Genomic DNA, 57671 nt, shown 5'->3' on the forward strand with positions numbered 1-57671 from the left:
TAAGGGGACTCGAACCCCTGACCCCCACGCAGCGGTTGATGCTAGAGCTAAGATCGAGTAGCCATCGACTATGACCAGGCGTTTTCCAATCGCCCATGTTTTGTGTGACCTGCCGAGGGCACCAGAACTTCTCAGTCAGGCATTGCCGAGTAGGTCACCACGAGTGGGGCGTGATCGGAGAGCCGCTCTGCGGGTGACGGCTCCTTGTCGACGACGACAGACGTGGCGAGGCGGGCGAGTCCGGGTGTCGCGAGTTGGTGGTCCACTCGCCAACCCACATCTTTGGCGAACGATTGCCCCGCCCAGCTCCACCAGGTCAGTGGACCTGGGCGATCGCCGTGTACCTGTCGCACCACGTCGACTAGCCGGCGCGTGCCGAGAATCGAACTGAACCACTCGCGGTCGGCAGGCAGGAATCCGTCCATCGTGCGGGCGGCACGCCAGTTGGTCACATCGTGGCAGGTGTGGGCGATGTTCAGATCCCCGGTGAGGACGAACTCGCGTCCCGCGCTCAGCGCCGCGAGCCGGTTCCGGTGCACTTCGCGGGCGAACGCCGCGAGGAACCGCTGCTTCCGTTCGTACTTGACCCCACCGTCGGGCTGTTCGCGCATCGATCCCGGGCGCTGCAGATGCGAGGGCAGACCACCCTTGGGGAGATACAGACAGGCCACCGTCACCGGCCGGTCGGCCAGATCCACCTCGATATAGCGTCCCTGCACGGCGAACTCACCGAGTCCGCGGGCCCTGGGCGGGTGGGTCACCCAGGTCCGCACAGCAGCGGCGGGAACCCTCGTCAGTACTGCCACGCCGTTACGACCGGCCACGGAACCCACATCCACCGCCGCCGAATAGCCCGGGAAAGGGCCAACATCGGCTGCGGGACAACGCAACTCCTGCAACGCGACCACATCCGCCGACCTGGCCCGCAACCACTGATCGAATCCACGACGACGTGACGCGCGGATTCCGTTGACATTGAAAGTGGCGACAGCGAAAGTGTCAGCGACCGACGAACCCATGGCAACACTGTGCCGGAGCCCCCTACCCCGCAGCCGGGCAGCTCCGGTACGCGACCTCGGTGGGACCGGGCAGGTCGACGAACTGGCGCTCTACCGGAGTCCGGGGCGACCGGGTCGAGCATCGTCACAGACTCGCAGATAGGTATCAACGATAGGGCGCGCACGCGAAGTCCCCAGCGCCGATCGATCGAACTGTCAAGACATCCGGTCTCACCAATCTCAATGAGTTTGCGGCGGAGCGTACTTCGGCAGACTGGGCCTCATGACAACCGACTACCTCGTCTGTGCCTCGCAGCGCAGTGGTAGCACCCTGCTCGTGGAATCGCTCGCCGCCACCGGCGTCGCGGGCCGCCCGCAGGAGTTCTTCCAGTACTTTCCGTCCTCGTCGCAGGCTCCGCAGCCCCGCGAATGGTTCGCCGGAGTCACCGACCCGGAACTGCTCGCGCTGCTCGACCCCCTCGATCCCGGCACGGTCGATTCGCGCGATGCCGAGCAGTGGCTGGCCGACCTGCGCGGCGGTGGTCGTACCGCGAACGGCGTGTGGGGCGGCAAGCTGATGTGGAATCAGACCTCGCTGCTGATCACCCGCACCCGCACCGCCTCCGGTTCGCTGCGCACCGCGATCCGTTCGCTGTTCGACGGCGCCGATCCGGTGTACGTGCACGTGCACCGGCCCGATGTGGTGTCGCAGGCGGTGTCGATGTGGCGCGCGGTGCAGACCCGCGTGTGGCGCGACGATCCCGACGTCGCCGAGGGCACCGACGACGGCGCGGTGTACCGGGCCGAGGGCATCGCGCACCTGGCCGCCGTGCTGCTCGAGCAGCAGCGCTCGTGGCGGCAGTGGTTCACCAGCGAGGGCATCGAACCGCTCGAGATCGATTTCCCCACCCTGGTGGCCGATCCCGCCAAGGCCACCGCTCGGGTGCTCGAGGCGATCGGGCAGGACCCCACACTGGCCCCGGCTCCCCCACTCAAACCCCAGTCCAACGCCCGCTCCGCGGAGTGGGTGGCGCGCTACCGCGCCGACGCCGCGCAGAACGGATACCCGGTATGACCGTCACCGACCTCGCCGTCCCCGCCCCCGAACGCCTCGATCACGTCGACGAGTTGCGCGCGCTCGAGGCCGAAGCCGTCCACATCATCCGGGAGGTGGCCGCCGAACTCGAACGGCCGGTCCTGCTGTTCTCCGGCGGCAAGGACTCCATCGTGCTGTTGCGGCTCGCGGAGAAGGCGTTCCGGCCCGCGCCGCTGCCGTTTCCGATCCTGCACGTCGACACCGGCCACAACTTCGAGGAGGTCATCGCCTTCCGTGACCGCCGGGTGCGGCCCGACGACCGCAATCCCGACGGGATCACCCTGATCGTGGCCTCCGTGCAGGACTCGATCGACACCGGCAAGGTCGCCGAGTCGACCGAACCGTCCGGCTCGCGCAACCGCCTGCAGACCCGCACCCTGCTCGACGCCCTGGAGGCCGGCGGGTTCGACGCCGCGTTCGGCGGCGCCCGCCGCGACGAGGAACGAGCCCGCGCCAAGGAACGGGTGTTCAGTTTCCGGGACGAGTTCGGTCAGTGGGATCCCCGGGCGCAGCGTCCCGAACCGTGGTCGATCTACAACGGCCGCATCCGTCGGGGCGAATCGGTGCGGGTCTTCCCGCTCTCGAACTGGACCGAACTCGACATCTGGCGCTATATCCGGCTCGAGCGCCTGGAACTGCCCTCGATCTACTTCGCCGCCGAGCGCGAGGTCTTCGAACGCGACGGCATCCTGCTCGCCGTCTCGCCCTTCACCCAGCCGCGACCGGGCGAGCAGGTCCGCACCGAGTCGGTGCGCTACCGCACCGTCGGCGATCTGACCATCACCGGCGCGGTCCGCTCGACCGCCACCGACATCGATTCCGTCATCGCGGAAGTGTCCGCCGCGACCGTCAGCGAGCGCGGGGAGACCCGCGCCGACGATCGCACCTCGGCCGCCGCCATGGAAGACCGTAAACGCGAGGGATACTTCTGATGACCGCCACCGTTCCCACCGTCGACACCCACCGTCAGCTGCTGCGTCTGGCCACCGCGGGCAGCGTGGACGACGGCAAGTCCACCCTCATCGGTCGCCTGCTGCACGACACCGGCAGCCTGCCCACCGATCACCTCGCCGGGGTCACCTCCGACGCCGGCGTCATCGACCTGGCCGCGCTCTCCGACGGCCTGCGCGCCGAACGCGAGCAGGGCATCACCATCGATGTGGCCTACCGGTTCTTCTCCACCGAGTCCCGCAGCTACATCCTCGCCGACACCCCCGGCCACGAGCGCTACACCCGCAACATGTTCACCGGGGCGTCCACCGCCCATGTCACGGTGCTGCTCGTCGACGCCCGCAGTGGCGTGCTGCGCCAGACCCGCAGACACGCGCGGATCGCCGGACTGCTCGGTGTGCCGCATGTGATCGCCGCGGTGAACAAGATCGACCTGGTCGACTACTCCGCCGAGCGTTTCGCGCAGGTGCAGGCCGAACTCGACGAGCTGGCCACCCAGCTCGGCTCCGGCCCGATCGCCGCCATCCCGGTCGCGGCGGCCCACGGCGACAACGTCGTGCACCGCTCGGCGAACACCCCCTGGTACACCGGACCGACGCTGCTCGAATACCTCGAGGACATCGAACTGCACGCACCCTCGCCCACCCCGGGCGAGCTGCGGTTGCCGGTGCAGTGGGTGGCGCGGCCCTCGGGCGCGCACCGTCGCCGCTATCTGGGCAGGCTCGCGGCGGGCACGCTCGCCGTGGGCGACGAGGTGGTCGTGCTGCCCTCGGGGGCCCGCAGCACGGTCACCACGCTCGACACGCTCGACGACACCCGCTCGGTCGCGGTGGCGCCGCTGTCGGTGTCGGTGGAATTGGCCGACGACATCGACGTGGGTCGTGGCGATGTGTTGGTCAGCGCTGCGAGCGAGGCCGCGACGCCGGTGGCCGCCCGCGAGATCGAGGCGACGCTGTGCTGGCTCGGGCAGCATCCGCTGCGTGCCGGGGATCGGGTGGCGCTCAAGCACGCCACCTCCACCGTGCGGGCGACGGTGCAGTCGCTGGAACGCCGCCTCGACCCCGAGTCGCTCATCGACCAAGTCGGCCCGAGCGAGCTGGTGCTCAACGACATCGGCACCCTGACGCTGCGCACCGCCTCGGTGGTGATCGCCGACCGGTACGCCGACAATCGCGATACCGGCGCGTTCATCCTCATCGACGAGGCGTCCAACGACACCGTCGGGGCGGGCACCATCACCCTGGCCAGGGAAGTGGTGCCCGGCAAGGCCACCCGCAACGACATCAAATGGCACCCGTCGTCGCTGAGCCGCGCCGAGCGCGCGCAACGGACCGGTCATCGGGGCGCGACGGTCTGGTTGACGGGTCTGCCCGCCTCGGGCAAATCCACCGTCGCGGTCGCGCTGGAGCGGGCGCTGGTGACCAGGCAGCGGGTGGCCTATCTGCTCGACGGCGACAACATCCGCCACGGCATTTCCGACGATCTCGGCTTCTCCCCCGGCGACCGGGCCGAGAACATCCGCCGGGTCGGTCACCTCACCCGGCTCTTCGCCGACGCGGGCGTCATCGCCATCGCCTCGATGGTCTCGCCGCTGCACTCCGATCGACAGATCGCCCGCGAGCTCAACGAAGCCGCCGAGCTGCCGTTCATCGAGGTGCACGTCAGCACGCCGCGCGTCGAATGCGAACGCCGCGATCCCAAGGGCCTCTACGCGCGCGCCCGGCGCGGCGAGCTCAAGGGGCTCACCGGGATCGACGCGCCGTACGAGAAGCCGCTGAGTCCCGACCTGCGGTTCGATACCACCGATGCCGACGTGGAGGAGCTGGCGCAGCGCATCGTCGCCCTGCTCGTCGAGCGTGGGATCCTGGACGAGTGAACTGCTGTACTCCGCGCGGTGGTGGTGCGCCCGCCGGGTTCACCGCCGATCTCGCCGTCGCCGGTGGGCCCCGTCCGGGTGCCCACCGGGTAGCACAGGCCGCCATCCCGGCGGCGACGTTCGCGATGGGCGACGCGCACGGCGACGGGTACCGCGCGGACGGTGAGTCGCCGGTTCATCCGGTGACGCTGCGGGCCTTCACGATCGATGTGACCACGGTGACGGTCGCCGATTTCGCTCGTTTCGTCGACGCGACCGGCTATCGGACCGAGGCCGAACACTTCGGCGCCTCGGCGGTGTTCCATCTCAGCGCCGCCGACCCCGCCACGGGCACCCCCGTGCCCGGCACGCCGTGGTGGCTCACCGTCCCCGACGCCAGCTGGCGCGCGCCCGGCGGCCCCGGTTCGACCGCGATCGAGGATCACCCGGTCGTGCACGTCTCCCATCACGACGCCCTGGCCTACTGCGCCTGGAGCGCTCGCGCCCTCCCGACCGAGGCGCAGTGGGAACACGCCGCGCGCGGCGGCCTGACCGGCGCCCGCTACCCGTGGGGCGACGCCCACCCCACCGAGGACGAGGTCGCCATCTTTCCCGGCGACTTCCCCGACGCACCCACCGGACCCGTGGGCACCGTCGCGGCGAAGTCCTTCGCCCCCAACGGCTTCGGCCTCTATCAAACGGTCGGCAACGTCTGGGAATGGTGCGCCGACCGCTTCTCGGCCCGCTACTACCGCACCGCGCCCGGCCATGACCCGCTCGGCCCCGACCGGGGCAACACGCGGGTGCTGCGCGGCGGCAGCCACCTGTGCCACGACTCCTATTGCTATCGCTACCGGGTGGCGGCGCGCTCGAAGAACACGCCGGACTCGACGGCGGGCAACATCGGCTTCCGCACGGTCGCCCGCGCCGTCGAGGACTGAACTCCGGCGAGCGCGCTCAGCCGGCCGCCTCGGCGGCCGAGGACGTACCACCCGGCGGGACGAGTTCGCGACGGTCACCACGTGGGCGTCGAGAAGGCAGGTCCTCTTCGTCGCGGCTCGCGGCCTGTTTGGCGAAGTAGGCGGCCATGAACCGCTGGGCGATGGCGGTTCCGGCGCGGTCGTCGGGGACGATGTCGCGGGTCTCGGCGCGCCAGTCGGCGAGCAGACCGGACAGGCGCCGCGCGACCCACTGGTAGGCGGGTTCCTCGGCGACGTTGTGGCGTTCGTACGGGTCGACGGCCAGATCGTAGAGCTCGCGCCGGGGTCGCGGCGCGGCGACGGCGCCGGGATCGAGGGCGCGACCCGAGAGGCTGTCGGCGATGTCGAGCGGCAGGAGCAGGGCGGGGCGGTCCGCCAGGTTCTCGATGTAGCTGAATTCCTTGGTGCGCACGGCGCGGATGGGGTCGAAGGCGTCGTGGTAGGTCTTCTGGGTGAACAGCTCGCTGCGGACCGGTTCGCCCTGGGGTTCGAGGAGTTCGGGGGCGTGGGATTCGCCGTCGACGCTGTACGGGACCGGCACCGACAGCAGGTCGAGCACGGTCGGGGTGAGATCCACCCCGGAGAACAGGTCCTCGTACACACGCGGAGCCAGGGCGCGCCGCCGGGGCGGGCGCACGATCAGCGCCACCCCGGTGCCCTCGGCGTAGAGGGTCGACTTGGCGCGCGGGAAGGCCAGCCCGTGGTCGGTGACGAAGACGATCCAGGTGTTCTCGTCGAGTCCGAGTTCGGCGACGGTGTCGAGCAGCCGCCCGACGGCGGCGTCGGCCTGGGCGATGCTGCCGTGCAGACCGGCAAGATCGGCGCGGACCCGTGGATCGTCGGGCAGGAAGCCGGGCACGCCGATCGTGTCGGGGTCGGCGTGCTCGTACTGGTCCACCGGATAGGGGCGATGGGTCTCGAAGAATCCGGCCGTGAGGAAGAACGGGCGGCTCTGATCGGCGTTGTCGCGCAACCACTCCTGCGAGCGCGCCACCACGTGGTCGCACAGCGAGTCCGAGACGTCGACGGTGTCGAAGCCCAGCCGGGTGGGGTCGGCGCTCTCGTGCTGCATGCCGAACAGCGCCGTCCGGTATCCGGCCTCGCCCAGCAGCGAGGGCAGCGTGCGGACGTGGTCGTGGTATTCGAAGCCGTGATGCGCCAGACCGACGAGGCCGTTGCGGTGCGGGTGCAGGCCGGTGAACAGGGATCCGCGCGCCGGCGAGCACAGCGGCGCGGTGGCGTGCGCGTCGGTGAAGCGGATGCCGTCGGCGGCGAGCCGGTCGAGTGTGGGGCTGTGCACGCCCTCGGCGCCGTAGCAGGTCAGATGCCGACCGAGGTCGTGCCAGTGCACCAGAATGACGTTCTCACCGTTGAGGCCCATCTTCCGATGGTGCCAGGGTGACCGGTCGCGGTGGTCGATTGGAATCAGACTGAATTCAACAGGGTCGGCTTTCGCGATCCAGTCCGGTGTATCCGCCGCCCCTACGCCGAGTCGAACTGCCATCGGGCAGTGATCGTCGTCAGTTCGAGGATCTCGCGACGATCCGCGCGGACGAGGAAGCCGTCATCGATCGCCCGGTCCAGCGCGGTGGTGAACTCGGTGAGGAATTCGCTGAGGCCACCGGGATACCGGCGGGACAGGTGGGCGGTATCGAACAGTTCGCCGGACCCGAACAATGTCGCCATGCGGTCGGTCTCGGTGTTCAGGCCCGACGTGACGGCGAGAGGGGTGTCGACCCACGGGGTGCGGACACCGCCTCGCGCGATCCCGTCGCTGTCGGCGACGATCACCGGGAACTCACCCCCGGTCGAGTCGATGCGCGCCGCCGAGGGCGCGGGTTTGCCGCCGCGCACCCACTCGTCGAGTCGTGCGATCGCGGCGTGCAGTACGTAGTGATGCTGGGGGGCGAAGTTCAGGAAACGCTCGAGACGGCGACCCAGCAGCGTCTGGGTCGGCCGGAACGCCTGGGCGAGGTCCTCGATCGGCGCGAGTCCGCTGTCGAGGAAAGCGCCCTGGATGGTGTAGTTGTCCGCGTGGGCGGCCCCGGGAATCTCCCAGACGCGCAGGAACTCCCGCTCGGGCTGTCGGGCCGAGAAGTAGCCGGGGAGTACCCCGCCGACCAGGTCGGTCTCGGTGATGACCGCCAGCACCGGGGTTCGCCGGTCGTCGCGGAACGTCGGACGGGGCAGGCAAGCGACAGTGTCGGGGTCCAGAACCGAACGCCCGTCCAGCGGTGCGGCGGGGCCGAACCGTGAGTGCACCAGATACCCGTCGAAGATCTCGGCGACGGGCGCGACGGCGTTGATATAGGTGGTCAGGAACATGGCCGACTGGGACTCCCCGACCGCCAGGATCCGTTCAGGGCGCAGATCGCCGAGCAATTCCGCGCTGCGGTCCCGCAGTGCCACTCCGACTTGGCTGAACAGATCGTAGGCGAACGCGTCGCCGGGATGGTGCAGGGGCGCGTAGCGTTGGGGGTCGAGTGTCTTGAGCGACATATCGCCGACCAGGGCGAGGCCGCCCTCGATACCGACCTGCTGAGCCGATACCCCGACGTAGGCGTAGCCGGCTCGCAGCAATTCGCGATGGGCCATCAGCCAGACCGCGGGAGCGTCGAGACCGCCGCTGACATTGAGCCACTCGACGACGACCGTACCGTTGAACCGCGCGCTGTCGGCCGGTACGACGGTAACCACCCGGGTGCGATAGTCGGCCTGCTCGAGCGGGACGACTTCCCAGCGCCCGTCGGCGGTGAGTTCGCCGACCGGCTCATAGGACCGCGCCGTTCCCTCGACGAAGTATTCGTCGACCCTGTATCCGAGCGCGGTCAGGTCGTAGCTGCCGAGCAGCAGATTCGGTGTTCCCCGAACATGTTCGAGTACAGGATCTTTCACGGCTGATACCTCACATCGTAGTGATTCGGTCGGCCGGTGCCACGGCGGCCTACTACAAGGTACCTCCGACGACCTTGCGCTGAATACCTGTCCGCAGTACTGTCCATACAGCTGTCCATATTGCGTCGTACCGGCCCGATTCACCGGCGAGCCGGGAGCTACGCACAACCGGCCGCACACCGACGTGTCGCCGAAGGGGTTCTGCCACATGCACATCACCGCTGCCGTCGCCCGGGGCGCCGATGCGCCCTTCTCGATCGAAAATCTGAGACTGACCGGTCCGGGCAAGGGCGAAGTGCTGGTTCGGATCATCGCGTCGGGCATCTGTCACACAGACCTGACCGCGAAACAGAATTTTCCACCCGAGCTGCCGGTCGTTCTCGGACACGAGGGAGCAGGCATCGTCGAGGAAGTCGGACCAGGCGTCAGCGGTGTGCACGTCAACGATCACGTCCTGATCACCTTCTCCAGCTGCGGCAGTTGCGCACTGTGCGAAACAGGCCTACCCGGGTACTGCGAGCAGTGGGTAACACTGAACGGGGGCAGGTTCGGTGAACACTCGCCGCTTGCACGGGATGGGCAGCCCATAGTCGGAGGCTTCTTCGGACAATCCAGCTTCGCCTCGCATATCGTCACCGGGGTTCGCAACCTGGTAGTCGTCGACCGCGACCTCGACCTCGCCATGACCGCCGCGTTCGGCTGCGGCATCCAGACCGGAGCGGGAACGATCACCAGTGTGCTTCGGCCTGAACCGGATTCGTCTGTCGTGATCTTCGGAGTCGGCGGAGTCGGCATGGCAGCGCTGATGACTGCTCGCGCCCTGGGCGTAGGCCAACTGATCGCGGTCGACCTGTCCGAAGCCCGACTCGAGCTCGCCCTCCAACTCGGCGCCGACGTAGTCATCGATGGCACCGCCGACGACGTGGTGGCCATGATCAAAGCTGCTACCGGGTCCGGCGCAACGCACGCGCTGGACACGACGGGAAGTGCTGCGGTCGTCGCGACAGCCATCGATGCGCTTGCCGCGCGAGGGGTTCTCGCACTCGTCGCCTTGGGCGAACCGACAATGCCTATCGAAGTAGCCAAACTGATCGGGCAAGGAAAGTCCCTCCGCGGTTCGATAATAGGCGATGTAGACCCCCAGAGCTTCATCCCTCAACTGGTGGACTGGTATCGCCAAGGAAAGTTTCCGATGGAGAAGCTCGTCCGAACCTATCCGGTGGAATCGATCAATGAGGCGGTTGCCGCCGCGCACAGCGGCTCGGTCATCAAGCCAGTAATCACGTTCTCCTGAGGAGCTACTGCAGGATCGGGTGACAGTCACCTACCCCTGCAGCAGTCCCCTTCCGGGTTCGGGTGCAGAGTCTTTCACCAACCATAGGGCTTGCCCGAGAACCCGTGTGTGCGCATATCGTGCGCGTCGCGCAGATACGGATTCGTCGCGGGGTCGAGCCCGGCCAGATAGGCATCAACGAGTTCCTGCGCCGCTTCACGCGTCGTATGGGTGAAGGTCGGCCAGAAGAACTCCGGCGGCACCGGCTTCCAAATCAGCTGGGAGTCTTCATCATCCGGGTCGTCATCTCCGAGGGAATACGGCGCCTCGGCCTTTTCGATGGCCTGGCTCAGCCAGGTCGAGAACCCCGTGTGCGACCCCATCACCTGGCGGGCCAGCAGTATCAGCGACATGCATTCGCCCTGTAGATCCTCACCGAGGACGGCCGCACCGTAGATCCAGAAGAGCAGAGTTCGGCAGACCCACAGTGGCTCCTCCGCCTTCGGTGGCGCCTGCCCGCCGAACTCCGGCGGATCGGTGAGGCGTGCATAGTGCAAGTCCGCGCACAACGCCCACATAGCCTCGATGCGCTGCAGGGCGTCTCGCACATCCGCCGCCGGCGCCACGCCATCCACGCGCGCCACAACCCACTGCGCCGCAGCTACCGCGATGCCGAAAATAGCCTCATCCCTCAGCAGGCCGAGCTGCTCGGCCAACTCCAGATCGCGTTCGTCATCGTCGTCGAGCAGCGTATTCCGAATCGGCTCATCCCATTCGAAATCGAAAGGCAGGCTCGACAGCGACATCTGCCCCCAATAGCCCTCAGCTGACGAACTATGGACGGGCATCGCACCGGGCAGACAGACGAACGAAGGGTGCTCAGACATCAACGGTTCCCTGTCACTTGCGTTATGGCACAGAGGCAATCGCCGAGCACGCACAATCCACGACGAACTCCGGGATCCTACATGCCTCCTCAGACGCAACCACAGCATCCGGACGTCGCCGGTGGCCCTGCTAGCAGAACACACGGGCGCGAGATCGGGTGCGAGAGTTCTACTCCAGGAGCGGTTCGTGGTGGGCGCGGCCGAGGCTCGGCTGACCGAGAAGGACCGTCGCCGGGTGGATCTTCTCCGCGCGCACGGAAGCCCGGGTACGGCTCGACTGCCGTGGCGGCTGCCCTGGCAGGGTACGTGGTGACTGCGGTCGAGGTCAGCGACCGCGCGGACTTCACCGCCGGACTGACTCAGGACTTGGCGGCCGGCTGCCTGACCGTTCACAAGGCCGACTTCTACCAAGTCCATCTCGATGAACAATTCGATGCTGTGTTACTGGAACGGATTCGGGGTCGGCTCCGATGCGGATCAGTGCCTGTTTCGGCGCACTCCGGCATGAGAAGCCTGTTGCGAGAACAGTATGAGTACCTCGCGGTCGTCGCCGCGGTAAGCTGACAGATTGGTTACCCGCGAGCATGCCTCACGTCGGAACCGGTTGTGGGGCAGCATGTTCGATCGTGGCGAACTAGGGTGTCGGTCTTCCGATCGCCAGCGGTGACATTTCGACGATCGCGCCCCGGCAGCTGCGTCGCCCGCCCGGATCGGGGTATTCCACGGAGTGAAGGGCGGTGACGCCGGGTCGCTGTGCACCGTGGCATCACGATCGTCGGTCCGCTCATCGGCTCGACTCGCACGCAGCCCGCGGGCGGGCGGCACCACACGTATACCGGTGTAACCGGATTCGGAGACTGTCATGATTGTTTTCCTCGGCCTGGTCCTGCTCATCGCCGCGGTGGTGATCGGCACGGCGGGCGTGCTGAGCAACAACGGACCCGCCCACACGCTCAGTGACGACTTCAGCCTGCTCGGCTACCACATCACCGCGACGTCGGGCGCGTTGTTCCTGTCGGCAATCGTGCTCGGAGCCCTCGGCATGCTCGGCCTGGTCCTGCTCACCGCCGGCGCCCACCGTTCGTCGCAGCGCCTGCGTCAGACCAAGGCCGATCTTCGGCTCGCCCGTCGCACCGGCACGAGCGAGCGGACCATCCGTCCTTCGGCCGAACCGAAGGAGAAGAAGACCGTGCTCGCGAAGACGCCGCGTAGTGCGAGCGCACGCCGCACCTGGCGACATCCCTTCGGTGACCGCACCGCCGACGCCGTGACGCACTGACCCGACCGCGCGGAATCGTCATCGACACCACCTGCGCAGCGGCCGGCAACCACTGATCACTCTCGGCGCCTACGTGCTGTACAACCTCGAGTAGCACAGCACGTAGGCGGCCGAATTGAGTTGGTGCTCTAGCGATTCCATACTCGAGAACCAACATGGCTCGAAACCAGATCCTTCGGTTTCCGGTAGGCATAGGCCACCGCTTGACCAGCGGTATCGGACACCCCCGCCACTGCGCCTTCCGCGACCGCCGAAGCCACGACTCCAGACACCGATCCCCGAACTCGCCACACCCATGACCGGCGCGGCTCTGACATTCTGACCCCGAATGAGGCTGCTAGCGTTGACCATTCGGGGGGATGAAGGCCACCGTCACTACACTCGGCAGGACACGCATACAAAAGGTGGGAGGGGCTCGGACGATTTCGTCCGAGCCCCTCCCACCTTCGTCAGCCCAAATCAGCGGTCGCGCTGATGCGCTGCCTGGCGCGCCTCATCGATGTCGGCTTCAGCGCGTGCTTTCTCCGCGGCGGCTTCCTTGCGGGCAGCCTCGCGCTGGGACTCGGCTTTGTCCTGCTGGGCGCGACCCTCTTCTTTGAGGTTGTCGTCGCCGGTCAGCGCACCGGCGGCTTCTTTGGCCTTGCCTTTGACGTCTTCGACGACGCCTTCGACGCCTTCGCGAACTCCGTTGCCGTGCTCGGGCATAGTTTGACCTCTCGTCGCAAGGATGAACTGTCGTTTCCGGCCTACCCCGGCTCCTGCGAACCAATCAGGGTCGAATTCGGCCGCACGCTTCGCGTGATGGCGCCGTCGGTCGTCACGGTCGCGCCTTTCTCGATGTCCGGTCATGCGCGCGGGCGGTCACCGCGTATCCGAGGAGCGCTGACACGAGCCGCGCACTACCTCAGCACGGCCGCTGAGCTCGGCCTCGACCTGGACGGCCTCGACCTCCAAGGAAACTGGTGTAGGCGTGGACGGGCACGAGCACGACGTCGCAGAGGTCGAGGGGCGTGGACCTATCTACCGCCGCTGCCAAGTAGAGCTTCTCGACCACCCGCGTAGATGAAGCTGCGGGCGAATCGGCTCAGCACTACCATTTGTTGACGTGCAGTACCGTGTCGAGCGGGGCGCGTTTGGCGAGCTTGAAGTCGGTGCCCTTCGTGTAGGCAACGGGCAAGAGCACACCCTGCCGAACACTCGGGGGGACTCCCAGCGCCTCGGCGACCTCTCGTTCGTACTCCAGATGCAGTGAGGTCCACGCAGACCCGAGGCCGCGCTCACGCAGTGCGAGCGCGAAGCTCCAGGCGGCGGGGAGCAGCGAACCCCACAGACCGGCCTGGTTGCCCTCCGGCAGCTGCCCACCCGGAACGTGGATCGCACCGATCACCAGCACTGGTACCTGCTCCATCACCTCCGCCAGATAGGTCGCACTCGAAGCCACCTTCTCCGCGGTATCGGCGTCCTTCGGCGGCTTCGCCTGCCGCACGGCCGCACCCGCCGCAGCGTAGGCGGTGTAGGACTTGCGGTAGTACTCCGCCACGATCTTCTTGGGCTCGGGATCGGTCAGCACGATCCAATGCCAGCCTTGCAGGTTACTGCCCGACGGCGCCTGGAGCGCCACCTCCAATGCGTCGGTGACCACCTCCAGCGGTACCGGCCGATCCAGGTCGAGACGTTTGCGCACCGACCGGGTCGTGGTCAGTACCTCGTCAGCGGACAGGTCGAGATGCGGGAACTCGACAGTCATACGTTCTCCCATCGTGCGCTCGGTATCAGGATCGCCCCGTCATGTAGTCGACGGTGCGCATATCAAAGTATGCGAAGTCCCCTCCCGGGCATCGCCCTTGCCCAGCACACCACGAATACGACTGCCCGTCCGGTCGCGGGCTCGGCGATCCGGCTGCTATCAGAAATGCGGCCCGAGGGGCAGAGAATGAGCGTGCCCCGCTATCCCCGCTCCCACCCTGCCAACACTGGCACGAAGAAATAGCTGTTCACCGATGCGATCAGCTCTGCAGGCCAGATCTTGCCCACGACCGCGGCGCGCGCGGGGATCGCGCTCATGATTTCTCGATTGATTGCGACCGCCTGTAACGGGAAACCGTGAACAACAACGATATCCGGCAACCGGAGTTCACTGGTGGCCTGTCGCGGTTCTCGCTGGTCGGCGATGCCGCACAAACGAAGGAGGTGTTGCATTGACTGTTGATCAACGCGACCGGGATGCCGCGACAGGCGCTGACAGCTCCGTCGTCGCGCATCACAGCGAGGCCGAGGCCGCCGAACGATTCGCTGTCCGCAGTGCCGCGGCGTTACTCGGCGCTATGGGCATCGGAATCGGGTTCGGGGTGCTCACCGCTCTGGTCCGGACGCGGTGGGAACCGATGCAGACCGCAGATCAAACGGTCACCAACCACCTGGTCGCCGCGGTGGCGGATAACAAGGCCCTGCACAGCACAGTCACCGGCATCACCGAACTCGGAGCGACCAGCACGCTGGTTGTGGTACTGGCCGTCGCCACCATCTGGCTACTGCTGCGTCGTCTCCCCCGACTTGCCGTCTACGTGGTACTCACCGCTGCGGGCGGCCTGATCCTCAACCCGGTCGTCAAAGAGCTTGTCGCACGGTTACGTCCGGTGGTGGACGAGCCCGTCTACACCACGGACGGTTGGAGCTTTCCCAGCGGACACGCGATGAGTTCACTGGTGTGTTACGGCGTTGTGCTGCTGGTCTTCACGCCCACCTGGCAGGCGGGCGCACGCCGCGCGGCGACCGTGTTCGCAGTGGGGATCGTGATCGCCATCGGGGTGAGCCGGATAGCGCTCGGCGTGCACTACCTCACCGATGTCCTCGGCGGCTGGTTGCTCGGCACATTGTGGCTCGTACTGGCAACTGTCGCCTTTCACCGATGGCGGCGCGACGCCAGAATCGACAGCACCGGCCCCCTACCCGGCGACGTCGCCCCGGCCGAGGAAGACGACGTGCGACCGGTCCCGGTTCAGCATCCGCCCACGCTGCCGCACCCATGGCAAGGGATCGGCGAGCTCGCGGTCGCGTGGGTGCTGCTCGTCGGTGGGCTGGTGGGAATCGGCATACTGGTGCGCACCCTCGACACCGACACCGCTGCCCTGGAGTGGGATCACCGCGTCGTGGCGATGCTCGCCGAGCACCGTAATTCCACCCTCACGTCGATCCTCGATGTGTTCGGCGAGATCGGAAATACCACCGCGATCATCACGGTCGCTCTGATCGTCGCAACACTCGCGGTAGGCATCGCGCGCAGCTGGCGACCGGTGCTGTTCCTCGGCACGGCACTGCTGGGCGAGATCACGCTATTCCTCACCACCGCTGCGATCGTCGACCGGGACCGGCCCCGGGTCGCACACCTCAATCCCGACCTTCCCCCCACAGCCAGTTTCCCTTCCGGGCATGTCGCCGCCGCACTGACGCTCTACGCCGGCACCGCCGCGCTGGTGTGGGCCACCACACGCCGATGGCAGTACCGGGTCTTCGCCGCCGCGGCACTGCTGATTCCGGCGCTGGTAGCGGCGCAGCGACTCTATGCCGGAGCCCACCACCCCACCGACATCATCGGCTCGATCCTGCTGTCCTCGATATGGACCGCGATCGTCTGGTGGGTGGTGCGACCCGTCTCGACCGGCGATAGGTCGGCACTCCCCCAGGCTCGACCTGCCCGGCGCAGTTCATCCGCGAGCTGATCGTCGGTCGAATCGACCAGGGCCAGCGCACGGTGACGCTGACGATGTTCTCGCGCCTGTACGACCTGCCGGGCTTGTGCGGAGTGTTGTGTCGTAGGCGGTACCGAGCAAAGGGATATCCCCGTAAGCCGTTGAGCTGCAACAGCTATCGTGCCGCCGGTGGCCATCTCGGCATCTGACCCGGTGATGGCGGGGCTGTGACCCTGTGACCGGACGCGCGCGCCTCGCGATGTAGCACCATGCGTCTTCGGGCTGTCGGCTCAGACAGTGGGCGGCTACGGCACCCCGATCGAGTTCGCACAGCCGGCGTCGCTAGAACCCTCGCCAGTTGTTCGGTTGGCTGGCCCTGCGGTTTCCACCGGCACCATCACCAGGTCAAAGGGGGTTTTCACTGTCGGGCTGACAGGATTTGAAGCTGCGACCCCTGGCGCGCGTTCCCGTTGTCCAGAACCTACCCATCAGCACCCAACAGTGCTCAGCAACGGGCTTTTTCGCGAAACGACACTTCTCGACGATTCGCATGAATTCGCATCGATTCCGGTCGAAACTGTGGGGTTTCCGTGGGGCGCTTTCGATCTCGCTTCGCAGGATGCCTGCGCGGTCCCGTGGCGGGCCCACACGCACGATCGCGGCTATTTACTGTCCGGCGCCGGCCGAACTGGTGCGTCGTCGAGCTCGGGTGGCCTGCCATCGTATGCGGTGATCGACGGGATCAGATAGGTGTTGGCGAATATCCGGATCGCGTCGACGGTGTCGAGGTCGATGCTGGTATGTGGGGTGAGTGCGAACGACAGCGTGAGGCGGGTGTGCAGTTCGGCAACGGTGCGAAGGTGACGTTGCTGGGCCGGGGTCGGAGTCTGTTCGCCGTGCAGTAGCTCGACCAATTGCGCGGCGCCCCGATAGGTGGCGAGGTCGAGGAGGGCGGCAGCGCCGACGGTCAATCCCGGCAGCAAGGTTTCCGGTTCCGTACGCAGTAGTTTCTGTAGCAGCGTGTGCTCGCGCAGGAATCCGACGTTGAACACCGTGCCGTTGACGATCTTCTCGGCGACGGTCCGGCCGGACTCGTGGGCGCGGGTGCTGCCGTCGAAATAGCGCCGCACTTCTGCGAGCACTACCGCGTCTACGAGCTGCGACTTGGCCGGAAACCGGCGATACAGGCTTGCCCGGGCGATACCGCAATGCCGCGCAACGTCTTCCATGGTGGTGCGCCGAATGCCGACCAGCTCGAACTGTTCTCTGGCTCCGCGCAGCACGCGGGTCGCGATCTCGTCGGGCTCGAGGACCTGCGCGAGCACCGCGGGGTCGGGCTCGACCATGCGCCGCAGAAACTCCTCGGTTGCCGTCACCTCGGAAATCCTCCCTTGCCTACTGCTGATACTCGACGTATCGTACTGCACAGACGTAAGAGACATATTCAGTCTGTTTGTATCACAGAGCTGGGGGCACGCAGTGACCGGACGTATCTGGATTCGATGGGCGGCCATGCACGCGATACCGGGGGCCTTCCTCGCGGTACAGGCACGCCGTGGCGATCCCCTGGCACGGTTTCTCCTGCACGGGGCCGCCGGCGCCGAGCGTTACCAGGTGATCGAGGCGATCCGGCAGCAAGGCCGACTGGTCCGTACTCCGTTCTTGTGGGTCAGTGCTGACCATGAATTGTGTCGGGAAGTCCTGCGTGACAACCGATTCGGTGCCGTCGACACCACGACGTCCGGGTTGCCGAAACCTCTGACGGCGCTGATCGCCCGCGCCGACCCCGGGCTGCCCAATCCCGTGGAACCGCCGTCCATGTTGATGGTCGATCCGCCCGAACATACCCGCTACCGGCGACTGGTCGCCCACAGCTTCACTCCCCGAGCCATCGACCGACTCGGTGACCGTGTCACCGAATTGACCACCCGACTACTCGACACCTTCGACAGCGATCAACAGGTCGACCTGCTGCCGGCCTTCGCTGAACAACTACCGGTCGCAGTGATCGCCGAAATCCTCGGACTACCCACCGATGCCCGGCCGAGCTTGCTCGACTGTGGACACCGAGCAGCTCCGCTACTGGACGTGGGCATCTCGTGGACCACCTATCGCAGAGCAATCGAGGGCCTACGTAACCTGGATGATTACCTGCGCGACCATTTCGACCAGGTCCGCCACGGTGAGTCCACCGATACCCCGTTCAGCCGATTGGCCCTCGACGGCACCCTGACCCACAGAGAACTGGCCGCCAACGCGGCCCTGCTGATCGGGGCAGGTTTCGAGACCACGGTCAATCTCATCGGCAACGGGATCGTGACACTACTCGACCACCCGGAACAACTGGCCCGCCTCCACGACGATCCTGGCTTGTGGCCCAACGCGATCGAGGAAATCCTCCGGTACGACCCGCCGGTGCAACGAATGGTTCGCATAGCCCGCCACGACATCGAGATCGCCGGACATCAGATCGCCGCCAATGACACGGTCATGCTTCTCCCCGCCGGCGCGAATCGGGATCCGCGCGTCTTCACCGACCCTGATCGCTTCGACATCACCCGTCCCAACGCCGCCGATCACCTCGCCTTCGGAAGCGGCGTCCACGCCTGCATCGGTGCCGCACTCGCCCGCGTCGAAGGGGTTACTGCACTGCGCGCCCTCTTCAGCACATTCCCTGCCCTGCACCTCGCCATCCCGCCCGAAAAGCGCGAACTGGTCACCCTCAACGGCTATCGGCGACTACAGGCCAACCTCGGCGCCAAGGAAAAAGCAGGCGCGAGAAAGTGAGTGGCTCTACCTGACCGAAAACCACTGGTGCGTAGATCGGCCGCCGCGGTGGCACTCACCTCGCGCCGTGCCTGTTGGCCATAGGCCTCTCGGCGCCGCAACCGGGACGGCGCGGAAATCACGATTGTGCGCTCCGAGATGGACAGTCGATGCGACCCGATTTTCGGGCGCCGGGTGGCCTCTTCCTGGAATGCGTTCGACCGACTCTCCAAGCTTGCATCGTTTTCGAATCATTTTCTGATCGGAGGCTACTCATCGACTACGCGCCAGCCGACCGACCTCGGCGACCGCCTCTTCGAGCGAGCCGAGGCGCTGCATGCCGGGCGCCTCGGGCCAGCCAGGTCCTGCCAGCAGCAGCCGGGCCGGTTCACCGACTCCCGCCTGGACCGGCACCACTGCCGCAGTGCGCGCTGTTTGGGACCACAGCACCACCACCGGATCGCCTGCTTTCGCCACCGCGTCGGCGAGTGCGCCGGCGGGGACGGCGGCGCCGAGCAGCACTGCCGGTACGCCGACCTCCGCCAGCGCCGCGCGCAGAACTTCCAGCGGCAGTACGTGTTCCTCACCCGGAGCACAAGCCAGCAGCACCGGAGCGAACCCGGACACTGCGCGCACCGCGGGCACGGCGCGGTGCAACCCCGTGGTGATCGCCCCGGACACCACATGCTCCACGTCGACCAAGCCGATGCCCCCATCCTGCCTACTCACGATGTCCGCGAAGACAGGTCGACACAATTCGCGCCACGTCGCCACCACACCGAAGTGGGTCAGATGGGCGGTGATCAGGCCCAACAGTTCAGCGACTCGGAGCTGTTCGGCAGCGCGCAACACCGGCGCCACATCACCGGGCGCCGGTACAGAATCCGCCGCGATTCGGGCAGCCTGCGCCGCCTTGGCCGGGCTCGCTCCGGCACTGACCAGATCGGCCATCCGACTCAGCATCGCCACGTCGCCGGCCGTGTAGTACCGGTGGCTGCCCGGACGCCGGTGCGCCGGGCCGAGGCCGTATCGCTGGTTCCAGCTGCGCAGTGTCGCTACGGGAATGCCCAGCATCGCGGCCACGGTTCCCACGGTGTAGCTGGATGCCGACTCACCCCTCCCACCACCATCTTCCAAGCTCCGCACGCCTTTCCACGAATCGCACGAGATCCACGGCTGCCGAGCCGCCGTGTTCCGGGGCGCTGCACCGACGTCGATCGGCACCCTTCGGCCTGCATGCAGGGCGGCGCACGGCCGGTGTCAGCGCAGCGACACGCAACCCTGCAGGGTCTGGAAGTCACCGGCGAAAGCAGGACCACCGGTGCAGGTGGGAGTGGTGACGCCGTTGACGGTGACCTCCGCTCCCGGTCCGGCGATGCCGATGGAGAGCCCGGGCCGCACCCCGGTTGTCGTCACCTGCGCACCCGGTCCCACGGCGATCGCGGCAGGCCCCGACAGGAACGTCGAGTTCGAGGTCGCGGTGCCGCCGTTCTGTGCGATGGCCAGCGACAAGCTCGTCGGCGCCGCTTCGGCGGACGCGGCGCCGTCGAATCCGTAGGCCGCTGCCGCGCCGCCCATCGCGCTCGTCGCGGAGCACGACCCGTCGGCCGCGCCGGCCTGCACCGACGCCGCACCAGGCGCCGGACACATGGCAGCCGGCGCGGCATTCGCCGTCGGTGCGGCCGCCAAGGCGAACAGTGACGCCGTTCCCGCACTCACGAGAAACCCGAGCGCGCGCCCAGCAGTGAAATGAACCATGACAATCTCCTCGCTTCCGATGTTGTCCGTGGCCGCTCCACGCCCGCGGCGCCGGCGGCCGGTGAAAATATCTGTCTACGAGATGCCTGTGACACTACACGCCAAATGATGCATAATCGACGCATCAGGAACATTTACTGCGTGGTCCACAACGCACAGCGGGAACCTGGGCTCCGACCCCACTCCGCAGCAAGCCATCATGCGCCGTCGGCTGCGGCCGAGAACCGCAGCAGTGAGGTGGTCAGCAAGCGGTTGTTCGCGGTGGCTGTCGCTACGGGCTCGGTCGGCGACGACCATGACGGTGTGTACCCGGCCCCCGATGTCGAGGAATCAGGGCCGGCTCGAGAACGGTTCACGCTCGGCGAGGGTGCGCTAGATCAGCTCGGCCATGCTGAGAGCGCCGCGAGGGAAGGCACTCCTGCGCATGGTGGTCGCCGTCAGCCACGAGTTCGGCGGTCGGGCAATACCTCCCGCGCGATGCGTTCGAACTCGTCGAGTTGTGAACGGACCGGCCAGTCCAGGACGAAATCTGTCATCCCTACCGCACCGAAACGGTCGAAGATCTCCTCGTAAGTGTGTCGACCCCAGCGCGGATCCCACGGCCCGAAAACCGTGTATGACCGGCGGATCATCGCCGGATCGCGGTCGGCTGCTTCGGCGAGGTGGTCGATTCTGTGGGTCTGCTCCGCTGTAGCCTGCAGGGTCTGGGTATCGGAGGCGCCGGGCGGACCATGGGTGTTCCACACGTCCGCGGTCGCTGCTGCCACCCGGAGCACCGTGGGTGACTGACCTCCCACGATGAGCGGCAACCGGGGTGACTGCCACGAACCAGGAGCCGTGGGGACCTCTTTTACCCAGAGCTCGTCTCCGGTGTAGCTGAACGTCTCCTCGCGCGCGTACAGCAGGCCGTCGACGATCGCCACATAGTCGGTGAACCGGCGCATCCGCTGCCTGGGCGGCCAAGGATGTTCGCCCACGCTGTGGTGGTCCCACGCGAACAGCCCAGCGCCGACCCCTAGTTCGAAGCGACCGTGGGAGGCATGGTCGATCGTGATGGCTTGTTGGGCCAGTTGTGCCGGTGGGCGCAGGATCTGGTTCGCGACAAGCATCCCGAGGCGGATTCGCCGGGTGCTCACCGCTGCGGCGGCCAGCACCGCCCAGCTGTCGAACCACCGCCCCCGCCGATCCCGTAGATCGCCGCTGTGGTCGGGCAGGAAGACCTGATCGAATCCCAACTCTTCGAGCCAGCGGATCCGTTCGAGCAGAACGGGAAAAGTCTCGTCCGGATACAGCATTACTCCGAACCGGGACTCGTGCTGGGACGGGCCGACTGTCACTGGGCAGTCCAGCCGCCGTCCATCACCAGCACCGAGCCGGTGAAGAATCCCGCTTCCTCTGTCGCGAGGTAGGCGACCGAGGAGGCCGCTTCCTCGGCAGTGGCGATACGGCCCAGTGGATGTAGCGAACGGAACATCGCCGCAGTGTCCTCGTCCGCTCCGACCGAGGACCGGTACATCGGCGTATCCACCGACGCGAACGCCACCGCGTTGATCCGGATATTCTGCGTGGCATATTCGAGAGCCGCGGCCTTCGTCAACCCGATCACGCCGTGTTTGCCCGCGACGTATGCGCTGATACCCGCGCCGAATCCCACGACGCCCAGCTGTGAGGCGTTATTGATGATGACGCCGCCGCCGCGCCGCTGCATGGCGATGATCTCGTGGCGCATCGACAGGAAGGTGCTGGTCAGCACGGTGTTGACGTCGGCAGTCCATGTGCTGGGGTTCTGCTCGGCGACAAATCCCATCGTGCCGAGTGCCCCCGCGTTGTTGAACGCGATATCCAGCCCGCCGAACTGGTCTACCGCAGTGGCGACAGCATTTTCCAGATCGCTGTCCACTGTGACGTCGGTAGCGATGCTGACAGCCTTACCGCCGAGTTCGGCGATTTCGGCACAAACCCTGTCCAGCTGGTCGATTCGCCGGGCCGCCAGCACGACACCGGCTCCGCGCGCGGCGAGGATCTTCGCCGCGGCTTCACCGATACCTGAGCTGGCTCCGGTCACCAGAGCGACCTTGCCGTGGAGATTGCCTACGGTCATCGGCTTCCTTTCTGTATCGGGCGCTCGACCGGAACGCCGAGCAACGATCCGTACTCGGCCCACGATCCGTCGTAGTTCTTGATGTCGTCGTGGCCGAGCAATTCCCGGAGTACGAACCAGGTGTGGGCCGAGCGAGCACCGACCCAGCAGTAGGTGATCACGCCGGCCTCGACGTCGAGCCCGGCGAACTGCGCCGCCAGTTCGTCGTCGGATTTGAAGGTGTCGTCGGGATTCACGACCATGTCCCATGGCAGATTGATCGCTCCCGGAATATGTCCCGACCGTTGGGCGACCTCGTGCGGGCTGTTGCCCGGGGCGAAGGCAGGTCCGGCGAAGGCGGGCGCGAACAGCAGGCCGCTGTACTCGTCCGGTGTCCGGACATCGACGATGCTCGTCGCACCGATCGCGGCGAGGACGTCGTCGCGTCCGGCACGCACCGACGAGTCCGGCGTCGGCACCTGATAGACCGCTGGGTGAGGTGCGAACGTGTCCGTGGTCAGCGGGCGCTTCTCCAACTCCCACTTGCGGCGACCGCCGTCGAGGAGCTTCACCGACCGGTGTCGGTAGTGGGTGAAGTACCAATAGACCAGTGCCGCCAGCAGATTGGAGGCCACGGAGTAGATGACAACGGTGTCGTCGTTGCTGATCCCTTTCGCGGACAGCAAGTCAGCGAATTCGCGCGGCCCGATCAGGCCCAGCGTCAGATCATCCTGAAACTCTGACCAACCGATCCATACCGCCCCCGGCACGTGGCCGTGCAGATAGTCAGCCTGCTCGTTGCCGGTTTCGATGAACACCAGACCGGGTGTGCCGAGATTGTCCTCGGCCCAGGCGCCACTCACCAGCGCGGTCGCGCGCCCACTGACCTTCGATGATCCGCTCATGCCACAGCCACTTTCGAGTCGTCGACGTCGGTGGCCAGGCGATCGCGGTACCACGCCACTCCGCTCAGGGCGATTCCGGCGACGGTGACGGCCGCTGCGACCAGATACACCGATCGAAGACCGCTGCCGTCGATGACCCGCCCGCCGAGCCAGCCCGCGAAGGCGGCCGCGAGCTGGTAGGCCGACGCGTTCACCGCCATGGCCAGGGTCGGCGCCGCCGCCGCGGTGCTCAGCACCCGTGACTGCATCCCGGGGATCACCGAGAAGCCCAGTGCGCCGAGGACGAACACCATCACCGCGATGAGCACAACGTTGGTGCTGACCAGCCACATGACAACGAGCGCTGCGGTCAACAGGGTCAGCAACCCGATCTGCGACGGCATCAGGGCTCGGTCCGACAGGCGACCGCCGATGAGATTGCCCACGGTCGCGCCGACACCGTAGACCAGCAGCCAGCCGGCGACCGAACCACTGGTGAAGCCGCTGACATCGGTCAGCAGCGGCGAGAAATAGGTGAACACCATCAGCACTCCGGCATTGGCGATCGCGGTGATCGCGATCGCCAATTGCACATCACGACTGCGGAATACCCGCATCTCGGCCATCGCGGACCCGCCTGCGTTCGCCACCGCGGGGACCAGCCGGATCACCAGCAGCACACCGAGCGCGCAGACCGCGGCGACCGCGGCGAAGGTGGCACGCCATCCGTACTGGGCGCCGATGAACGTGCCCAGCGGCGCGCCCAGGATCATCGCCATGTTCATGCCGAAGACCAGTTTCGACACCGTCGAGGCCTGCTTTCCTTCCGGTGCTGTCGACACCGCGGTGACGATCGCGTTGGCGAAGAAGGTCGATGTCACCAGCGCGGTGAGGATCCGGGCTGCGAACAGGGCCTCGTACGCGGGTGCGAGCGCCGAGGCGATATTGCCCACGACGGCGACCACCAGCAGCGTCACCATCAGGGGCCTGCGGGGAAACCGCGTGGTGAGCGCGGTCAGTGTCGGCCCACCGATGATCATTCCGATGGCGTAGGCCGTGACAAGGAGTCCTGCGGCCGGGATGGACACGTCCAGATCGGAGGCGACATCGGGCAGGATCCCCGCGATGACGAACTCACCGGTGGTGATGCCGAAGACGCACAATACAAGTGATGCGAGACTCAACCGCATGGTTCTCTTCTCTGTCCGAGTAGGAATTGGTCGATGGGCAAGGGCCCGGCGTCAGGGCGTCGGCGCAGGACCGGCGTAGCTATACCCGTAGGTGGTACCGAGCGAAATGATGTGGTCGAGATCGGGGCCGATTTCCTCGGTCGGCATCCGGGTTGCCTGCGCCGGAGGCATCTCGGCTGCGAGGAACAGGTCGAACTGGGGTTTGTTGCCCAAGTCCGGCGTCGAGTGAATGGTGAGGAACCTGACCTCGTTCGAGATCGCGACGAATCCGTGCGGAACCATCCGCGGGATGACCATCGTCGTCCCGGCCTCGGCGAGCTGCTCCTGGCCGTCACAGACCATGCGCAGCGCACCGTCGAGCACCATGAAAACCTCGTCCTCGATGTGGTGGTAGTGCAACGGGGTGTTGTATCCGCGCTGGCCGGTGTGCTCGACCACAGTGAAGGAGTCCCGAGTTGTGTTGCCCGGGACGCGGATCCGCGCGTGTCCATCGAGCAGGGAAACCGCGGTCTGCTCGGATTCCGGGATCAGGATCCCTTTGTCGTCGATCTCGATGTCCAGGTTGGTCATGTCACTCCTCAATGGATTCAGCGAGGAACGCGTCGGTTCCTCGGGGGCTGGCCAAGCTCTGCCACATCGCGACCGGGTCGTTGAAGTTGTTGATGAACGCTTCGGCGATCCGTTTGTCCTCGGCGGCCTTCGCGAACAGAGCGGTGGTGTGCGCCGGCGCAGGCCCGAGAAACGCGGCACTCCAGTCGACAACGTTGCGGGCATGCGTCCACAGCTGCTCCGAGGCTGCCCGGCAGAACGTCTCGTCGTATCCGCCTGCCTGCGTCACCAGCAGGTCGGCGAGTGCGAACGCTGTGTGTGAACCGAGATTCGCGCCCTGCGCCGTCAAGGGGTCATTGGTAATCCACGCGTCGCCGATCGCGATGGCGCACTTGCCGTTCGGCAAGGTTGCCCAGCCGTGGCGGACCATCGGTGTCACACTGCCCTGCGACAGCTCGCCGGGTCCGATGAGCGTGAAATCCTGGCCATCGACACGTTCTCGCAGTCCGGGCGCGAATTCGCCGAGCAGTGCGAGGACGTCGCGGTAGAACCTCACCGGTTCGACGGCGGGATCGACCCGGGAGATCGGTTCGAGCGGTCCGCCGGGAACAGCTTCGAACGCGAGCACATCAGCGCGGCCCTGTGGTGTCAGGAACGGGATGCGGAAGATCTCCCCGATACCGGGGATCAGGCACAGGTCCAGCGATTGTGGTGTGTCCTCGCTGATTCCGCGGTACAAGCCGCTGCAGAGGATCCGCTGGGGAGCATCGAACACCGAGCGCGATGCGTCACGCGGGAACAACTCTCGCATCGAGCGATCGCCGTTGGCCACCACGACCAGGTCGTGCTGCTCGGCCACTTCGGTGATCGGTCGTGCTCCGACGACGACTTTTCCGCCCCGCTCGGCGAACCTGGCGCACAGGTGCGGCAGGTAGAGCCGAAAGTCCACGACGCTCGACGGGGGCCGCAGCTCCCCGTGGAATGCCAGTGTGTGATCACCTGCGCCCACAGTGACATCCCAGCGGCGTACCTGGGCGTCGGCGGTGTCCCAGTCGAAGACTCCGAGCTGGCGTTCTCGTTGCTGGGTGGGGCCGAATCGGGCGGGGAAGTTGCGAGGTCGCCCGGTGGCGAGCTGGTCGAGTTCCTGAGCGGAGTAGACCACGACCTCGATCCCGAGTTGCTGTAACCGCAGGGCGAGCTGCAGCCCGGAGATTCCCGTGCCGACAATGCCGATGGTGGTCATACGGTGATTTCTCCGATCTGTACAGGAGCACGCAGTTCGCGACTCAGCCATGCCACCGACTCGAGGGTGAACGCTGCTGCCTCCGGCGAAGCCATGGCCGACACCGGGATCAGCATCGGGTGTTGCAGACCCGCCTCGACCAGCTCGCCTATTCGGTCGAGCACGGTCTGTCTGCTCCCGACGAGTGCCTGATCTGCCACGACCCCGTCCGGGATCACCGACATTGCCTGCTGGACGTCCTCGCGCGTGAGCATGTGCGGTAACAGATCCTTGAGCCCCTGGTAGCCAGTGCCGAAGGGGTGCTCGGCACCGTACGCGGCCCACGCGTCGGCTCCGGCGTGGAGAGCGAGAAACCGGATGGCGGTGGAGTCCAACAGCGCATGGGCTGCTTCATCGGTTTCGGCGACGACGATAGGCACCCCGCCGGAGGCGACGACCGCCGCCGGATCCCGGCCTGCGGTCTCGGCTGCCTGCCGCACGACCCGCAATCGGCGCGTGTACTCATCTGGCACCATCAGTTCCGCCGGCAGCCACCCATCCGCGTATCTGCCGGTCAGGGCGAGCATCCGGTCACGACTGCCGCCGACCCACAACCGTGGCTCGCGACCTGCCGGAGCCCGCAGTCCCATCAATGCTTGATCCAGGGTGAAGTGTTCGCCTCGGAAATCGTGCGGGCCGGGACTTCCGAGCAGCATTCGCAGGATCTGCAGCGCCTCCTCCACCCGATCGACTCGGCGATCGTGCGGTAGTCCGTAGGGTTGGAGGTTCTCCAACGCGCCTGCTCCGATGCCGAGCACCGGCGGGCGCTCGGTGAACTGCGCCAGCGTCAATGCCGTCTGCGCCAGAACCGCGGGGTGGCGTCGATTCGGGTCGGTGACACCGATAACAAGCTGGACCGGCCCCGCTTGTGGTGCGAAGTTGCCCAGCACTGTGGCGAAGTCGAGGCATTGGTCCGGGGTCGGCGCCTGCGACGCCAGATAGGTGAAGTCGGTATCCCATGCTTGGCTGGGGAAGGCGTTGATCAAGTGGTCGAAGACCAGGAAGGCATCCAGGCCGTGCGTGCGAGCCAGGTCGAGCAAGCCACGCCCGCCGTCGACGGATCCGACGGCATCCCACACCAATCCGACGTTCACTGTCACTGCTTGCTCCTCGTCGACTGAGCTGCTTCGATGAACGCCGCGGTGTGCTCGGGCATGCTGATGCTGTGCCACATCGCCGGTGGATCATCCATATTCGCGATGAACGCGTCGGCGACGCGCTGGTCACTGGACGCGGCGGTGAGAAGTGAGAGGACCTGTGGCGCGGGAGCACCGAGAAACATGTTGGTCCAGTCGACGACCGGTTGCGCCGTCTCCCACAACTTTTCGGACAGCGCCATACAGAAGTTCGCGTCGAAGGCACCGCGGTGCGATGCCAGTGCTTGCGCGACCTGAAAGGCTTGCGCCGAACCGAGATTGGCTCCCTGCGCGGTGAGCGGGTCGTTCACGATCCACGCGTCGCCGATCGCCAGGGCATGCCGGCCTTCGCCCATTTCGGCCCACCCGCGCCGGACCGTGGGCACCAACGCGCCCTGCGTGACATCGATCGGCCTGGTCAGACCGAACTCGGTGTCATCGACGCGCTCACGCAGTGACGGCGCATAGGTAGTGATGAGGTCGAGTACCCGCTTTGCGAACAGTTCGGGATCGTCGCGATGCTCGGGCCCAGTCACGGGCTGGAACGCCCCACCGGGTACCGCCTCGATCAGCACAGCTGTTACTCGCCCGTCGAAAGAATGGAAGGTCGGCGCGTGGATCTCCCCGACCCCCGGGACCATGTTCATGCTCATGCCAGGCGGTTCCGGCGGCGCGACGCCCTGGAACAGTCCGCCCACAAGAACTCTGGGCGCCGCCCGGAACGGCGAACGCGCCGGATCACGGGGAAACACCTGCTGCAGCTCACCGCGCCCCGCCGCGACGATCAGCAGGTCGTGGTTCGCGGCGAGGTCGGCGAGATCGCGGCCGTCGACCGGTCGGCTCTGCACCACGGTCCCGCCGCGCCCGATCACCGATTCGAGCAGCCCGGCCAGATACATCCGGAAGTCGACGGAGCTGGCCGGTCGCGGCAACGCGCCCCGAAGGGCAAGTGATTGTTCACCGTCGATTCGCATGTGCATCCACGCGTTGTCGAATTCGCTCGACGACCAATCAGTGATGCCGAGCGAATTTTCCCGTTCTCTGGTGGACCCGAAACGGGTGACAAAATTCAGCGGCGGGCCGCTTCGGATCTCGTCCGGATTCTGGCGTGCATACAGGGTCGCTTCGATTCCGAGTTGTTGCAGCCTGAGCATGAGATGCAGACCGGATATGCCTGCCCCGACAATTCCGATAGACCTACCCATATCAGATCACTTCGACACGTTGCAGGTGCCGATTCGTCGGCCCACTGAACGCGTTTCGTCCGTGCACGAGCGAGAAGTTGTCGGCGATGAGGATATCGCCTTTCTGCCAGGCGTGGTCGTAGCAGTATTCGCGGCGGTGCAAGCGCTCGGACAGCTCCTTCACGAATAGCTCCTGCGCATCATTCTCGACACCGTCCACGGTGACCGAGACCGGGTTCTTATAGACATTCGGATCCAGCGGTTCAGCGAAACGAAGCACCGGAAGGGCGGTCGCCGGATGCTGTGAGACAAGGTGCTCGGTGACCTCGCCCCCGTAATGCGCCAGCTTTTCTGTCGAGTAGGTCAGGCTGATCTTCGACCACACGTTTCGAGTCGCCTCGTCGACATCTCGATACACGGCGGTGGTGTCGCAGAATACTGTTTCACCACCGGCATCCGGAGTCGCATCCAGACACTGGAAGAAAAACCATCGTGGATCCGAATCCACGAAGGCGCCGTCCCAATGGAACGGCACATCGCCGCTTGCGAAGAGATAGTTCTTCGGGTCGTCCTGAACGACGAGGTCGACGACTTCGCCGACCTCCCATTCGAGCACATCGCCCCAACGTCGGCAGTAATCGGCGAATTCCTGTGTTTCCAGCAACGAGAAGCCGCGTAGCACCAGCACACGCGACTCCACGGCCCATCGGGCCAAGGTCTCGACCGGAATGTCGGAGATCTGCGCGTCACCGGATGCCTCGACCACGCGGCCGAATGGTCGCAGAGGGTTATGTGAGACCTTCATGCCGAAATTTCCTCCTTGGGATCCGCAGCGATCCGTGGTGCGACGAAATGACTCGGGCGGTTGTGCCGCGAGACCATGGTCGCCCCGAGTTCTTCTGCTTTCCAACGCTTTACGAGTCGGCGGTGGACGCCGTCGTCGAGCACGACACCGTGCCACGGGGTGAGCCAACTGTCGCTTGTTCCCACCAGATGCAGCCCGAACTTCTCCGAATGTGGCGGCTGCGGGTGAATCGACAACCGGAGTGCATCGGGGAAGTGTTCCGATACCACGCGACTCCATGCATTACTACGCCGAATGGTCTGATAGGCGCTTGACTTCGATTGATTGCGAATCTTCGTTTTCGAGACATCGCCCTCGCACGCACTCATCGCATCCTCGAACATGAAGCGATGAATACCATCGAAGAGCGCGCGCGTAGCAGCGTCGGTGCGAATGCTTTCCTTCAATTCTTCGAGCGAGTCTGAGTAGTCACACTCGAGCACGTCGCGCAGCTTCGGATAGTCCTTGCTACCAAAGGCATCGTCCAATCCGAACATGTCCAGCGACATCCACCCCGCGGCGGCGACAAGCTTCTCGATTTCATCGCGATATTCGGTCACAAGAATGTCGGATACACCGACCACGTCGCCGAATACATGACCGTCCGAACAAATAGTGATACGTGCTCCCGGCGAATAAAAGTGGCCGACGTAGTCACACAGCGACTGTAAGAATCCGAGTGCTATATTCTCCCCCAGATCCGGAGTCGATCCCAGCACCTTACTCCGATTCGGCGACTTCGCCGGAAACGCTGGTATCACAAAATGAATGGGCTTGTCGCGACGGACGAAAGAATCAATCTTCGATTTGCGATTCTCGTAGGCTTCACCGATTCGATCCGTCGTTGTGGGAACCCCCTCGCCAGACTGATGGACACGTTGATATCGGTGTAAAAATTCCAGAACTTTGCGCGAAATGTCGGTCTCCACAGACATGGCAGCAGCCACTCTCCAAACTCAAAATCCCCCCAGTACGCCGGGAGATACCTGTGATTCTCGGTCCCCGTTGACCCGATTCGAACCGCCTACCGCACAGCCTGCGTTCGATCCGGCGGTCGGTCGGCATCTCTTGATGTCCGACCTTCCGTATCAACAGCCTGCCAGGCGGGCACACCGACCAGCAATGGCGCAACGATTAGAATCAGTGTAATTTGATAATGTGTCGATTATTGATCAATCCGAGCTCCGTCTGGCCAGCATCGACGATCCGACCGCTCATCAGCTGCGACTGCTGCTGACCCTCGCCGAGGAACTTCACTTCGGGCGCGCCGCGCGTCGGCTGTATCTGACCCAACCCGCCCTCAGCCAGCAGATCCGCTCCCTCGAGGAGCGCCTCGGCGTCGCGCTGTTCCACCGTTCCAGCCGCCGGGTCGAACTGACCGCCGCGGGGCGCGCTGTGTTGCCCGCAGCCCGCAGCGTGGTGAATGCCGCCGATGAGCTGCGCAATATCGCACGTCGCATGACCGCCGGCTCCGAACGTCTTCGGCTCGGGGTGTGCGAGAGCTTCACCGCGCTGGATTCGACCCGCAGCATCATCGCGGCGCTGACCGAACTGCACCCCGATCTCGGTCCGGACGTTCGAGTGCTGGATCGATTCAGCGATCAACTCCTGGCCCTGCAATCGGGTGAGATCGATGCGGCCTTCGCTCACTTTCCGGTGCCCGACGACCTGCACTGCGAACCACTCGCTGTCGAACCACGTCTGGCGTGCATCGCGAGTTCCGATCCGCTGACCGTGCGTTCGTCGCTGGAGCTGACCGATCTCGCCGAGCATCGGGTGATCAGCCTGGTATCACCGACGTTCCGAGCAGGCCACGACTTCTGGTCGGTGAATCCACGCCCGGACGGCTCCCAGGTCCGCTATGCCGCACACCCGGGCTCGAGCTTCGAGTCGGTGCTGTCCACCGTCTCGCTCGGCGGCACGGTCGCCTTCGTTCCAGCAGTCGCCGCCGATCTCTACCCCCGACCCGACCTGCGCTACCTCGACGTCGAAGACCTCACCGAATGCACCTTCGGCATCGCCTGGCACCCGGGCAATCCGGTGCCGGCGAAGTTGGCCATCCTGAAAGAGGTCGTCAACGATTATCGGCAGGGTCGCTCCACCCGAGCGGATGCAACCGAGCAGGCGAAGGTAGCTGCGGACACCACGTAATGTGTTGAGGTACAAGGCGTTTGATTGGGGGGATCCATGCCACAACAGCAACAGCCAGCCCGGACGGAGCTGTCGTTGGCGCAGCGCTTCGCGAGTGCGCTGATCGATCTCGACGGAGTCGTCTATCACGGCACAACGCCCGTGGCCGGCGCCGTGGATGCGTTGACCTCAGCGCGCTCGGCCGGGCTCCGAACGTTGTTCCTGACCAACAACGCCTCCCGCACCCCGCACGAGGTCGCCGCACTGGTCACCGAACTCGGCCTGCCCACCGCTGAGCGCGACGTCGTGACGTCCGCCCACGCCGCAGCAGCGTTGGCAGCCCGGCGGATTCCCGGGGCACGAGCGCTGATGGTCGGCGGCGTAGCCATGAAGACTGCGCTGTGGGAACACGGCCTGACACCGGTCCACAAGGCCGACGACGACCCCGATCTCGTCGTCCAGGGCTTCGCACCCGATGTCGATTGGCGCCAATTGGCCGAAGCGGCGTACGCGGTCGGGCGCGGCGTTCCGTGGATCGTCACCAACAGCGATATCGCGGTTCCCCGTGAAGGCGGAATCGCGCCCGGCAACGGCGCATTGGCCGAAGCGGTCCGGTTGGCCACCGGCGCAACTCCTGAATTTGCAGGCAAGCCCTACGAGCCGATCTACCAGGAAGCCTTGTCACGCACCAGCGGCCCCCACCTGGTAATCGGCGACTCCCTGGATACCGATATCGCCGGCGGCAATCGAATGGGGCTACCCAGCCTGCTCGTCCTGACGGGAATCACGACACTACGTGACCTGCTGATCGCTCCGCCCTATCATCGCCCCACTTATCTCGGGCTCGACCTGCAGGAGCTATTTCACACCAGAGAATCTGTGACTCACGACGGGTATCGATGGATCTGCGCCGGGTGGACGGTATCGGCATCCAATCATGACCTGACTCTGCGACCACCGAGCAGCACCGTGCCGACCCGAACGCAGCTACTGGACGCTGCTCGCACACTCTGCCATGCCGCCTGGGCCCGACCGGACCTCGAGACGAGCAAGGCGCTGGCCACTTGGCAGGATTGGTCCCGCCTCCACTGAACTCGGACACCCCGAGGCCGATACGGAATCGGTACCGCCCGAACAAGTCGGCCGAGAGGGTCAATACGTTGAAAAGTGTTGTGCCGGGGGGCGGCTCGACCACTACGCACATCAACTGTCCCAATGGATCTCGATCACGATCGGTTGATCAGGACCTGTCGACTCGGGTGCGCTTCGCTCCGCCTCCATCTGGAGTCGAGGAGGTCCGCGGTCGACTCAACAGCCAAGGCCGTACGCTTCCCGACCGCACGGGCCAACGTTCCCTCGACGCTGTAACGGATGCGGCCGCGGACATCCATGTCGATCTCGAGCACGCACTGTCGGAATCGGAGCCGGTCAGGAAATCTTTGGCCGACCTCTAGCCACCCAGTCCTCGTGATCCACCGCACAATTGCCGTAGACCCACGACCACTCGTGAACAGTTCGGCCTTCTGCCGCCCCCAGCACGAGCGACCCCACATCAAGAAAGGCAGGAGTGAACCGGTGACAAATCACCGGTTCGAATCCCCGACGGCAGAAAAGGACATCCGTGTCATCATCGGTGATACGGACATTCACCCAGCGGCCTCCGAAACCGCTTCTGATGAACGTCTCCCCGAGGAATCTCTGAAAACGGTCAACGACTTCGGCATTACCGATTGCTAGCAACGTCTCAGCAGAGGAAAACCTGGCCATCAACGCCCGCTCAGCATGGTCCAGCCCAGCTGCGGTAAACGGCTCAGCAGGCATATCCGGCACATCCACAGCAAAAAAGGTCTCGAGCGCTGCATCCATTCCAGCCAACCACTGCAACAACTCTGGGACACCTTGGTCCTTCTCACGCTGCCGAAGCCTGGCCCTACTCACCTTGCGAACGCGACCCACGCCGGTCCCCTATCTGTCACATCTAGGAACACAGAGTTGAACGGCTCGCAACCACGCGGAGTTGCTTCGATTCTCGCTCTGCCCCTGGTCAACTTGCGATGCCCTCCCAATCCACACCCCTCTCATATCATGTCGCTATCATCGGCTACCGCACCTGATGCCGCCGCAGGAACTCACCGGCGTCAGTATCCCGCCGGATACCGGCAATGAACGCATCTAGGACGTCGTCGCCGACTGGTGCGCTATCCGTCTCAGCTGCGATTGCCGACCCTGTCGTGATCTGCTGCGCGCCAGAGCGATCGCGGCGGTCAACGGCGTCTTCGGTGGCGATCGCACCGGTCTTGACCGCAGTGTTCCCCAGATCGACCGCGTCTCAGGGGCGAGCCTGCGAGGTGTTGCCCGCCAGGGCCTCGACGACCTTTCGCGCCGTGGCCTTGGCCGAGCCCGGGTTCTGGCCGGTGACGAGATTGCCGTCGCTGACGGTGAAGGACACGAACGGAAGCTTCGCCTTCTCGTAGAGCGCGCCGCGCTGCTTCGCGCGCTCCTCGGCGTTGTAGGGCACAAGCTTGTCGACGCGGGCGAGCACCTCCTCTCGCCACGCGAAGCCGGTCATTCGCTTGCCCGCGATGAGGTACGAGCCGTCGGAGAGCCGGGTGTTGAGCAGTCCGCAGTAACCGTGGCAGACCGAGGACACGACGCCACCGCGCTCGTAGATCTCGCGGATGATGCGCTGCAGGCTCTCGGAGTGGGGGAAGTCGTACATCACGGCGTGGCCGCCGGTGAAGTAGATGGCGTCGAAGTCGGCGGAGTCGATCTCCTCGGGGCTCTTCGTGGTCGCGAGGAGGGCCATCTTCGCCGGGTCGCAACGCCAGGCCTTGGCGGTCTTGTCGTAGTTGGGGAATTTCAACGCCCGCGGCTCGAGCGGCGCGGCGCCGCCGGCTGGGCTGACCAGGGCCTGCTCGAAACCCGCCTCGTCGAACACGTGCCAGGCGTGCGTGAGCTCGGAGAGCCACAGCCCAGTCGGGTGGGACGGGTCGTCGTAATGGCCGACGTTGGTGACGACGTGGAGAACACGCTTGGTCATGGGCTGATCTTCCTTCACGCTGGGGCGGATGGTGAGGTGGTGGGCCGTCGTGTCTCGTGGTTATCGGAGGCCCAGGGCTCGCCATGTTTCGAGTGCCCGGGTCAGGATCCGCGCCCACTGCTCGTGTTCGACCCCGCGGGGCGGAGCGAAGCCGTGGAGTCGCTGGTGGGCGACGGTCTGGGCTTCGGTGTATTTGAGCAGCCCGTCCGCGCCGTGACGGCGACCGAGGCCCGAGTCGCCCATGCCACCCATGGGGGCATCGATGCTGCCCCAGGCGGCGGCGAAGGCCTCGTTGACGTTGACGGTGCCGGCGTGCAGCCGTCGCGCAACCTTGCGGGCCGCGGCGCCGTCGCGACCCCAGACGCTCGCGTTGAGGCCGTACGGCGTCGCGTTGGCCATCGCCACCGCCTCATCGACCGAGCGGTAGCGGTAGATCGAGACCACCGGCCCGAACGTTTCGTGGTCGAACAGAGTCATCGCCGGCGTCACGCCGGCCAGGATGGTCGGCTCGTAGAACAGGGGCCCGAGGTCGGGACGTGCGCTGCCGCCGGCGAGCACTGTCGCGCCTTTCGACACCGCGTCGTCGACGTGCGAGGTGACCGTCTCGAGCTGGGCGAGGGTGGTCAGAGAGCCCATGTCCGCCGAGAAGTCGTAGGCAGCGCCCAGGCGCATGGCTTGGGTGCGCTCGACGAACGCGGCCACGAACGCGTCGTGGATCTCATCGGCGAGGTAGAGCCGCTCGATGGACACACACAACTGCCCGGCCGAGGGGAAGCAGGCGGCGACCGCACCGGCGGCGGCCTTCTCGACGTCGGCATCGGCGAGCACAACCATGGCGTTCTTGCCGCCGAGCTCCAGAGACGCGCCGACGAGCCGCTCACCTGCGTCGCGCGCGATCTGGCGCCCGCTGGCCGTGGAGCCGGTGAACATCATGTAGTCCGCGCCGGCCATGAGCGCGCCTCCGATGGAGCTGCCGCGGCCGACCACCATCTGCCAGACGTCGGTCGGCAGTCCGGCCTCGCGCATCAAGTCCATGGCCCACAGCGCGGTCAGGGCGGTCTGCGTATCGGGTTTCTGCACGACAGCGTTGCCGGCCATCAGGGCCGGGATGGCGTCGCCGGCGGCCATGCTGAGCGGGTAGTTCCACGGCGAAATAACGGTGACCACGCCCTTGGGGTGGCGCAACACGGTGGTGTGGGTCAGCACGGGGATCGCGCCCTTGCGGCGCTTCGGTGAGAGCAACCGGCGTGCGCTGCGCGCGTAGTAACGGGCGGTGATCGCGGTGTCGCTGACCTCGAGGAAGGCGTCGCGGCGGGTCTTGCCGCTCTCGGCCTGCATCAGGTCCAGGGCCTGCTCTTGCCGCTGGAGGACGAGGTCGTGGAAGCGCAGCATGATGCGCGAGCGGTCGGCCACCGGGACAACCGCCCAGGCAGCCTGGGCAACGCGTGCCCGGACAAAGGCTTCCTCGACATCGTCGGGGGTGGACAAGGGCAGGTCGGCGAGCTGCGCGCCGGTGTACGGCGAGGTCGTGGTGACCCGCTGAGCGCCGGCACCGGCGGCGACCAGGCCTGCCAAGCGCTCGACCCGGGCCGGTGTCAGCCAGGCCGGAAGGACGGTGGCGACGCGGCTGGCATTCGTGGTGGTCATCTCGTCGTCAGCTCCGATCACGGACGGAGGTGGGCACTGGCATGTGCAGTGCCAGCTGGCCTTCGGCGGTGACATCGAGCTGGATGGTCCGGATCGGTTTCAACGAGCGCAAGTCCTCGCTCATCCGGCCCTCGCCGAGCTGAAGGTCCAGGCCGCGAGGGAACCGCGTGGTGCCCGAGGCGAGCATGTTGATCTGGCTGGTCGTGGAGTGCCAGGCACCGTCGATCGTGGTGTAGGAGGTCAGCGTCGAGACGTGTGCACCGGTGGGCCGGGCGGTCTGCTTTGGGGTGGGCACCGAGAGAGCGAGGTCGAGGCCACCGTGATCGTTGGCGACCCGGGCGGAGGTGTGCTCGGTGTCGATGTCGACGTCGAGCTGGGTGACCCATTTGGGGAAGCCGTAGCCGTCGTGGCCGCGCACCTGCGCGATCTCGGTGTTGACCGGAAGCGCGAGCACGTAGGAGTGCAGGGAGTCGTTCTTGAGCCCGGTGACCAGGTCGAGCAGGCTCAACCCACCGCCGTGCCGCGCCGGTTTGACGGCGATACCGACAGCGGCCTCGGTGTAGAAGTCGATGTCGCACACGTCGTACCGGAACGCCATCACCGAGACGATCCCGAGCCCCGGGGCGATCTCGAGCGGATCCAGCTCTTTCGGCAGGCGAGCCCGGATCGCCTTCGTCGGCGCGAGCATCGTGAGCCGGGCAGTGGCGATGCGGTAGTAGAAGTTCGGCGTCAGCGTGGGTCCGATGCTGGAGTCCACGCGGGTCTTGGGCATCCGGCGGAAGAAGTCGACACTGCTGACCCTCGGGTCCTGCGCGACTTCGTCGAGGTCGGTGTTCATCCGGAACCGGTCGTAGAGGCCACCTTCGGGGACGGTGACGAGACGCCCTCCGAGGTCGACCTCTACGGTCCGGTAGGTCAGCTTGCCAGTCGATGCCATCGGCGTTCTCCTCTGATGTAAGCGGTGTCAACACCGAGGATCGCATGGCATGTGAGCACTGTCAACAATGCATGGCGCGGGATGCGCGGAACGCGTCAGGAGCCGACCGAGCCGATCGCGACGAAGGCGCTGCGCACCCGCTCGGCGACCTCCTCGTCCGACACCGCGTGCAGCTTGCCGTCGAGGTACAGGCAGGCGAGCCCGTGAGCGAGCCCCCAGCCGGCCGACGCCAGAGCCGAGGCGTCCGCTTCGGGGAAGACTCGATCGAGCGCGTCGGCCAGCAGCTCGTGCAGGGCATCGGCGGCCTTGACTCGCTCGTCGTCCGCATCGTCGCAGGGCTTGCCGAACATCACGCGAAAAAGAGCCGGACGCCGCAGCGCGAAGGCGACATAGGTGACCGCGAACTCGGCCAGATCCTGGAGCGAGGCGGGCGGATTGCGCCCTTCGCCCAGGTTCGCCTGCAGGTCGCGAAAGCCCTCGACCGCGAGTGCGGACTCCAGTGCGTCGCGGTCTTTGAAGTGGCGGTACGGCGCCGTTTGTGACACGCCGGCCCTGCGCGCGATCGCGCGGAGCGAGAAGGGCTCGCCGGCCTCGAGCATCTCCATCGCGGCCGACAGCAGCGCCGCCCGCAGGTCGCCGTGATGGTAGCCACTCTTCTCCGATGTTGACATTGCTTACTTAGCCCTTCTACGCTGTGTTAGCACTGTAAACATAGTGTACTTCGGGACGAACCGGACGGCCCTCGTCAGCGCATCTGGGCGGGGCGCCGTCGACTTCACCCACCGCACCTTCCGGTCGACCTCGGTGACACGCTGGCAGTACACCAGCGACCAGGTGCCCGAGGTTCGACCAACGACCATATCGGCGGGGCCGCGCCCCTGCCGCGGTGGTCGACCGCATCGTCATTCAGTGGTACGACGCTGCTCGCAACCGAGCTGCCGTCGACACCGCCCATTACCGCGAGGAGACCCCATGCAGACCGTCCTCGGCGCCGGCGGACCGATCGCCGACGAACTCGTGAACGAGCTCCACCGCAACCACACCGATGACATTCGCCTCGTCAGCCGCAATCCGTCGCAGGTCAACGACACCGATGAACTCGTGGCCGCAGACCTCACCGATGCCGAGGCCACCAGCCGCGCGGTCGCGGGCAGCCGGATCGCCTACCTCACCGTCGGCCTGCCCCTGAATTCGGCGCTGTGGGAGCGCCAGTTCCCCGACATCATGCGCAACGTCATCGACGCCTGCGGCGAACACGAGACGAAGCTCGTATTCTTCGACAACACCTACATGTATCCCGGAACGTCGGCTCCCCAGACCGAGTTGACAGCGTTCGCACCGGGCGGCCGCAAGGGGCGTGTCCGTGGCGAGCTCGCCACCATGCTGCTCGAGGCTGTGCGGGCCGGTCGGATTCAGGGCCTCATCGGCCGCGCCCCCGAGTTCTACGGGCCCGGTTCGACCAAGAGCTACACGAATTCGTTGATGTTCGACCGGATCAGGGCGGGCAAGCGGCCGTTCGTCCCGGTCAACGCCCACGCCGAGCGATCCCTGATCTGGACCCCCGACGCGAGCCGTGCGCTGGCCCGGCTCGGCAACACCCCGGATGCCTACGGCCAGACGTGGCACCTACCGGTCGACCCGAACCGGCAGTCCTACGCTCAGCTGCTCGAGATCGCCGGCGAGGTCACCGGGCGCAAGATCGGCTACACGGTGCTGCCGATGCTCGCTTTCCGCCTCGGGCGTCGCTTCGTCGAGCCACTTGACGAGATGTACGAGCTGCTCGACCGCTACCGCGACGACAACATCTTCGACAGCTCGAAGTTCGCGGCCCGCTTCCCGGACTTCCAGGTCACCACCTATCGGGAGGGAGTGGAGCGGATCCTCACCAACCCACCTGCCGACCAGCCAACCCGATGACTGACGTGGTCGGTTTCAGAGCGCGCTCGCGGTGGCAGTGAAATCTCTGTTGAGCTTGTCCCCAGCGCGGATCCCGACCTTGTCCTGGATCGTGGTCCGATGTCTGTCGATGCGCGAGGTCAGGGGCGATTTCTCGTTCAACCCGTTTCTGGCCACAGGCGATCGCGGAGTCCCGGACGACACTGCGTCCGTGACGTTCGAGCGGCTGTCGGCAGCGCCGGGACCAAGTCCGCCGAGCTGCGCCGACTCGCCGAGGCGCGGCTCGCGGCCAAAGGGACGACGCGGCAGTTTCCGGCGGCTCGATACGGAGCCGACGGAAACCCCGCGATGGCGGTGCCGCCGCTACCGCGCCGAAACCACGGCCCCGGCAAGGTGTTCGACCGTGGCCGCGAGATCGCCGCACGCCTGCTCATACTGATGACGCAGGGTCGCCACGAGTTCGGCAGTGGACCCGGCTTCGGTGACCGCACCGATACCCTGGCCCGCGCCCCAGACATCCCGCCAGGCCTTGGCATCGCTGCCGGAGGAACCGAAGTTCATCTGCGAGGGGTCCGAGTCCGGCAGGTCGTCCGGGTCCAGGCCCGCGGCAACGATGCTGCCGCGCAGGTAGTTACCGTGCACGCCGGTGAACAAATTGCTGTAGACGATGTCGGCCGCGGTGGAGTCGACGATCATCTGCCGGTAGCCGGGTACGACGTTGGCCTCGGCCGTCGACAGGAACGCCGACCCGATGTAAGCCAGATCGGCACCGGCGGCCTGGGCCGCCAGGATCGACCGGCCGTGCGCGATGGAGCCCGACAGCAGCAGCGGACCATCGAACCAGGTACGGATCTCCTGGACCAGCGCGAACGGCGACTGGGTCCCGGCATGCCCACCCGCGCCCGCGGCGACCGCGATGAGCCCGTCGGCGCCCTTCTCGATCGCCTTGCGCGCGTACTCGTTGTTGATCACGTCGTGGAGCACGAGCCCGCCGTAGGAATGCACCGCGTCGTTGATCTCGGTCCGCGCGCCCAGCGAACTGATCACGATCGGCACCTCGTGCTCGACGATGACGGCCATGTCCTGTTCGAGTCGATCGTTGGAGCGGTGCACGATCTGATTGACCGCGAAGGGCGCCACCACCGCCCCCGGGTTCGCCGCCGCGAACGCCGCGTTCTCCTCGACAATGCGATCGAGCCAGTCGCCGAGCAGCGACGCGGGTCGCGCGTTCAGCGCCGGAAACGATCCGACGATCCCGGCCTGACACTGGGCGATGACGAGCTCGGGACCCGACGCGATGAACATCGGCGAGGCGACCACAGGCAGGGACAGGCGGCCGGAAAGCTGCAGGGGCAGTGCCATTGAATCCTCCAAAGAACGTCAGTAGCTGAACGATAGGACGCACACCGCCCTATATGCAACCAGTTGCATATAGGGCGGGACGTGGCGTCGATCACCGTGTCGCCCTGATCGACGGTATGCGGATCGACCGTCCCGCGATCGCCGTCCGCGGCACGAACCGTGAGGTGGTCGATGAGGTCCTCCGTCTGGTGCTGGAAACCCTTCCGCCCCGGTGACTCTCAGAATCCGAGGACCAGCCTCGCAACGCTGAAGCAGAGGATCAGCCAGGCGGTGTCGACCAGGGTGGTCTCCCTCCGGGTTGCTCGCGAACCTGCAGGTGCAGAAGGACCGGCCCCACACCTGCGGGGATAGCCCGACGCTACGAGCGAACTCCCTCCGGGCGAGCTCAGTCGCGAAGCGAGGTCACCAGCATCGCCATCCCGGCCCCGGCGAACAACACCGTGACCCCTGCCAGGACGAAAAACCCGAAATTCGGCTCCACCCCATTGGCGAGCAAGGTCGGCACGAACACTCCGAGCGGCACGGCTCCAGCGAAAGCCCACGCACCAAGCCGGAAAGCCCCCATGAACACTCCCACCGGCTCGAATATCCCTACCAGCGCCAGCCCGACCCCCACGAACGCCAGCCACAACCACCACCCCAGACGCCCGGTCTGACGCGGGTTGTAGGAATCGGACTGCCCGTCGATGACGACGCCGACGACCTGTCCCTGCCACGTCCGCAGTGTCGCCTGCCCACCCTCGCGTGCCTTGGCGAAGAGTTCGCCGTTCACGTCGTGCGAATGCTGCGTCCCGTCGCGCATCCACCTGATCGTGAGGTGATTCGTCGTAGTCGTGCTGGTGGTTCCATCGCTGTTGACGTTGGTGGAAGTCGTAGCGGACGCGTCCTTCTCGATGATCGTGACGGTCTCTTCGACGAAGCAACTGCCCACACTCTTCTCACAGGCAACCTGATGCCGATACTCCCTCGTCTGGTGAAACGGATCCACGGCATGCGCCAGCGCGAACACCACCAGTCCGGCCCCGACCAGGAACGCCAGCGCCCTACCAAACATCGCCACTCCCCCCAAGTTCCGATGACATACCTGCAGCGAGGTTGCGCCGAACTTCCCCGAAGAGCCTCCGACGTTACCGCCGCAAGCCCTCCCACACCCCGATTTTCGTTACGCTGGGCAATGATTCGCGTGAATCGTGACTCTTCGCCTCCAGCGTGCCGACGGGCACCCGGCGGTGCACGACCACAGACGGATACCGCTGGGCGGCTGATCAGGCACCCACCCGCCGCCTCCGTTCCCATCGCAGTTGTGTTTCTACGATTTGCACGCCGGTATTTGCAGGAAACGCCCGGCGACTTCGGGACTCACAGATGGCCATCTTGTTGTGCGCACGGCGGGTTGCTCGTTGTGCTCACACGGCATCGTTACGTGACGTTCGTGCAGGCCGACGATCACTGCTGTCAACGGATGGCAGATAGGTCTGCCCGCACAGCAGAACGCCGCGTCGCCACCAGCGTCCTGTCAAGGTTGGTGCGCATCGTCGCGACAGAGTCGAGCAAATAGTTCTGCCGAACCTTCCAGGGACGCCGGTCACCTTGGCGCGGGAACTGGGCGATGGACCGCTGGACGTAACCGGAGGCGAGATCCAAGAGTGGTCGCTCGTCGAGCTTCCCGACCGGTGCCGGTACCACTGCGGCGAAGTCGTTGCGATCCATATGATTCAGCACCCGACAGACCAGTCGCGAACTCAGGTCGGCGCGCAAGGTCCAGGAGGCGTTGGTGTAGCCGATGCAGACCGCGAAGTTCGGAATCCCGGTGAGCATAGCGCCCTGCCAGACGAATTGGTCCGACAGGTTGACCGTCTCACCGTCGACCTTCGGCGCGATACCGCCGAACGCCAGCAATTGCAGGCCGGTCGCGGTGACGACGATATCAGCCTCCAGCACGCGACCGGATTTCAGACGAATCCCCTCGGGCACAAACGTTTCGATATGGTCGGTGACGACATCGGCTTTGCCCTTCTTCATAGCTTTGAAGAAGTCAGCGTCGGGAACTGCGCACAATCGCTGATCCCACGGGTTGTAGTCGGGCGTGAAGTGTTCGGCGACTACCTTCCCGTCCTTGAGGATTCGCGTCGTCAAACCGGTGAGCAGCTTGCGCGCGGATTCCGGGCGGCGGCGGCAGTACTGGTAGAAACCGATGTTGAACAGGATGTTCTTGGTGCGTATCACCCGGTGGGCCAGATCGGGCGGGAGGAGTCTGCGGATCCTGTCGGCCTGCTTGTCGCGGCCGGGGACGGCGCTGATCCAGGTCGGGGAACGCTGCAACATGGTGACGTGCGCGGCCTGCTGGGCCATCGCGGGAACCAGCGTGACGGCGGTGGCACCACTACCGATGACGACGACCCGTTTACCGGCGTAGTCGAGCTCATCAGGCCAGAACTGGGGTTGGACGACTTGCCCGGAGAAGTTCCCGACACCGGGGAACACGGGCGCGTGGGCCTGGTCGTAGTTGTAATAGCCAGCGCAGGCGTAAAGGAAGTTGCAGGTCAATGTCGTGGCGACGGTAACACCCGCGGTGTCGCGCTGTTCGAGCGTGAGCGTCCATTGCGCTGTTGCGCTGGACCAGTCGGCAGCGACAACTTTGGTGGCGAAGCGGATATGTCGGTCGATGCCGAATTCAGCGGCGGTCTCGGCCATGTAGCGCAGGATCGATGGCCCGTCGGCGATCGATCTGGCATCGCGCCACGGCTTGAACGGGTAGCCGAGGGTGAACATGTCCGAATCCGAACGGATCCCCGGGTAGCGGAAGAGGTCCCAGGTGCCGCCGAGAGTGTCGCGCGTTTCGAGGATGGCGTAGGACTTGCCGGGGCATTCGGTCTGTAGCCGGTAGGCCGCACCGATGCCGGACAGTCCGGCCCCGACTATCACGACATCGAGGTGGTCCGGAACTTCGGCGGCATTGGTCATAGCCCCTAGTCTGTGACGGTTCTCGTCCGAATTCTTGACTTTGCACGACAAGTATTTGACTATGGGCGACATGTCAGTGATTCGGTCTGCCGGTCTGCGTGGATTCCGCGCGACAGTCGCGGAGCTGGGTGGCAACGCCGAGGAATTCGCGACCGTGTGCGGGCTGCCCCTCGCAGCCCTGGATGCCGACGACATCCTCGTGCCCGACCGGGCCGTCGCCTCGATACTGGAGTTGGCCGCTGTCGAACTGCGATGCCCCGATCTCGGCCTGCGCATCGCTGCCCGCCAAGACCTCGAGATGCTCGGCCCCCTGGCACTGGCGATCCGCAACTCGCCGACACTGGCCGACGTTCTCGAATGCTCATCGCGCTATCTGTTCCTGCACGCCCGCTCACTGAGCCTCACTCTCGAACCCGACCCCTACGGCGACAGTCGGGTGGTCGCGCTGCGCTACGGCGCCCAGCCAGGTATGCAGGCGCCCGTCCAGGGCACCGATCTCGGGCTCGCTTTCGTGCATCACACGATCCAGCGCCTGGTGGACGACCGCTACGGCCTACGCTCGGTCGAACTCCCCTACCGGCCACGAGCACCGACAGCAACGTACGAGCAATACTTCGGCGCACCGGTGCGCGTCGACCGCCGCGCCGCACTCCTACGGATACCTCGCGCGCTGGCGAACCGGCAACTGTCGGGAGGCAACGAGGATCTGCACCGCATCGCCATTGCCTTTCTGGCTCAGCAATCCGGTGACGTGGACTCTTCCGTCGTCCCCAAGGTCCGCGCGGTCGTGCAGCAACTGCTCGGCACCGCCCCACCCGAGATCGGTGCTGTCGCACAATTGCTGACGATCCACCCGCGCACCCTGCAACGCCGCTTGGCCGAGGAGCGCACGTCATTCGCCTCCATCCTCGACCAGGTACGCCGCGACGCCGCCCGTCGCTACCTCACCACCACTGATATGCCGTTCAGCCAGATCGCTTCACTGCTGGGACTATCCGAACAAGCCACCTTCACCCGCTGTTGCAAGCGATGGTGGGCGTCTACACCGACCATGGTTCGTCGTAACCGCGGGGAAACCGCACACTCGTCGACCTCGGACGTTCCGTCAGGGATGTCTCACGTCATAGTCGAGTAGTCGCGATCTCACCCGCGTTCGCTCTGGCAAGGCCGGGCGGCCGACACGCGCAGGCTCCCATCCGTGACCGCTACCCGGCTGCCACGCTCATCCCATAGCGGATCGGTCAGAGGTCCGCCGCTTGAAGCCGGTTTGCGGCTAGGCCCTCGTGTCGAGGGTCGGGATACCCGTTCGGTGGCGACGCCATGTGGCGCTCCCCCTTTGTTGCAGTTGCTGTTTCGATATACGGCTACTGGCTGTTGAGTCGCTTCTCCAACGCATGAATCCGCGAGGCGCACGAGGGGTGGCTAGCAAAGATGTTGGCACGCAGTCCGTTCCGTCGGCGAGCATCGTCGTGCCCCGCGTCGAGCCAGCCGTACAGAATTTCGAGTAGAGCCGGACCGTAGCCGAGCTGCGCGGCCACTCGATCGGCGTCTTTTTCCTGATGCCGACCGAACCATGCGAGGACGAACGGGACGGTCCACAGCAGCACCAGTAGCGGGTGGATCGAATAGAAGAACAGGGTGATCAGAGCCAGCCACAGCAGCGGGAACAGCCGGACGATCGGGCCGATCAGGCAGCCCGCCGCCTCACTGCCGGCACGCCCGCCCATCGCCCCGCCCGCTGCGCCGAGCGTCAATCCCGCGGCCAGCGCGAATACCAACTGCGTCGACCAGTGCAGGACACGGACGAGCAATCGGCCCGGTAAGGCGTACCAATACGTCAGGAGCGTGGCCCATGAATGCCCGCCGAGGTGGTGCCCCAGTTCATGCGCCAGCAGAGCTTCGAGCTGGTGGGGTGGAAGTATGAGTGCACCACGCGTGACGGCCACGATGTGCCCCGCCGCAGCCGACGCGTTGAGGTCGTTTGAGTCCTCGACCCACAGCCGATACGTGTCTGCTCGGACACCGGCCGACTGGGTGACCAAACTCCATGCGTGGTCGAGCCGCTCTTGTTCGGGAATCGTCGGCCGACGGAAGCGGAAGAAAACCCGCGCGATCGCGAATTCGGTCGGCCTGAAGAACACGACGGCCCCCGACCCGACGAACACGGCCAACGCCACCCAGACCGCGACGCTGCCCTGGAAGATGGCGGAGAATGCCATGCCCACGACGATCAGACTGAGCGCGAATCCCGGCAAGCCCACAACCAGCGTTCCGGCAGTCGATAAATGGATGCCGCGACGACGCCGCGGAGCACTGGTCATCCGGACCGGGTGACCAGGCGCAGGAGGTCGGAAGCCAGCTGGTTTCGAATGTTCGAACTGCTCGTCGCTAACCGCCATCATGCCCCCATCGATGTTGCGCTACAACGGATTACCCTAACGCGAACGGCTCCCGTACATGAACCCCGACAGAAACCTTGCTCGGCGCCGGGCTCTCGTCCTCGGCTCGCGACTTCGGCGACAACCAGTCACACCGCCTGGACCTGGATCCGCGCGACGAAGCGGACCGACACATCGACCATCTCGCGGTCCAGATGGTTCCGATCCACCAGTGCGCCTGTAATTCGGCTGGTCTGGTCACGTGGCGTCTGTTTGACTGCGTCCGTGGAATGGGTGCGAGAGTTCTACTCCAGGAGCGGTTCATGGTGGGGCGGAGCCGAGGCTCGGCTGACCGAGCGAGACCATCGCCGGGTGGATCTTCTCCGCGCGCACGCAAGCCCGGAGGGACGGATTCTGGAACTGGGGTCCGGGTACGGCTCGACTGCCGTGGCGGCTGCCCTGGCAGGGTACGTGGTGACTGCGGTCGAGGTCAGCGACCGCGCGGACTTCACCGCCGGACTGGCTCAGGACTTGGCGGCCGGCTGCCTGACCGTTCACAAGGCCGACTTCTACGAAGTCCAACTCGACCAACGATTCGATGCTGTGTGTTACTGGAACGGATTCGGGGTCGGCTCCGATGCGGATCAGCGCCGGTTGCTCCGCCGGATCGGGTCCGAGTGGCTTCGGCCGGGTGGAACAGCCCTCATCGATGTCTTCAACCCGTTCGTCTGGGCCGGTTGGGACGGCAACGAGGAGCATCGAATGCCGAATGCCGCTGCTGGTTACGACCACGAGCTCAGAGAGCGGGTCCGTTTCGACCCGGTGACCTGCACCGTGGTCGACACCTGGTGGGAACCGGCCGATCCGGACCACCCCATCAGCCAGACCCTGCGGTGCTACGCACCCGCCGATCTGATGCTCTTGCTCGATGGAACAGGCCTGTTCCTGACCGGGATCGCGGTGGGAGATGATGTGGTATCCGTTTCGCCGCACTCCGGCATGAGTAGCCTGCTGCGAGAACAGTACGAGTACCTCGCGGTCGTCACAGCGGTCGCGGACAGCTGACCGGCGAGCGGGGCCAGTCGAGCCCGAGCCCGCCCTTCTCCGACAGTGTCAATTCCCGCCAGGCAGGGACGACGGATCTGCGGTCATTCCCGCTCGTCCTGCAGATCGGTCCAGCGTTCGGGAGTGAACCATGGCTTGTTCAGCCGGTATTCCTCGTCGAGTGCCTTCCAGATGCGTCGAGCATCGGAGCCCTTGTAGTAGCGCTGGAAGTCGAACCGATCGATCCCGGCGCGCTTGGCGACCGCATCGGCCAGGATGCTGTTGTTGAACTCGACGCTGCGGTCTCCGTCGACCTGGATGCTGGTCCCCTCGGCGCCGCCTGTCAGCGCGACTTCGAGCGCGATGAAGATCCACGGTGAAGTTTCGATGACGGTCAAGATGAGATCGCCGGCACGGTAGCCGTGGTCCAGGGCCCAGACCTTCGCATTGCCCCCTGGTTAAAGTAGTCCTTCAGCGCTTTCCGGTACGGAATGCCGGTGGCGAGATAGAGCCGGCCACACTGCAGGAGTTGCGGCAGTTCACGCAATCGTGTTGTCCCTTCTTCGATCTGGGTCGCTCATGTAGTTCCAGATCGCCGCATCGAGAGCACCTGCACTGCAACCCAATTCGACGGAGGCTTGTGTGATCAGGGCATTGATCACACGGTAGTCGCGACAGTGGACGCCAGCGTCGCGAACGAATCCGGCGACATGCATGTCGACAGCGACGTGTCCGGTAGAGCCGGTCAAGATCGCGATGTAGTCGACAGTCTTGGGCCCGACACCCTTGACCTGGCGAAGAGCGTGGCGCATCTGCTGTTCGCGGTCACCGCTGTCGTAGCAGGCGGCCAACTCGTGCACCGTCTCGATCTCGAACGCGTGCAGCGCTGCGGTGAGACCGGTGATGACGGCGAGCTTGCGTGATGTCCTTCTCCAGCCGAGGAATTCGGCCAGATCGTCGGATTCCAGTCGACGCCGGAAGCCCGACAGAACAACCGCATCCGGCCACTCCGAGATCACCTTGCGAACCCGTGGGAGAACCACCGCCTTATACTTCGTCCGCGGCTGAAGCGACGCATCGACAATCACACCGCCGAGGTGGTCCCATCGCCGCTCAACCTCTCGCGGTTCGAGGCCGACAGACCTGACGAAACCCACAACCATGCCGACGTCATCCGGGCTGGTGAACATAGCAACAGTATCGCTGCGGCGCGTCTAACGGTTAGCACCTCCCGAAAAGTTTCCGACGCAAAGACTCGTCATTGAAATGTCACTAACCGGATTGGGGAGGGTGGCAGCGAGTGCAGTTCGACATGCCGACGGTGGACGATCTTCGACGCACGGGCGGACCCCCGTCACTCACCCACCACTGACCCAACCGGTGGCGGGCGGTGCCGAGAACGTTCCCGGCACCGCCCGCCGCCACGGTCTCGACCGCGGGTGGTGAGTAGGTCGGCGGGGTGTAGACGGCGCCGTATTCGTAGAGCTCGGCGGCGAGTGAGTCGGTGCTCCACGGGTCGGGGAGGTGGCGGGCGTCGTCGAAGGTTCTGTCGGAGTCGGTCTCGCAACGCTGCGGATCGTGCCGGCCGTCCACCGGCCGCATTTCGGCAACGGCTGCTTCACCGTTGATATTGGCGCAGACAGCCATGATTGGAAGACCCCGCGGGATGCGTGCAGCTTTGTTGGTCAGGTGTGAGCACGGCGGCAGTGTCGGCGAACCACTCGGCGGGGTGCGGCCGGCGGTTGAGCCCTGCCCCGGTGTGCCGCAGCCACATCAGCGCGCGAGGATCCCAGAGGCTGGGGCCATCGAAGCCGGTGAGTCTGCGTTCGGCATAGCCGAAGTCCCACGGGCGATAGCGATGGTACCGGCGACTAGCCCGCCCGAGTCCTAGACGCGGGACCGCGATGTCCAGCCACCGCAACCACAGATCGTTCCAGTTGCGCTACCGAGGGTTATTACATTGCCACTACCATCGGCGGTGGTGCTCAGGGAAATAATCTCTTCACCATCGGTGATGTTCTTGAAAGTCATCGCAGCCGTGTCGCCCGTTAGGTTTACGAGCGAGCCTGCGGAATCACGCCAAGTTAAAACTCGGCTAAACTTTGCGTTCCGTTCAATAGTGAAACTATATTGCCCTGCGGGCATATCTATCTCTAATTTACATCAGATGGTCAAATTTGAGAATGGCGAATAGGACATCGGGGTGCTTCGGCCGTGCTAGAGTGTGATCGCCATCACGTGAGCCATGCATCCGTCAGGTTCGAGAACGGACGCGCAAGCAGAAGGGCTAGGCATGGAACCTGTCACGATTGCACTAATCGCTGGTGCAGCAATGAAAGTCATCGGCCCATATCTCGCAAATTTCGCGACTAAGGCGGGCGAAAGTCTAGCCGCAAAGTCAGCAGATGGTGCGGTTGCTGGAGCCTTATCCGGCGCAAAAAGATTGCTCGGCTTGATGCGGAGCAAGTTTGCGAGCAACTCGCAGGCTGAGGCCAGCCTCGGATACCTTGAGGAAAATCCTGACGATGAACAGGCCCAAGCGGCCGTCACGAGACACCTCGAGAATGCTATAGCCGCTGACCCAAAGTTCGCATCTTCTATCGAGTCAGAGTTGGCTCAGATATCTAACACAAATGCAGATATTGCCTTTGTGAACAACATTCAAGGTGATGTCGGGAAGATAGTCCAAATCGAGACTGTGCACGGCGATGTCACATTCTAGCGATCCCCGGCCAATCCACAACACGATCAACGGAAAGGTGGAGAAGCTGATCCAGGTACAGAATATGTACACCAGTACCGAAATCTTTGATGCAGACACGCTGGCCAAGCTCGGAGTTGCGATTGCCGCTCAAACCAATGTCTACGCAGACCGACAACGTACGCGAGCCGCTGTCAATAAAACGCTTGCGCTCTTGAAGTCGAGGGGCGTTATGTACGCCAGAATGGACTCAGAGAGTTGGCCTGCCGCATTTCGCTCGCTCAAAGACGTGCGCGACGCGCTGGCCGATCTATCTGTAGAACTGAGAAATGGACCGGAAAGTGTACGCTCGCTGGTTGATCTACTCCTGGCAGCCGTTCGCGACTATATTATCCGCTGGGAAGCGAGCTATGAGAAATCGCAGCGGGCTTCATTCAACGAATTCTGGCCTGAAAAGAAGGCGGCTGGCATTGCTCTTCACAGTATCCGCGTAATAGTCCTAGCAGCAATCGAGCCGCTGGAGACCTACGCCATTTCTAAGGAATAGGCAGGTCACCGAGAATTTTAGAAGCCGCCGCCCGTTGCCTCGATTAGGCCTGGTCGAGTTCCGTCATCTTGTGGCGCGACACTAAGGGATGTGTCGTCGGGGTTGTCCACGGGCGCAACAACTTCAGAGTCAGGAGCACGTGGGTGAATAGTCGCCCGGAGGTGTGGGTCGGGATCAACGTCGGCAAAGCAGCGCATCACCACCCCACCAGAGACCACCACCCGGCTCCTGCTATCGGCGCCACCGATCACCGTCGAGATGAGGACAAACTCCCGCCCATCACCACATCGCATCCTCACTGGCCACGCCAAGGGGGATGACGGCGTTGACGACGGTGCAGTTGCCCGACGGACACACCCTGCTCGCCTCCGGCAGCGACGATTGCACAGTGCGGTTGTGGAATCCTACACACAGTGGAGCCGTCCTTCTGAACATCCTCAACCCGGTCCCGGTCCCGGTTCCCCGATCACGGCTTTACACGGAAACGGAGATCGACTCGCGGTAGCCACGAGAGGAAGCGTCATCGTGCTCCGGCTCCCCCACACACAGCACAGCTCCCACCCCCAAACCTCCGGATAGAGGCATCGCCCCCTGGTGCCTACAGACGTCTCACTCGTCGTGGGTGAAAGCGTCGTGATACGGGTGGCTCCCGGGCCCTGCCGGGTGTGAGGTCGGCTGAAGCCACCGCGCAGTCGACGGCAGCAATGTTGTGACCAGCGACGTCGCAGCGATCCCGAAGAACGTCAACTCGAGCAGAGTTTCGACCAGATCGGTGTGCTGGTTGACGCACGCGAGCCGGATCACGACACCCAGTGCCAACACAGCGCCCACCACAACAAGCGGTCTTCCGACAGACTTCCGCATCAACAGTCGAAGGCCACCGAGACCGAGGAGGAACACCATCGCCGCGGACACCAACGCATGAAATACCAGCCTGGTGATGAACAGCGGCACAGAATCGTTGAACAGCTCGTTGTCTTGGAGGGTGTGCAAGCTGATGGCAGCACCGGTGAACATATACGCAGCGAGAATTCCGCCACCCAACGCCAGCACGCCCGCAATAATCGTCGAGGCCGAACTCGGCGTGGTCGGCGGACCTGCGAATGGCCGCGGACCTACTGGATGGTTCATCTCTCCCCCGCTTCACGACGTCGAACAGCTGCTTGATCCCAGCGTCGCCGAAAGACTAACCAGCGCCCCTTAACGTCGGCTTTCCGCTCGTCGATCTTCGGTGGGAATCGCCCCGATCCGGGCCGGCGCTCCACTTTCGAGCCGAACCGTCGATTTCGCGACCATCGAGCCGCTATCCGGACCGAACCCGGTTTCGAGTCTGATCCGGCGTGGCCGACCACGTGCCGCCGGTAACCACGGTCCAGGGCTGCGGTTGCCCCGAACCGCGCAGGGGCCGTGACATCCGAGGTCCTACAGTGGGCTCGCGGCCACCAGGGGAAGACCTCGGGGTGATCGAAAGCGGCGTACGCTGGCGCCGCGCCGATCGCCTTCGGTTGGTCGTCCGCTTCTGCATGGATCGGCAACGACCCACCGCCTGGAGCACGGGTAGCAGGTGACAACCAGATTCGAGCCCGCTGGACCGGGTACGCGCCGTGGGACCGACGTCAGTTCTGACCGGCACAGTCGTTAATGGCGGAGATCCGCCTGAAAATGGACGCTGCCTCATCTCGCTACGTCTGCGGCTCGGGCGATGACGCGCTGGTCGACCGCACGCGGAAAGCCGTACCCGGTGACAATTCGAGGCCGAGGAGACGAGGTCGTCATGGTCCAGGTCACACACAGGGTCCAAGCTCCTGTCGAGGACGTATTCGCGGTGCTCGCCGATGGGCGGCTATATGCGAGCTGGGTGGTCGGCGCCTCCATATTCGCGAAGTCGACGACGCATGGCCACGGGTCGGCGCGCGAATACATCACAGCGTCGGACTATGGCCGCTTTCGTGGCCAGGTTCGTTCCTGGGCACGAGGCGAGGAAGTCCTGTGGCCTCACCCGAGTTCGAGGGAAGTGACACCGAAAACCTTGTCCTGGAGATGGTTTCGGACGCCACCGGTGTACATGCGCGCGGTCTCGAACGTGGGTGTGAGGCCTGCCGACTCGGCCAGCAGCACCGCCGGTTCGTTAACCAGTGGCACATCAACCGCCAGTGACGCGCCGCCCGAGGCTCGCGCGCACGCGGCGAGCAATTGCCGCGCGTCGTCGGCTGTGTCGGCGAACAGCGGGCCGACCCGCCAACCGTCGCGGGCGGGGCGGACAGTGCAGAATCCAGTGAGGGTCGCGTCGACGATCCGCAAGAAGGTGCGGTGTGTCGGCTCGGTCAGCCAACGCGCCAGAAATATGGGCCGGGCCGCGGGAACGCAACGCGCATCGTAGGCGAGCACATCACCCACCTCATCGGGCAGCAGGACGCGAACGGTTCCATCCGGTGCGGGCAAGGTCGAGACACCGCCGAAACGCGCACTGCGATAAGCGAGTTCGAATCCGCTGCGGCGATAGTTGTTCTGCTGGTCCACGACCCCGTCGAGCCCGACCACACGAGCACCCGCGTGGGTGAGCCCCTTTCGCCACGTGGCAATCCCGAAGCCACGTCCACGCAGATCGGGTCGGACCAGATAGAAGCCGAGGAAGGCATAGGTGTCGCCGTAGTTCACCACCGAGATCGCCGTGGCGGGCTCCCCGTCGACCCGCCCGAGGAAGAATCCGTGCGGATCCTGGGCGAAGAACGCGCCGCGATCAGCCTCCCCCGGATTCCATCCTTCGGCCGCGGCCCATTCGACGACGGTGGCCCACTCGTCCGGCGTGGCCCGGGTGATGACGAGATCTGCGGGGTGCGCAGCAGTTGGCATAGCGTCCACGGTAGCTGCGGGCTCGCCCCGTATCGGCGGGAGTGCCGCCACCGGAGGCGCTCCCGACAGGCAACATCATGGATTCTGTATTCACTTTCGAAGCATCGCCGGCGGCGGCGACATTGTGGTCGACCTGGCGAGCTGGCCTGATCGAAATCAGCGTCTTCTGCGCGATTGTCTACGTGCCCATCCCCACGAGGCCGAGCGATACGCCCAACTGAAACGGCAGATCGTGGAAGTAGGCACGCCCCTGGGGACTACGCGCGCGCGAAATCAGGCCTCATTCAAGAACTGACCGGCCGAGCCCGCGCCAGACTCAGCCTGCGACCGGTCCCCGCGTGGGAGAAGTGATGACAGTTCTGTGAATGTCGGGTAGACATCGCACGGTCCGACTTGAGCCGAACACACCGGCATGCCGCATGGCACGCATTGGTCAGCGGACCAGAAAGCTCGGCCGGCGCGGCTTCCGGACGCGCGCTCATACCGAACAGCGATTGATGTCTACAACGCTTCGCACGCTCGTTCGGCTGTTCGTAGTGCGCTGAAGAGCACGCCCGTACTCTGCAAGAGCTCGGCTGTGGCCGCGGCGAGTTCCGGCGGGAAGATTTCGAGATTTTCCCTGGAGATGGTCCCAGTACCTGCGGCCGCACCGAGGGCTAGGAGGCCGGCGGGATCCACGATCTCGGAGGTGGAGGTGGAGCAGCGCGCGGGCGTGGCTCCAACCACGTGGGAGCGGGTGTGGCGGTGAGGAGCCTGGATGCCCAGTCCTTCATGAGATCAATGGCTTCGGGTGGTCCGTGCACAATGAAAGGCGCGCCGATCGAGACAAGGCAGAAGGTTGCCCAGTCCAAGGATTCGGCGGCAATATAAACCTCGCACGACCCGGGGTCGATGACGGCGACCGTGCCGTAGTGGACGACCTCGGCTCTGACCCGTTCGGCGGAAGCTTGGACGGTGGCGTGAACCCGGTACCTCGACGGCATCGACCCGATCCGGTCGCGGACATACTCCACCGGATCGCCGCCGGGCAGGCCGCGCGGTGCGAATCGTGCGCCGGTGCGGCGTGGTCGCGCGATCCGGTCGATTCGATACGTGCGCCAGTCGGTGCGATCGAGATCCCAGGCCACCAGGTAGAGGCGGCTTTCGACATTGACGATCTGATGCGGTTGGGTAGTGCGCTGTGAAGTGGCCGCGTCGCTGCCCCGGTAGCCGAACGAGACCGTATCGGCGTCCCGGCAGGCGAGCGCGAGAGTGGTCAACGCGGTGACATCGTCGATCCTGGCTCGGGGGTATCCATCACCGGCAGGGGTCGCGACGGTCCGCAGACTGTCGATCCGGCGGCGGATACGCGTGGGAAGGACCTGGACGATTTTGGCCATAGCGCTCATGGCGGCTTCCGCGGAGGCGGGATGGACGCCGGTGGCGATCTCCTTCAGCCCCAGCACGGTCGCGGCAGCCTCCTCCTCGCCGAGCACCAGTGGCGGCAGGCAGGCTCCTGCGCTGAGCTGGTAGCCGCCGCCGGTTCCGCGCGTCGTGACGATCGGATAACCGATCTCCTGGAGACCGAGAACATCACGCCGGACGGTCCGCTCGCTGACATCGAGCCGACGGGCCAGATCGGCACCGGACCAATGGCGACGGCTCTGCAGCAGACCGAGAAGCGCGAGAGTGCGAGTGCTGGTGGACACACCCTGAAGATAGGCGCCCTTGTGGCCAGAACCTGTCCGCAACTGCGGCCAGTCTGGGGGCACCAACCGAAAGGAGACAGTATGTCCACCACTCCCGCAGTTCCTCCGGCGCCCACCGGATCCGCAACGGTCGACCCCTTCATCTGGACCGACGACGCGGCAGGTCTGCTCGACTTCCTCGTCGATGTGTTCGGGGCGATCGAGGTCCCCGCGACGCGGACCGTCGATACCGACGGTCTGCTTCTGCATTCCGAACTGCGGATCGGCGATTCGACGCTGACGATCGCCGATCGCAAACCGGACTGGCCGTATATGCCGTCCTTCGTCCGCGTCTACGTCGACGATCCGGCCGCCACACTGAAACGAGCCGCCGCGCGTGGTGCGCGGATCGTCACCGAGCCGACGGATTTCTGGGGCGATGTGCTCTCCCGATTCGCCGACCCGTTCGGCCACCTGTGGTGGGTGTACAAGCACAATCCGGGTAACGCGTCCTGGGATGAAGGTTCGGCCGAGGAAACCGGCGGAGGCGACTGGGGGCAAGCCGATTCCTCCGAGGACGGCGCGGGTGAGCAGTCCTGGGAATCGTTCGCCACCCCGGAATTGACCGCCATCCATTCCTCGCTCATGGAAGCGATGGCCTCGCTGCGGGATCCGCGCACCCGCTGACCCGTCGGCTACGCCCTGCGGCCTCGTATGCGCCGCAGGGCATACGGCCTTTCCGGGCAAGGACGCGGTGCCCGGGGTGACCGACCCTCTTCCGGGCAGCCCAGTGATCTTGACCTGGTCCGCGGCTCCGATAACCTGGTATGTGTTGTGCCTCACAGGACCGTTCACTACTAGCGACAGGCGGCTACCGACATGGGCGCTTTCAGCGAAAAGTACGAGAAGGTGGATTTCAGCGACCCGAAGACCATCCCCAGTGACGACCTCAACGACGAGGACGACCACGAGGTCGAGGACACCGATACCGACGTCAGTACCGAGATCGGTACCCCGATCGACCCCGCGATACAGCGGGAGATCGATCTCGGGAGGTTTTGATCAGGCGGCGGTGACATCGCCGGCCCGCGGCGTCGAAGTTGCCGTTGGGGTTGTGGTCGCCGCCGGCAAACATCGGCCGGTGCGACGCGAGACATGGAGCGTGCCTATTCCTGTGCGGCTATACGAGCGCAGTGCAGGAGATCTGGCACGCCCGCTCATGGCACCCCTCGAGGTCAGGACCCGGTTAGGGTGCCTGACCCGTCGCGGAACACGCCCGAAGGTCAACGGGCTGAAGCTATCTCAATCATCGGCAACACGCTGAAATGCCGCGACCCGCGCGGTTCCGACTTGCCGGCGCGGACGTGTAGAAGATCATCCGTTCGGCCGCTGCCGCAGGACGAACCGGCCCTGGAATCGGAACCGACCGGCGATCCCAGGGCCAGGTGGAACAGCACCTAGGTCCGCGCCACCACGGGTTCGACACCGTGTCGATCTCCGATAGTGGGATGCTCGATGGATGAGTGTGCAGAACTTCCGGGACGTGGCCACCACCCGATTGCGCGGGTTCGATGTGCAAGCCGTGGCGGATGTACCGGGGATGCGGCGCGCGACAGTGGTGCTGTGTGTGCTCGAACATGACGGACAGCCCTGCGTGATCGTGATCAAGCGCGCCTACCGCGGCCGCAACGCGGGGCAATGGGGATTACCCGGCGGGCGGGTCGACGGCGACGAGACCACTGTGGCGGCCGGCCTGCGCGAATTGCAGGAGGAGCTCGGCCTCGATGCTTCCCCCGCAGAGGTGCTCGGCCGGCTGGACGATTTCCCCGCGGCCTCCGGTTTCGCGATCACACCGATCGTCGTGGCGCTCGACAACCCCGGCGCCCTCTCCCCCAACCATGAGGTGCATCAGGTTCATTTCGTTGCTCTCGATCGGCTCGCCGCCGACGAGGTTCCATACTGGGCCGATCAACCGGATGGAACCCGCCTACTGCAGATGCGACTCGGTGATGGCATGACCATCCACGCTCCGACCGGGGCGATGCTGCTGCAGTTCCGTGATGTGGTGCTACTCGGTCAAGCGACCAGGGTCGCGGACCTGCTGCAGCCCGTTTGGACACATAGGTAGCCGGCGACGACGGATTCCAGCCCCGTGCTCGCGAGAGGCGAGTTCGGTGCGTTCGCGATTCGGCAATCGGCCGCACACAGGCTCGATACAAGCCGATGGTTGATGTAGCGACCGTTCAGCGGGAGAGAGGTCGACGTAGAGCGGCCAAGGCGTTGCCGGTCCGATAGAGCTCGATGAGAAGTGGACGCAACGCCCAGCCGAGATCGGTGAGGGCGTAACTCGTGCGCACAGGGAAGCCGCGGTGCGTGCGTCGCGCGATCAGCTCGCGGGCTTCGAGATCGCGAAGACGGTCGGTCAGCACTTTGGCGCTGAGCGAGGGCAGCCGGTCCCGTAACTCACCGAACGAGAGCGGCGCACCCATGAGTTCACGCAAGACCAGGGTTGTCCAGCGGCCGGAGATGGCAGTCAGAGTGACCTCGACTGGGCAGTCCGGTTCCGGTGCCCTGGTTCGCCCACCCTCGTCGGGCACCAGCTCGTCGTCCCAGACTGTGTCGGTTACCGTTTGGTTGCCTACGCGCGGGCCGAGTTGGCTGTCGCTATGACCCATACGAGTTCTCGTCACAACCCCACTGTGCCCCTCACGGACGACCCGAGACAACACCCCGCGGTGTTCGCGGCCCGCTTCAACACCGGCAACGCGGACGTGCTCGCCGAGGTATACACCGACGACGCCGTCTTCGTACCGGAGCCGGGCAGCGAGGTCACCGGGCCCGCGTTGCGAGCAGCCAATGCCGAATTCCTGGCACTCGGCCTGCCTATCCGAGTCAGCCCGCGCCACACCTACGTCGCAGAAGATATCGC

At 65.3% G+C, this 57671-nt stretch carries 57 protein-coding genes (1 of these 57 running past the window's edge); 21 read left to right on the plus strand and 36 right to left on the minus strand.

Translation table 11 applies throughout. The features are described 5' to 3' along the window. Positions 1-131 precede the first annotated feature (131 nt). Positions 132-1019: an exodeoxyribonuclease III gene (locus NA12_RS19065; protein WP_067452807.1), complete on the minus strand. Its 888-nt coding sequence runs from the start codon at positions 1017-1019 to the stop codon at positions 132-134. A gap of 262 nt (positions 1020-1281) precedes the next feature. Here NA12_RS19065 and stf0 point away from each other — a divergent pair, with 262 nt between their 5' ends. The 4 genes from stf0 to NA12_RS19085 are packed head-to-tail and all read left to right on the plus strand — an operon-like array spanning position 1282 to position 5841. Then, entirely contained in the window at positions 1282-2073 is a 792-nt protein-coding gene (stf0, locus tag NA12_RS19070; protein WP_067452810.1) for a trehalose 2-sulfotransferase, read from the plus strand. Then, entirely contained in the window at positions 2070-3026 is a 957-nt protein-coding gene (gene cysD, locus NA12_RS19075) for a sulfate adenylyltransferase subunit CysD (RefSeq protein ID WP_067452813.1), read from the plus strand. The genes stf0 and cysD overlap by 4 nt, the downstream gene beginning before the upstream one ends. Beyond that, the gene (cysC, locus tag NA12_RS19080; protein WP_067452816.1) at positions 3026-4921 is read left to right on the plus strand and encodes an adenylyl-sulfate kinase; all 1896 of its coding nucleotides are present in this window, start codon (positions 3026-3028) and stop codon (positions 4919-4921) included. The genes cysD and cysC overlap by 1 nt, the downstream gene beginning before the upstream one ends. Continuing rightward, a complete protein-coding gene (locus NA12_RS19085; protein ID WP_084472909.1) occupies positions 4918-5841 on the plus strand; it encodes a formylglycine-generating enzyme family protein in 924 nt (307 codons plus the stop codon). Before cysC ends, NA12_RS19085 begins: the two co-directional genes overlap by 4 nt. A 16-nt stretch (positions 5842-5857) precedes the next feature. On the opposite strand, the gene NA12_RS19090 is transcribed toward NA12_RS19085, so the two are convergent. Both NA12_RS19090 and NA12_RS19095 read right to left on the minus strand, forming a co-directional pair. Beyond that, positions 5858-7261, minus strand: coding sequence for a sulfatase family protein (locus tag NA12_RS19090; RefSeq protein ID WP_067452819.1), 1404 nt, complete (start codon positions 7259-7261; stop codon positions 5858-5860). A 101-nt stretch (positions 7262-7362) separates the two neighbouring features. Then, positions 7363-8775, minus strand: coding sequence for an alpha/beta hydrolase domain-containing protein (locus tag NA12_RS19095; protein ID WP_067452822.1), 1413 nt, complete (start codon positions 8773-8775; stop codon positions 7363-7365). A 208-nt stretch (positions 8776-8983) separates the two neighbouring features. On the opposite strand from NA12_RS19095, the gene NA12_RS19100 reads away from it, so the two are divergent. Further along, positions 8984-10069 carry an NAD(P)-dependent alcohol dehydrogenase gene (locus NA12_RS19100; protein WP_067452825.1) on the plus strand — a complete coding sequence of 362 codons (1086 nt, stop codon included), beginning with the start codon at positions 8984-8986 and terminating at the stop codon, positions 10067-10069. Between the two features lie 74 nt (positions 10070-10143). Here the strand turns inward: NA12_RS19100 and NA12_RS19105 are convergent, their stop codons facing one another. Continuing rightward, positions 10144-10935 (minus strand): hypothetical protein, encoded by a 792-nt coding sequence (locus tag NA12_RS19105; protein WP_132370079.1) that lies wholly within the window; start codon positions 10933-10935, stop codon positions 10144-10146. Between the two features lie 309 nt (positions 10936-11244). Between NA12_RS19105 and NA12_RS19110 the strand changes: the two genes are divergently transcribed. Further along, positions 11245-11499, plus strand: a complete 255-nt coding sequence (locus tag NA12_RS19110) for a hypothetical protein (RefSeq protein WP_132370077.1) — start codon at positions 11245-11247, stop codon at positions 11497-11499. 298 nt (positions 11500-11797) lie between these two features. After that, positions 11798-12214, plus strand: coding sequence for a hypothetical protein (locus NA12_RS19115; protein ID WP_067452834.1), 417 nt, complete (start codon positions 11798-11800; stop codon positions 12212-12214). A 459-nt stretch (positions 12215-12673) separates the two neighbouring features. Here the strand turns inward: NA12_RS19115 and mbp1 are convergent, their stop codons facing one another. From mbp1 to NA12_RS33705, 3 genes are all read right to left on the minus strand, one after another. Continuing rightward, entirely contained in the window at positions 12674-12919 is a 246-nt protein-coding gene (gene mbp1 / locus NA12_RS19120; protein ID WP_067452837.1) for a microaggregate-binding protein 1, read from the minus strand. Between the two features lie 385 nt (positions 12920-13304). Continuing rightward, positions 13305-13961, minus strand: coding sequence for a nitroreductase family protein (locus NA12_RS19125; RefSeq protein ID WP_067453708.1), 657 nt, complete (start codon positions 13959-13961; stop codon positions 13305-13307). Positions 13962-14161: 200 nt separating this feature from the next. Continuing rightward, positions 14162-14413: a hypothetical protein gene (locus NA12_RS33705; protein ID WP_132370075.1), complete on the minus strand. Its 252-nt coding sequence runs from the start codon at positions 14411-14413 to the stop codon at positions 14162-14164. On the opposite strand from NA12_RS33705, the gene NA12_RS19130 reads away from it, so the two are divergent. Then, positions 14413-15933, plus strand: coding sequence for a phosphatase PAP2 family protein (locus tag NA12_RS19130; protein WP_084472910.1), 1521 nt, complete (start codon positions 14413-14415; stop codon positions 15931-15933). The genes NA12_RS33705 and NA12_RS19130 overlap by 1 nt on opposite strands. Positions 15934-16565: 632 nt before the next feature. On the opposite strand, the gene NA12_RS19135 is transcribed toward NA12_RS19130, so the two are convergent. Next, the gene (locus tag NA12_RS19135) at positions 16566-17249 is read right to left on the minus strand and encodes a TetR/AcrR family transcriptional regulator (protein WP_307188357.1); all 684 of its coding nucleotides are present in this window, start codon (positions 17247-17249) and stop codon (positions 16566-16568) included. Positions 17250-17382: 133 nt separating this feature from the next. Between NA12_RS19135 and NA12_RS19140 the strand changes: the two genes are divergently transcribed. Continuing rightward, positions 17383-18690 carry a cytochrome P450 gene (locus tag NA12_RS19140; RefSeq protein ID WP_207905639.1) on the plus strand — a complete coding sequence of 436 codons (1308 nt, stop codon included), beginning with the start codon at positions 17383-17385 and terminating at the stop codon, positions 18688-18690. Between the two features lie 252 nt (positions 18691-18942). Here NA12_RS19140 and NA12_RS19145 read toward each other — a convergent pair whose 3' ends face one another. The 12 genes from NA12_RS19145 to NA12_RS19200 form a co-directional block, all read right to left on the minus strand. Continuing rightward, the gene (locus tag NA12_RS19145) at positions 18943-19815 is read right to left on the minus strand and encodes a MerR family transcriptional regulator (protein WP_255284091.1); all 873 of its coding nucleotides are present in this window, start codon (positions 19813-19815) and stop codon (positions 18943-18945) included. A 114-nt stretch (positions 19816-19929) separates the two neighbouring features. Beyond that, on the minus strand, positions 19930-20427 hold the full coding sequence (locus NA12_RS19150) for a DUF6764 family protein (protein ID WP_067452847.1): 498 nt from the start codon (positions 20425-20427) through the stop codon (positions 19930-19932). A gap of 437 nt (positions 20428-20864) precedes the next feature. Next, positions 20865-21722, minus strand: coding sequence for an LLM class flavin-dependent oxidoreductase (locus NA12_RS19155; RefSeq protein ID WP_067452850.1), 858 nt, complete (start codon positions 21720-21722; stop codon positions 20865-20867). Positions 21723-21760: 38 nt separating this feature from the next. After that, on the minus strand, positions 21761-22528 hold the full coding sequence (locus NA12_RS19160) for an SDR family NAD(P)-dependent oxidoreductase (RefSeq protein ID WP_067452853.1): 768 nt from the start codon (positions 22526-22528) through the stop codon (positions 21761-21763). Further along, positions 22525-23412: a sulfurtransferase gene (locus NA12_RS19165; protein WP_067452858.1), complete on the minus strand. Its 888-nt coding sequence runs from the start codon at positions 23410-23412 to the stop codon at positions 22525-22527. Before NA12_RS19165 ends, NA12_RS19160 begins: the two co-directional genes overlap by 4 nt. Continuing rightward, positions 23409-24581: an MFS transporter gene (locus NA12_RS19170; RefSeq protein ID WP_067452861.1), complete on the minus strand. Its 1173-nt coding sequence runs from the start codon at positions 24579-24581 to the stop codon at positions 23409-23411. Before NA12_RS19170 ends, NA12_RS19165 begins: the two co-directional genes overlap by 4 nt. Before the next feature lie 51 nt (positions 24582-24632). Further along, positions 24633-25151 carry a cupin domain-containing protein gene (locus NA12_RS19175; RefSeq protein WP_067452864.1) on the minus strand — a complete coding sequence of 173 codons (519 nt, stop codon included), beginning with the start codon at positions 25149-25151 and terminating at the stop codon, positions 24633-24635. Position 25152: 1 nt separating this feature from the next. Next, positions 25153-26373, minus strand: coding sequence for a styrene monooxygenase/indole monooxygenase family protein (locus NA12_RS34180; protein WP_067452867.1), 1221 nt, complete (start codon positions 26371-26373; stop codon positions 25153-25155). Then, positions 26370-27512, minus strand: a complete 1143-nt coding sequence (locus NA12_RS19185) for an LLM class flavin-dependent oxidoreductase (RefSeq protein WP_067452869.1) — start codon at positions 27510-27512, stop codon at positions 26370-26372. The genes NA12_RS34180 and NA12_RS19185 overlap by 4 nt, the downstream gene beginning before the upstream one ends. Beyond that, entirely contained in the window at positions 27509-28528 is a 1020-nt protein-coding gene (locus NA12_RS19190) for a styrene monooxygenase/indole monooxygenase family protein (protein WP_132370073.1), read from the minus strand. The genes NA12_RS19185 and NA12_RS19190 overlap by 4 nt, the downstream gene beginning before the upstream one ends. A gap of 226 nt (positions 28529-28754) precedes the next feature. Then, positions 28755-29537 (minus strand): TauD/TfdA dioxygenase family protein, encoded by a 783-nt coding sequence (locus NA12_RS19195; protein WP_067452875.1) that lies wholly within the window; start codon positions 29535-29537, stop codon positions 28755-28757. Beyond that, complete coding sequence (locus NA12_RS19200; protein WP_132370071.1) at positions 29534-30523, minus strand: isocyanide synthase family protein; 990 nt, start codon at positions 30521-30523, stop codon at positions 29534-29536. Before NA12_RS19200 ends, NA12_RS19195 begins: the two co-directional genes overlap by 4 nt. A gap of 211 nt (positions 30524-30734) precedes the next feature. Between NA12_RS19200 and NA12_RS19205 the strand changes: the two genes are divergently transcribed. Both NA12_RS19205 and NA12_RS19210 read left to right on the plus strand, forming a co-directional pair. Next, positions 30735-31727, plus strand: a complete 993-nt coding sequence (locus NA12_RS19205; RefSeq protein WP_067452881.1) for a LysR family transcriptional regulator — start codon at positions 30735-30737, stop codon at positions 31725-31727. Positions 31728-31802: 75 nt separating this feature from the next. Beyond that, on the plus strand, positions 31803-32798 hold the full coding sequence (locus NA12_RS19210) for an HAD-IIA family hydrolase (protein ID WP_207905637.1): 996 nt from the start codon (positions 31803-31805) through the stop codon (positions 32796-32798). Positions 32799-33134: 336 nt separating this feature from the next. On the opposite strand, the gene NA12_RS19220 is transcribed toward NA12_RS19210, so the two are convergent. The 5 genes from NA12_RS19220 to NA12_RS19240 all read right to left on the minus strand — a co-directional run bounded on the left by NA12_RS19220 (position 33135) and on the right by NA12_RS19240 (position 38001). Further along, the gene (locus tag NA12_RS19220) at positions 33135-33572 is read right to left on the minus strand and encodes a hypothetical protein (protein ID WP_132370069.1); all 438 of its coding nucleotides are present in this window, start codon (positions 33570-33572) and stop codon (positions 33135-33137) included. A gap of 463 nt (positions 33573-34035) precedes the next feature. Next, complete coding sequence (locus tag NA12_RS19225) at positions 34036-34746, minus strand: type 1 glutamine amidotransferase domain-containing protein (RefSeq protein WP_067452892.1); 711 nt, start codon at positions 34744-34746, stop codon at positions 34036-34038. Between the two features lie 60 nt (positions 34747-34806). Next, positions 34807-36393: a succinic semialdehyde dehydrogenase gene (locus tag NA12_RS19230; protein WP_067452895.1), complete on the minus strand. Its 1587-nt coding sequence runs from the start codon at positions 36391-36393 to the stop codon at positions 34807-34809. A 7-nt stretch (positions 36394-36400) separates the two neighbouring features. Beyond that, the gene (locus NA12_RS19235; RefSeq protein WP_067452898.1) at positions 36401-37330 is read right to left on the minus strand and encodes an acetoacetate decarboxylase family protein; all 930 of its coding nucleotides are present in this window, start codon (positions 37328-37330) and stop codon (positions 36401-36403) included. Positions 37331-37425: 95 nt separating this feature from the next. Further along, positions 37426-38001: a TetR/AcrR family transcriptional regulator gene (locus NA12_RS19240; RefSeq protein WP_067452901.1), complete on the minus strand. Its 576-nt coding sequence runs from the start codon at positions 37999-38001 to the stop codon at positions 37426-37428. A gap of 301 nt (positions 38002-38302) precedes the next feature. On the opposite strand from NA12_RS19240, the gene NA12_RS19245 reads away from it, so the two are divergent. Continuing rightward, entirely contained in the window at positions 38303-39247 is a 945-nt protein-coding gene (locus NA12_RS19245) for an NAD-dependent epimerase/dehydratase family protein (RefSeq protein WP_067452904.1), read from the plus strand. Between the two features lie 342 nt (positions 39248-39589). Here the strand turns inward: NA12_RS19245 and NA12_RS19250 are convergent, their stop codons facing one another. From NA12_RS19250 to NA12_RS19260, 3 genes are all read right to left on the minus strand, one after another. After that, positions 39590-40588: an NAD(P)H-dependent flavin oxidoreductase gene (locus tag NA12_RS19250; RefSeq protein WP_067452907.1), complete on the minus strand. Its 999-nt coding sequence runs from the start codon at positions 40586-40588 to the stop codon at positions 39590-39592. Positions 40589-40973: 385 nt separating this feature from the next. After that, entirely contained in the window at positions 40974-41657 is a 684-nt protein-coding gene (locus NA12_RS19255; protein WP_132370067.1) for a hypothetical protein, read from the minus strand. A gap of 386 nt (positions 41658-42043) precedes the next feature. Next, positions 42044-43552 carry a flavin-containing monooxygenase gene (locus tag NA12_RS19260; protein ID WP_067452911.1) on the minus strand — a complete coding sequence of 503 codons (1509 nt, stop codon included), beginning with the start codon at positions 43550-43552 and terminating at the stop codon, positions 42044-42046. Positions 43553-43622: 70 nt separating this feature from the next. On the opposite strand from NA12_RS19260, the gene NA12_RS19265 reads away from it, so the two are divergent. Next, a complete protein-coding gene (locus NA12_RS19265) occupies positions 43623-44687 on the plus strand; it encodes an AraC family transcriptional regulator (RefSeq protein WP_067453725.1) in 1065 nt (354 codons plus the stop codon). Positions 44688-44916: 229 nt separating this feature from the next. Here the strand turns inward: NA12_RS19265 and NA12_RS19270 are convergent, their stop codons facing one another. Then, a complete protein-coding gene (locus NA12_RS19270; RefSeq protein ID WP_067452914.1) occupies positions 44917-45873 on the minus strand; it encodes a M48 family metalloprotease in 957 nt (318 codons plus the stop codon). Positions 45874-46302: 429 nt separating this feature from the next. Here NA12_RS19270 and NA12_RS19275 point away from each other — a divergent pair, with 429 nt between their 5' ends. Further along, positions 46303-46995, plus strand: coding sequence for a class I SAM-dependent methyltransferase (locus NA12_RS19275; protein WP_207905636.1), 693 nt, complete (start codon positions 46303-46305; stop codon positions 46993-46995). An 83-nt stretch (positions 46996-47078) separates the two neighbouring features. On the opposite strand, the gene NA12_RS19280 is transcribed toward NA12_RS19275, so the two are convergent. The 3 genes from NA12_RS19280 to NA12_RS19290 all read right to left on the minus strand — a co-directional run bounded on the left by NA12_RS19280 (position 47079) and on the right by NA12_RS19290 (position 48621). Then, positions 47079-47372, minus strand: coding sequence for a hypothetical protein (locus NA12_RS19280; RefSeq protein ID WP_084472916.1), 294 nt, complete (start codon positions 47370-47372; stop codon positions 47079-47081). Positions 47373-47513: 141 nt separating this feature from the next. Then, positions 47514-48164, minus strand: a complete 651-nt coding sequence (locus NA12_RS19285; protein ID WP_067452923.1) for a DUF8548 family protein — start codon at positions 48162-48164, stop codon at positions 47514-47516. 82 nt (positions 48165-48246) lie between these two features. Further along, a complete protein-coding gene (locus NA12_RS19290; protein ID WP_132370065.1) occupies positions 48247-48621 on the minus strand; it encodes a hypothetical protein in 375 nt (124 codons plus the stop codon). A gap of 646 nt (positions 48622-49267) precedes the next feature. Here NA12_RS19290 and NA12_RS33710 point away from each other — a divergent pair. The 3 genes from NA12_RS33710 to NA12_RS35065 all read left to right on the plus strand — a co-directional run bounded on the left by NA12_RS33710 (position 49268) and on the right by NA12_RS35065 (position 50727). Next, a complete protein-coding gene (locus tag NA12_RS33710) occupies positions 49268-49696 on the plus strand; it encodes a hypothetical protein (protein WP_132370063.1) in 429 nt (142 codons plus the stop codon). A gap of 37 nt (positions 49697-49733) precedes the next feature. Further along, entirely contained in the window at positions 49734-50222 is a 489-nt protein-coding gene (locus NA12_RS33715) for a DUF6650 family protein (protein ID WP_132370061.1), read from the plus strand. Between the two features lie 316 nt (positions 50223-50538). Next, positions 50539-50727 (plus strand): WD40 repeat domain-containing protein, encoded by a 189-nt coding sequence (locus tag NA12_RS35065; RefSeq protein ID WP_371856008.1) that lies wholly within the window; start codon positions 50539-50541, stop codon positions 50725-50727. A 104-nt stretch (positions 50728-50831) separates the two neighbouring features. On the opposite strand, the gene NA12_RS19295 is transcribed toward NA12_RS35065, so the two are convergent. The 3 genes from NA12_RS19295 to NA12_RS19305 form a co-directional block, all read right to left on the minus strand. Next, entirely contained in the window at positions 50832-51275 is a 444-nt protein-coding gene (locus NA12_RS19295) for a hypothetical protein (RefSeq protein ID WP_067452929.1), read from the minus strand. Positions 51276-52217: 942 nt separating this feature from the next. After that, a complete protein-coding gene (locus tag NA12_RS19300; protein WP_067452931.1) occupies positions 52218-53075 on the minus strand; it encodes a GNAT family N-acetyltransferase in 858 nt (285 codons plus the stop codon). Between the two features lie 656 nt (positions 53076-53731). Beyond that, positions 53732-54763: a helix-turn-helix transcriptional regulator gene (locus NA12_RS19305; protein ID WP_084472955.1), complete on the minus strand. Its 1032-nt coding sequence runs from the start codon at positions 54761-54763 to the stop codon at positions 53732-53734. 81 nt (positions 54764-54844) lie between these two features. Here NA12_RS19305 and NA12_RS19310 point away from each other — a divergent pair, with 81 nt between their 5' ends. The 3 genes from NA12_RS19310 to NA12_RS19320 all read left to right on the plus strand — a co-directional run bounded on the left by NA12_RS19310 (position 54845) and on the right by NA12_RS19320 (position 56870). After that, the gene (locus NA12_RS19310; protein ID WP_067452939.1) at positions 54845-55429 is read left to right on the plus strand and encodes a VOC family protein; all 585 of its coding nucleotides are present in this window, start codon (positions 54845-54847) and stop codon (positions 55427-55429) included. A 192-nt stretch (positions 55430-55621) separates the two neighbouring features. Continuing rightward, complete coding sequence (locus NA12_RS19315; RefSeq protein WP_067452942.1) at positions 55622-55804, plus strand: hypothetical protein; 183 nt, start codon at positions 55622-55624, stop codon at positions 55802-55804. Between the two features lie 457 nt (positions 55805-56261). After that, the gene (locus NA12_RS19320) at positions 56262-56870 is read left to right on the plus strand and encodes an NUDIX hydrolase (RefSeq protein ID WP_067452944.1); all 609 of its coding nucleotides are present in this window, start codon (positions 56262-56264) and stop codon (positions 56868-56870) included. Positions 56871-56985: 115 nt separating this feature from the next. Here the strand turns inward: NA12_RS19320 and NA12_RS19325 are convergent, their stop codons facing one another. Next, on the minus strand, positions 56986-57432 hold the full coding sequence (locus NA12_RS19325) for a winged helix-turn-helix transcriptional regulator (protein ID WP_243655013.1): 447 nt from the start codon (positions 57430-57432) through the stop codon (positions 56986-56988). Between the two features lie 9 nt (positions 57433-57441). Here NA12_RS19325 and NA12_RS19330 point away from each other — a divergent pair, with 9 nt between their 5' ends. Further along, positions 57442-57671, plus strand: partial view of a YybH family protein gene (locus NA12_RS19330; RefSeq protein ID WP_243655012.1) — the 5' portion only. It continues 145 nt past the right edge of the window; the window shows 230 of its 375 coding nt (coding positions 1-230); it begins with the start codon at positions 57442-57444; its stop codon lies beyond the right edge, outside the window.

It is taken from the genome of Nocardia alba NBRC 108234 (assembly GCF_001612665.1).
Taxonomy (GTDB): Bacteria; Actinomycetota; Actinomycetes; order Mycobacteriales; family Mycobacteriaceae; genus Nocardia; species Nocardia alba.

Bases quoted from the DNA above. Each gene is read 5' to 3' on its own strand.
- NA12_RS19090 (WP_067452819.1), bottom strand. From the start codon at position 7,261: ATGGGCCTCAACGGTGAGAACGTCATTCTGGTGCACTGGCACGACCTC.
- NA12_RS19165 (WP_067452858.1), bottom strand. From the start codon at position 23,412: ATGAGCGGATCATCGAAGGTCAGTGGGCGCGCGACCGCGCTGGTGAGT.
- NA12_RS19290 (WP_132370065.1), bottom strand. From the start codon at position 48,621: ATGGCTGTCTGCGCCAATATCAACGGTGAAGCAGCCGTTGCCGAAATG.
- NA12_RS19230 (WP_067452895.1), bottom strand. From the start codon at position 36,393: ATGACCACCACGAATGCCAGCCGCGTCGCCACCGTCCTTCCGGCCTGG.
- NA12_RS19195 (WP_067452875.1), bottom strand. From the start codon at position 29,537: ATGAAGGTCTCACATAACCCTCTGCGACCATTCGGCCGCGTGGTCGAG.
- NA12_RS19250 (WP_067452907.1), bottom strand. From the start codon at position 40,588: ATGGCACTGCCCCTGCAGCTTTCCGGCCGCCTGTCCCTGCCTGTGGTC.
- NA12_RS19270 (WP_067452914.1), bottom strand. From the start codon at position 45,873: ATGACCAGTGCTCCGCGGCGTCGTCGCGGCATCCATTTATCGACTGCC.
- NA12_RS19240 (WP_067452901.1), bottom strand. From the start codon at position 38,001: ATGTCAACATCGGAGAAGAGTGGCTACCATCACGGCGACCTGCGGGCG.
- NA12_RS19155 (WP_067452850.1), bottom strand. From the start codon at position 21,722: ATGCTGTATCCGGACGAGACTTTTCCCGTTCTGCTCGAACGGATCCGC.
- NA12_RS19260 (WP_067452911.1), bottom strand. From the start codon at position 43,552: ATGACCAATGCCGCCGAAGTTCCGGACCACCTCGATGTCGTGATAGTC.
- NA12_RS19115 (WP_067452834.1), top strand. From the start codon at position 11,798: ATGATTGTTTTCCTCGGCCTGGTCCTGCTCATCGCCGCGGTGGTGATC.
- NA12_RS33705 (WP_132370075.1), bottom strand. From the start codon at position 14,413: ATGCAACACCTCCTTCGTTTGTGCGGCATCGCCGACCAGCGAGAACCG.
- mbp1 (WP_067452837.1), bottom strand. From the start codon at position 12,919: ATGCCCGAGCACGGCAACGGAGTTCGCGAAGGCGTCGAAGGCGTCGTC.
- cysD (WP_067452813.1), top strand. From the start codon at position 2,070: ATGACCGTCACCGACCTCGCCGTCCCCGCCCCCGAACGCCTCGATCAC.
- NA12_RS19245 (WP_067452904.1), top strand. From the start codon at position 38,303: ATGCAGACCGTCCTCGGCGCCGGCGGACCGATCGCCGACGAACTCGTG.
- NA12_RS19175 (WP_067452864.1), bottom strand. From the start codon at position 25,151: ATGACCAACCTGGACATCGAGATCGACGACAAAGGGATCCTGATCCCG.
- NA12_RS19310 (WP_067452939.1), top strand. From the start codon at position 54,845: ATGTCCACCACTCCCGCAGTTCCTCCGGCGCCCACCGGATCCGCAACG.
- NA12_RS19285 (WP_067452923.1), bottom strand. From the start codon at position 48,164: ATGTTCACCAGCCCGGATGACGTCGGCATGGTTGTGGGTTTCGTCAGG.
- NA12_RS35065 (WP_371856008.1), top strand. From the start codon at position 50,539: ATGACGGCGTTGACGACGGTGCAGTTGCCCGACGGACACACCCTGCTC.
- NA12_RS19235 (WP_067452898.1), bottom strand. From the start codon at position 37,330: ATGGCATCGACTGGCAAGCTGACCTACCGGACCGTAGAGGTCGACCTC.
- NA12_RS33710 (WP_132370063.1), top strand. From the start codon at position 49,268: ATGGAACCTGTCACGATTGCACTAATCGCTGGTGCAGCAATGAAAGTC.
- NA12_RS19265 (WP_067453725.1), top strand. From the start codon at position 43,623: ATGTCAGTGATTCGGTCTGCCGGTCTGCGTGGATTCCGCGCGACAGTC.
- NA12_RS19100 (WP_067452825.1), top strand. From the start codon at position 8,984: ATGCACATCACCGCTGCCGTCGCCCGGGGCGCCGATGCGCCCTTCTCG.
- NA12_RS19225 (WP_067452892.1), bottom strand. From the start codon at position 34,746: ATGACCAAGCGTGTTCTCCACGTCGTCACCAACGTCGGCCATTACGAC.
- NA12_RS34180 (WP_067452867.1), bottom strand. From the start codon at position 26,373: ATGACCACCATCGGCATTGTCGGCACGGGAATCTCCGGGCTGCAGCTC.
- NA12_RS19160 (WP_067452853.1), bottom strand. From the start codon at position 22,528: ATGACCGTAGGCAATCTCCACGGCAAGGTCGCTCTGGTGACCGGAGCC.
- NA12_RS19125 (WP_067453708.1), bottom strand. From the start codon at position 13,961: ATGACTGTCGAGTTCCCGCATCTCGACCTGTCCGCTGACGAGGTACTG.
- NA12_RS19300 (WP_067452931.1), bottom strand. From the start codon at position 53,075: ATGCCAACTGCTGCGCACCCCGCAGATCTCGTCATCACCCGGGCCACG.
- stf0 (WP_067452810.1), top strand. From the start codon at position 1,282: ATGACAACCGACTACCTCGTCTGTGCCTCGCAGCGCAGTGGTAGCACC.
- NA12_RS19315 (WP_067452942.1), top strand. From the start codon at position 55,622: ATGGGCGCTTTCAGCGAAAAGTACGAGAAGGTGGATTTCAGCGACCCG.
- NA12_RS19220 (WP_132370069.1), bottom strand. From the start codon at position 33,572: ATGGATGCAGCGCTCGAGACCTTTTTTGCTGTGGATGTGCCGGATATG.
- NA12_RS19150 (WP_067452847.1), bottom strand. From the start codon at position 20,427: ATGGTTCATTTCACTGCTGGGCGCGCGCTCGGGTTTCTCGTGAGTGCG.
- NA12_RS19190 (WP_132370073.1), bottom strand. From the start codon at position 28,528: ATGCACATGCGAATCGACGGTGAACAATCACTTGCCCTTCGGGGCGCG.
- cysC (WP_067452816.1), top strand. From the start codon at position 3,026: ATGACCGCCACCGTTCCCACCGTCGACACCCACCGTCAGCTGCTGCGT.
- NA12_RS19135 (WP_307188357.1), bottom strand. From the start codon at position 17,249: ATGGTCGAGCCCGACCCCGCGGTGCTCGCGCAGGTCCTCGAGCCCGAC.
- NA12_RS19065 (WP_067452807.1), bottom strand. From the start codon at position 1,019: ATGGGTTCGTCGGTCGCTGACACTTTCGCTGTCGCCACTTTCAATGTC.
- NA12_RS19105 (WP_132370079.1), bottom strand. From the start codon at position 10,935: ATGTCTGAGCACCCTTCGTTCGTCTGTCTGCCCGGTGCGATGCCCGTC.
- NA12_RS19320 (WP_067452944.1), top strand. From the start codon at position 56,262: ATGAGTGTGCAGAACTTCCGGGACGTGGCCACCACCCGATTGCGCGGG.
- NA12_RS19170 (WP_067452861.1), bottom strand. From the start codon at position 24,581: ATGCGGTTGAGTCTCGCATCACTTGTATTGTGCGTCTTCGGCATCACC.